Origin of the sequence: Nonomuraea sp. NPDC049129, from assembly GCF_040648495.1 — a bacterium.
Taxonomy (GTDB): Bacteria; Actinomycetota; Actinomycetes; order Streptosporangiales; family Streptosporangiaceae; genus Nonomuraea.
Genome location: NZ_JBEZDU010000011.1, coordinates 94,168 through 151,838, shown reverse-complemented (window position 1 = coordinate 151,838; position 57,671 = coordinate 94,168). Strand labels below are relative to the sequence as shown.

Sequence of the window (57,671 nt, the reverse complement as noted above, 5' to 3'; positions counted from 1 at the left end):
CTAGCGTGATGGGACTCTTGTCCCGTCACCCTGCTAATGTGATGGGACAAGAGTCCCATCACTTGCGGGAGAGTTCCATGCGCGTCTTTGTCACCGGTGGCACTGGTCTGATCGGTTCCGCCGTCGTCACCGAACTGCTCGGCAACGGCCACACCGTCCTCGCCCTCGCCCGCTCCGACGCGTCCGCGCTGGTCGCCGAGGCGGCCGGCGCCGAGCCGCTCCGGGGAGGTCTCGCCGATCTGGACATCCTTCGCGCCGGCGTCGCTCAGACCGATGGGGTGATCCACCTGGCATTCGGTAACGACTTCAGCAGCCCCGACGCCCTCGCGAAGTCGGTCGTCGAGGAAAGTGCCGCCCTCGCGACCCTCGGTGAGGAACTCGTCGGCAGCGACCGCCCCTTCGTCACCGTCTCGGGTACGCCCTATGTGCCGGGCCGCCTCTCCACCGAGGCCGACCCGCTGCCGACCGATGGGCCGGTCGGCGGTCGCGGTCGCGCGGTCACGGCGGTCCTGGGCCTGGCCTCGCGCGGGGTCCGGAGCACGGCCGTACGCCTGCCGCGCACGGTTCACAACCAGGGCGCGGGCGGGTTCGCCGGTTTGCTGACCGACATCGCCCGCCGGACCGGATTGTCCGGCTACCCGGGCGACGGCGCACAGCGTTGGCCGGCCGTGCACGCGCTCGACGCGGCAGTCCTCTTCCGGCTCGCCCTGGAGTCGGCGTCGGCCGGTAGCTCATGGCACGCCGTGGACGATGAGGGAGACAAGGTGCGTGACATCGCCGCGGTCATCGGCCGACGGCTGGGCCTGCCGGTCGAGTCGGTGCCATCGGAGACCTACGGCCCGCTCGGCCCGATCTTCGCGAGCGACCAGCCCTCCTCAAGCACCTACACGCGGCGGGCGCTCGGCTGGGAGCCGAAGCACCCGCGCCTTCTGGAGGACCTGGAGAACATCCAGCCCTGACCTGAAACGCTTTTACGAAGCCAGGTGGTACGTGCATAGAGGGGTGAAGCAGCACAACTCGCGGGTGACCATTTGCGTCTAATCCGCCGTGGAATCGCTCAGCGGGGGAGATCCGCAGCACATCGGGGGCTACTGGCTGGCCGGGCGGCTCGGCTCCGGGGGTCAGGGAGTCGTCTACGAGGCGTACGACGCGGATGGGCGGCGGGTGGCGCTCAAGATGTTGCACGCGGCCGGCCACGACGGCAGCCGGGATCGGTTCGCCAAGGAGGCCACCGCCGCGGGTCGGGTGGCCTCGTTCTGTACGGCCAGGGTGCTGACCGCGGAGCTGGAGGGGCCCAGGCCGTACATCGTCTCCGAGTACGTGGCGGGGCCGAGTCTGCGGCAGGCCGTGCGCGAGGGGCGCAGGTTCACCGGTGACGACCTGCACCGGCTGGCCACGGCGGTCGCGACGGCGTTGACGGCGATCCACGAGGCGGGGGTCATCCATCGCGATCTGAAACCCGACAATGTGCTGCTCGGTCCCGATGGGCCGCGGGTGATCGACTTTGGCATCGCGCGGACGCTGGACATGTCGCTCACCAAGACCGGAGAGGTGTCGGGCACGCCCAGCTACATGGCGCCCGAGGTGTTCACCGGGCAGCGGGCGGGGGCTCGGGCGGACGTGTTCGCCTGGGGGGCGATCATGGTGTACGCCGCCACCGGGCAGGAACCGTTCGACGCCGACAACCTCGGCGGCGTGATGCACCGGGTGCTGTCGTACCAGCCCGATCTGAGCGCGTTGCCGCCTCGGGTGGCCGCGTTGGTCTCGGCCGCGATGAGCAAGGACCCCGCTGCCAGGCCGACCTCCCACGAGCTGTTGCTCGCGCTGGTCAGCGGCAACGGTGCCGACACCTCAGAGCTGCTGGCGGAAGGGAGCCGGGCCGCCCAGGGGGTGCGGGGGGAGGGTGGGGCCGATCCGGCGTTGGGCGCCATCGCGGAGGACGCCTATGGCGCGCTCGGGCCGGAGGAGCGTGAGCTGGCCGCCGAGGTGTTCCTGCGGTTGGTCGCCGTGGACGAGGACGGTCGGGAGAGCGGCCGGACGATCTCCCAGGACGAGCTGTTCGGCGGGCGTCCCGAGCACGAGGCCGCCGCCATCCGGCGCATTCTGCGGACCTTCTCGTACGTCGTCGCCGCCGATGACGAGTCGGTCGCGCTGTCGCGTCCCGGATTGTTGCGGGCCTGGCCCAGGCTGCGCATGTGGGTGGACGCGGACCGTGAGGGTCTCGCCGTACTGAGCCAGATCACCAGCGCGGCGCGGCACTGGACCGGCAACGGCAGGCGCGACGCCGACCTGCTCCAGGGCAGCCGCCTGGAGCAGGCGCTGAGCTGGGCGGCCACCGGGCGCCGCCACGTGACGCTCACTCCCCGCGAGCGCGACTTCCTCCAGGCGGGCACCGCGCTGACAAAGAAGCGCGCCAGGCGCAGGACCCTGACCACCACCGGGTTGGCCGGGCTGCTGGTGGTCTCGCTCGTGGCGAGCGGCCTGGCGCTGTGGCAGCGCCAGCAGGCGTCCGACCAGCGTGACGTGGTCACGGCCAAGCAGGTGGCGGCCGAGGCGGACCGGCTGCGTACCACCGACCCGGTCCTGGCGATGCTGCTCAGCGTGGCGGCCTGGCGCGTCTCCCCGCAGGTCGAGGCCCACTCCGCGCTGATGGCCTCGGCCCAGCAGCAGGAGACTGCCGTCTTCCACGATCCGCAGGTCAAGGGGCTGGCCACGCGGACGCTCAGCGGCGATGGCCGCACGTTGGTCAGCGTCAGCGAGGGCGGCGGTGTGAATGTGTACGACGTCCGCACGCACAAGCGGACGGGTGGTTGGAAAGGGCTGGGGCTGAAAGGTCAGGAGCTCTCCGATCCGGTGCTGAGCAGGACCGGACGGCTGCTGGCGGTGTACACCCACGATGAGCTCGGTGTCTGGAGCCTCGCCGACGGCAAGCGGCTGTTCAAGGAGAGCTTCCCGTCGGGCGACATGACGATCCAGATCGACATCGGCGAGGACGAGGCCACCCTCGCCGTCAGTTTCGACAACGATCTCGACCACCTGGTGGACCTGCGTACCGGCAGGAAGTTCGGTAAGAAGGCCGCCTTGCACAGGTTCGGTAAGAAGGCCGCCTTGCACTGGTGGGGTCCGGTGATCGACCCGACAGGCAGGCACCTGCTGCTCACCGGCGACAGCTTCGCCGAGCGCGCCCTGCCCGGCTGGGCCCCCGAGCACCGCTACCCCGGCTGCCGCGGGGCGCATTCGGTCGCCGCGTTCTCGTCCGACGGTGCCACTCTGGCCTGTGCGGGCAGCGACGTGGTGCTTCTGGACGCCGCCACCGGGCGCCGCCGGGACAAGCGCGACTGGACCTGTGACATTTGCGGCGGCTTCTTCCCGCGGCTGCGCTTCAGTCCCGACGGCCGCTACCTCGCCGCGTTCAAGGGCCGGAAGCTCCGGGTATGGGAGGTCGCCGACCACGACATCGAGCTGCTCACGTACCAGGCCGAGGGCGACCTGTCCGGCGTCGGTTTCGACGGATCCACGCTGCGCTACCTGATGGACGACTCGGTGATCAGCGTGGACCTGTCCCCGCGCGCCACCTCGATCAAGGCGGGGGGCAACGCTGTCCTCAGCCCCGGCAGCCAGTGGGCCGCGGTCCGCGCCGATGACAGCGAGTACGTCCGGCTCTGGAACGTGCACGAACGCAAGGACGTCGCCCGCTTCCCCGTCGAAGAGGGCTTGTCGGCTTTGTCAGCGTTCGACCAGCCGGCCAGACGACTCTTCATCGCGTCGAATTCCGGCCGGGTCGAGCTGGTCGATGTCGCTACCCGCAAACGGATCTGGTCGATCCGGTCCCAGCATCCCGACGACGGCTTCCCAGTGTTACAGGCCGCCTTCAGCCCAGACGGCAGGACGATCGCGCTCGTCCTCGGCCCGTACGGGCAGACGCTGGAGTACTGGCTGACCGTGCTCGACGCCGCCACCGGCCGGGTCCTGCACGACAGCTTCACCACCAGCGTCGGCGGCCCGTACCTGCCCGACGGCAAGAGACTGGCCACCGGCTCCGGCAGGTTCATGGACGTCGCGACCGGCAAACCGGTCGGGGAGGCCTACGACACGTCCTACGACGGCGGGGCGGGCGTGGCCTTGAGCAGCCGTGGCCTCATGGCCATCGCCTACGACGAGACAGGACGTGTCGCGCTCTGGGACCCATCCGGGCCGACGGCGCTGCGGCCCATGCTGCCGAAGGCAGCGGGCCCCGTGGACGCCCTGGCGTTCTCTCCGAGAGGAGACGTGCTCGCGACGGCCAGTGGTGGCCTCGTTCAGCTCTGGGACCCCGCCAACAGGCGGCGGCTCGGGGGCGCCTTTGACGCCCGGACGATCCAGGGTGTCGACTCGCTGACCTTCAGCGCAGACGGCGGCACGCTGTACTTCTCGGCCGCCGGTGACATCCTGGAGATTCCCGTGGGGACCGAGCGGGTCGCCGCGCTGGTGTGCGGGCGCGCGGGCCGCCGGCTCACCGAGGCGGAGTGGAGCCGGTACCTGGGTGACGTCGCGTACCGGGAGACCTGCCCGGAGGCCCCCGGCCAGTGAGCCTCACACCGGCCGGACGCGAGCCGGTGAGGCGCACGTCCGACCGGCGGTCAGAGCGGAATGAACAGGGCCTCGAACGGTGGTTCGCCGACGCCGGTGGTGATGTGTCCCAGCCCCGTCGTGTCGGCGGCGAGCACCAGGTCGCCCGCGCCGAAGCGGCGTCGGGTGCCGTCCGTGACCGTCACCTCGATCGTGCCGCGCAGCATCATCACCCACTGCTCGCGCGGCGCCGGATGGGCGGCGCTGTCGAACGCGGCGCTGCGGACGAACTGCACGCCGCCCTTCGACGGCAGCCCGCCGACCGCCATGGCCGGCACCCCTTCGGCGACCTGCCGGTGGGCGAGCGCGATCTCGCCGTCCTCGAACGCCGATCCGCCGTCCTCCGTGCGGGCGATCCGGGTGAAGCGCATCAGCTCGCTCCGATGAACTGGTGGTCGGTACGCAGCCGGCCATCGCCGTCCAGAGCCAGGATGTCCAGGCCGCCGCCGACGGCCTCGCCTGTCCGGGTCGACACCATCGACCACCGGATGGCGAGCACGTTGGGCATGAGGGAGTACGGCTCCTCGGCGGCCTCGAAGACGTGCTCGCCCGGCTCGACGAACATCTCGTAGGCACGGCTCACCCTGGCGTCCAAGGCGTCGTGACCCCGGACCTCCAGGGGCGGCACGGGAAAGGCGAGCGCCGTGGCGGCGTCGCGGATCTCCTGGGGCGGGTCGACCAGTACCTGGATCCCGTCGGGCGCCCATAGTTCGCGGATGAGGGCGCTCCGCGTCGCTGGATCGGGCTCGTTCCACTGGGCGATATAACGGTCAGCCCACTGCTTCACATCGAGTTCGTTGCTCATGGGTAGCAGTGTCCAGCGCGGCCTGCGACTTTACGATTCCCTACAGGGAATCGTGCCGCTGCCACGTAGTCGCAAGCCCTGATGGGCCTACCGGAGCCGGGCTATACTCCGACGGGTCTAAAAGCCCCAAGAGTTGGTACAGCGCTTTCCATCCATGCATAAGAGGCAGGCTGTTCGCCGTGGCCATCCCCACTTGTGACCCTAAGGTCGGGCTCCAGGAACCACCGGCCAGGGCGGGGGAGTTGACTAGGACAGAAAGCTTGTCGGGCGACAACTCGGGCCCACCGAAGACGACCAGATTTGCCCTTGTATGGGCTGGTTCGACCATTTCCACGGTAGGTACGCGGACACTCGGTGTCGCCTACCCGCTCCTCGCTCTCGCGCAGACCAAATCGCCCGCCGCCGCCGGTTGGGCGGGGTTCGCTTTGACCATCCCCATCCTCGTCTTCTACATCCCCGGTGGGCTTCTGGTCGACAGGATGTCCAATCGCTCGATCATGCTCTGGGCGGAGTTCGGCCGCTGGGTGACCGTGGCGAGTGTGGCGTTCGCGATGCTCTTCGGTGGCCCCTCGCTTTTCCATCTCATCGCGGCGGCGTTGCTTGAGGGCACGTTCTGGGTCATGTGCAACCTGGCGGAGACGGCGTTGCTCCCGTCGCTGGTCCAGCCGGTCATGATGCGGCGCGCGCTGGCCAAGAGCGAGGGGGCCAGCCATCTGGCCTCACTCGCCGGTCGGCCGCTCGGTGGATATCTGTTTGGAGTGGGAGCGTTTATCCCTTTTGTGCTTAACGCCGTACTATTCGCCGTTTCATTGGTTTTGTTCTGGAAGGGGAGCCCTGGCTCTGGGCGGCGGCCCACCCATTCGTTGCAGCTGAGCGATCTGTCCGTGGGGTTCCACGTGCTCATGAAGCAGGACTTTCTGCGGGGCGCGATCATGCTGGTCACCATCACCAACCTGATGGTCAACACGCTCATCATGATTTTCGTCGCGGGGTCCGACGGGGTGCCGTCGCTGACGATCGGGCTCGTACTGGCGGCCGGCGGAGTGGGCGGAGCGCTGGGCGCCACCATGACCTTCTTCCAGCGGCCGCTGCGCTTCACCCTGCTGATCCACACGGGGATCTGGCTGCTGGCCATGCTCCTCGCGGTGCTGGGGTCGGTGCTCCGGTCGCAGCCGCTCTTCTTCGCCATGGCCTTCTTCACCACCGGAATCGGCGGGTCGATGACCAATGTGGCGATCAGGGCCGTCGAGGTCGCCAGAATCGACCCGGGAACACTGGCCCGCGTGGTCGGCGTCTCCCGGCTGTCGGCCTACGGCGCGCTCTCCCTCGCCGCGCCGCTCGGCGCCTTCCTGGTCACCTGGCACGGGGTGACGGGCGGCTCGATGCTGCTGCTCGGCGCGATGGTGCTCCTGGCACTGTCGGTTGTGATCGTGCCCCGGTTGCGCAAATGGCTGACTCCGCCGCTACCTGACTTCGTCGGCGAGCCCCACATGGCCTGACGTCACCGCGCGCCGACCAGCCGGTGAGCGTCCTGCTTCATGTGCTCGGGCAGCGCGGGCCGCTGCGCGGAGATCGCCGCCTTGGCCAGGTCCACCGCTGAGGTGGTCTTGCCCGCCAGTTCCTCCACCCGAGCCGCATAAAGCAGCAGCGGCCCATCGTCCACGGCCTCCGCCAGCGCCTCCATCATCTCCTGCTGGGCCTCCTCCAGGCTGTCGGTCTGGGCGAGTGCCAGCGCGTGCGCGATCTTGGCGAACGGCCACCGCAGCGGCCGGGCCCGGTCCAGGTCACGCAGCGCGGCGCGGGCCCGGCCCATGCCGGCCAGCATCTGGCCCCGGCCGAGCAGGGCGTCGGCGTTGTTGCCCTCACGGTCGAGTACGTCGTTGAGCACGCCCACCGCCGCGTCCGGATGCCCGCCGTGCCACAGCGCCCACGCCAGCTCGGTCTGGATCGTGAGATCGGCGGGCACGCGCACCATCGCGGCCCGCAGGTGGCGTACGGCCTCGTTGGGGGATCCCTGCGTGAGCCGTAGCCGTCCGATGGCCGTGAGCATGGGGCCGACGGCGGCCACCTCGCCGGCCGTCTCGAAGCTCTTGGCGGCCGCGCTGTAGCGGGAGACGGCGTCACTCAGCTCGCCCCGCTTCAGCGCGATGTTGCCCAGGAGCGACTCGATCTGCGCTCGCACCCGATGGTCGTCCTGCTCGGAACGGGCCAGGCCCTCCTTGCCGTGCTGCTCCGCCAGCACGAGATCGCCCTCGCGCAGGGCGCTCTCGGCCGCGCGGAGATGGTCCTCGGTCGGCAGCCGGTCCGGGTAGGCGCGGGGCTGGTAGTCCTCCTGCGCGGGAGCCTGTAGGAGGCGGTCGTACGCCAGCTCGTACGAGCTCTCGCCCCTGTACTGGTCGGCCCGGAGGAGATGCCGGGTCACCAGCAGGGCGACGGTGGCCCTGCTGATCCCGGCCAGCCGGATCGCGCTCTGACGGACGGGCTGCCGGCTCCCCGACCGGTCGGCGAACGCCAGCCGTAACCACGTCCGCAGCCGGTGCTCGTCACCGTTGAGCCGCTCGGCCGCGATCTCCCCGATCACCCGGTGGTAGTGCTCGGAGAGCGTCTTGTCGGCGTACAGGCTGGCCTCGGTGGCGGTGATCTTCGTGGCCTCGGCGGGCAGCGCGTTCCACAGCGCCTCGCACACCACCTGGAGATGGACCGGGTCCACGCCCTCTGCCTGCTGCGCGGGGTTCGAGCGCCCCCTGATCTGGATGAGGTCTCGGACGATCTGCTCGGCCACCCCAGGGGCGAACACGTGCCCGGTGCCCTCGATCGGCCTGGTCACCGCCTCCAGCGCGCCCGCCTGGTCCAGTGCCTCCAGCGGGAAGCGTTCCCGGTCGGAGCCGGCCAGCTCCCGCTCGTACGGCAGCAGGTCCCGCAACCGGTCCGCGCGGATCGACAGCAGCAGCCGGAGGCCGGGATCCGCGTGGAGCGCCTCCCCGAGCTGCCCGAAGAACCAGTCCCGGTAGGGGTGGCGCCGGCGGCCGGTGGCGAAAAGCTCTTCGACCTGGTCGATGGCCACCATGGTGAGGGTCGGATCGCCGTAGGTGTCGCGTTTGACCGGCCGGGCCCGCAGGAACGCGGGGATCGTCATGCTCGCCAGCCGGGTGGGCGTGGCCATGGGGGACCACGACATCAGCAGGGCGAGGACGTACGGATCGTGGGCGGGAAGCGCGGCCTGCGGAAAGCACGACCCGTAGGACACTCGGCCGAGAGGGAGGACGTCGGTCCGGTTCGGGCTGAGGAGCGGGATCACACCTGCCTGGATGAGGGAGGTCTTCCCGCTCCCCGAGGCGCCGTACAGGACAGTCAGCCGTTTGCTCTGCCAAAGCTGGCAAATAACGCGAGACTCCGCGTCGCGTCCGAAGAATCCATGCCGATCTTCACCGCGAAAGACGCGTAACCCCCTGTATGGTCCCGGCGCTGCGTCCATACCGGAAGTGCCCATGTCGTTCCTATCCGCAGCCGCGTTTCACCGCACATTTCCTCCGTGACGGTCAAGGTGGGCGAATTCTTCGCATGCGCGCGCGGGCGCGCGCCCATCCGGCTGGATGAGGCACTCTTCGGGCGCACCTTGCACGCCCGATTTCCGCCTTGCTGCTGAGAAATGCGGAGTATGTCTTAAATTGAGTTGGAGAAACCCGCTCCCGGCTCCTTCTTGTCGCTCTGGCAGGATGCCACCGCTGCTCGCAGGGCGGCGCTCTCCATTTCCGGCACGTGCTGCAGGGAAGCGGTGGTGTCGTCGATCAGGAGGCGGGATCTGTACTGCCCATCACGCATGTGCACTCCCCGTCCATTTCGGGCCATCCGAATGTCAAATGATGTACAGGCGCTTATGAGCGTGAGTGTGTCAGCCCGGCCGAGGCTGGTCCGACTTCTTCCTTATTTCCATTCTGTTATAAAGGGTTGGACTAATCAAGCTCTAGGATGAGACATATGATTACCGGCGTCTGGGGCGGAGGTTGACGTGACGGAAAATTCACACTCCATGGTGCCGCAGGGGCCGAAGATCTGGGAAAGGGTCCCCAAGCGTAATCCGAACTTCACCGGCCGCGCGGACCTGCTGAGCGTGCTCAGGAAGAGCATCAACACGGTCACCGCCGTCGTGGCGCAGCCCCAGGCCCTCCAGGGGCTCGGCGGCGTCGGCAAGACGCAGCTGGCCATCGAGTACGCCTGGCAGTACCGCGCCCATTACGACCTGGTCTGGTGGATCTCCGCGGACCAGCCGGTGCTGGTCCCATCGTCGCTGGCCGCGATGGGCCAGGTGCTCGGACTCCCGCCCGCGACCGGTGCGGAGCAGGCCACCCAGGCGGTGCTGCGTACGCTGCAGAGCGGCGTCCCGTACCGGAGCTGGCTGGTGATCTTCGACAACGCCGAAGAGCCCGACTACATCAAGGACTTCATCCCCAGGGGACCCGGCCACGTCCTCATCACCTCGCGCAACTCGCGCTGGAGCGACCATGAGCCCACCATTCAGGTGGACGTCTTCAGGCGCGAGGAGAGCGTGGAGTTCCTCCGCAAGCGCCTCGGCGGGGCGGTGAGCGAGGCCGGGGCCGCCCTGCTGGCCGAGAAGCTCGGCGACCTCCCGCTGGCGCTGGAGCAGGCCGCCGCCCTGCTGGCCCGCACCCTGATGCCGGTGGACGAGTACGTCTCGCTGCTGGAGGAGCAGACGGGCCGGCTGCTCAGCCTGGAGAAGGCGCCGACCTACCCGCAGTCCATGACCGCCGCGTGGCAGCTGTCGGTCTCACAGCTCGAAGACCGGGTCCCCGAGGCGGTCGAGCTCCTGCGCTGCTGCGCCTTCTTCGGCCCCGAGCCCATCCCGCGCGACGTGTTCCGCCGCGGCAACCGGCTGGTCGGTCCGCGGCTGGCGCCCATCCTGTCCGACGCCATCCTGCTGACCAACGCGCTGAGTAATTTGGAACGTTACGCGCTGGTCAAGGTCGAGCCCGCCGCCCGCACCCTCCAGGTCCACCGGCTCAACCAGGCCCTGCTCCGCGACGAGACGCCGGAGAAGGACCGCGGCGAGCTCCGCCACGAGGTGCACCTGCTCTTGGCCGGCAGCGCGCCGAGCGACCCGGACGACGAGACCAAATGGCCCAGTTTCGAGGAGCTGGCCGCCCACCTGGAGCCGTCGGGGCTGATCAACTGCGTCGAGCCGAACGTCCGTAAGTTCGCGATCGACCTCGTACGTTATCTCTACGTACGCGGTAGCTACAAACAGGCGCAGGCACTGCTCGGCGAATACATCGAGAAGTGGACAGAGCAAAGCGGCGCGCGGCACCAGGACGTGCTGGTGGCCCAGATCCACCTGGGCAACATCAAGCTGGCGCTGACCCTCTATCCCGAGGCGTACGAGATCGACACGAGGGCCTTGGAGCTGATGCGGGAAGCCCTGGGCCACGAGCAACCGGAAACGCTGTGGGCGATGAACGGCTACGCCACCTCGCTCCGTGGCCGCGGCGACTTCCTGCGGGCGCGCGACGTCGACGCGGAGGTCCGCGAGGCGTACGAGCGACTGTACGGCGACAACGACATCCGGACGCTGCGCGCCCGTAACAACCTGGCCCTCGACTACGCCCTGACCAGCGAATACGGCGAGGCGCAGAAGATCCTCCAGTCCGCCTACCTCTACATGAGCGGCGCGGAGGGCAGCGGCAGGCGCCTCCTGCTGCAGACCTGGAGCAACCTGAGCCGGGCGGTGCGGCTGAACGGCCAGTTCCACGTGGGGACCGACATGGCCGAGGAGGCCTACCGGTACGGCGTGGCGCAGCTGGGCGAAGACCACCCCGCCACCCTGCTCGCGGCCAAGGACCTCGCCATCAGTCAGCGCCGGACCGGTCGGCTGGGCGAAGCCCTGGAGCTGATGCGGGACACCTACACGCGGCTGCGGCGACTGTACGGAGACGTGCACGCCGACACGATGGCCGCCGCCCTCGGCCTGTCCAACGCCCTGCGCGCCTTCGGTGAGCTCGATGAGGCCCAGGCGATGGTGGATCGCGCGCTGGAGTACTACCCCCAGGTGTTCGGGGAGGACCACCCGTTCACCCAGGCGAGCAGGATTAATCTGGCGCTGCTGGCGCGTCTCGGCGGCGACGCCGCCAAGGCGCGGGAGTTCGATCAGAACGCCCTGGACGGTCTCACCGAGCGGCTCGGCCGCGATCACGACTACACGGTGACCTGCGGCATCAACCTGCAGAACGACCTGGCCGCGCTCGGCGAGTTCGACCAGGCCCGGCGGCTCGGCGAGGAGAACTACCAGCGGATCCAGACGCACTTCACCCCCGACCACTACCTCAGCCTCGTCTGCGCCGCCAATCTGAGCCTGGACCTGCGGGCGACGGGCGCGGAGGACGAAGCCGCGCGGCTGCACGAGGAGACGATGAGGCGCTTCGACCTGATCGTGGGACGTGACCATCCCGATACGCTCGCGGCGCTCGCCGGTGAGCGGCTCAACTGCGACTTCGACCCGCCACCCATCTAATTCGGCCGGGTCAGCCCGCTCCGCGGAGCCGCGCCATGTCGCGGGCGCACCGCTCGGCGATGTACGTGATCAGCCGGTACAGGTCAGGGCAGTAGACGGAGGGAGTCGCGAAGCCGGTGTCCTGGCTGTAGCGGTGCGCGTAGAGCCCGCCCCCGCAGGTGGAGACGATCTCGCAGCTGCGGCAGGCAGGGGACAGCGCCAGCTCGCCGATCTGCCGCGCGACGATCGACGGGTGCAGCAGCGCCCGGTTGAGCGGGTCTCTGAGCACGTGCAGCGAGGTTTGGGGGGCGCCGGGGTAGGCGCTCTTCAAGATGTCCGACTGCTGGATGCGGCCGTCGGTCTCGATCACCACCATGCGCACCGGGGACAGCCCCACCGTCTCCGCCCGCGAAGGACTGCCGAGCAGCAGGCGCAGGATCTCCTGGAACATCCGGATCTCGGTCTGCAGCACCGGGCTCTCGTACCACCGGTCGAAGATCTGGATCAGCCAGTCGGCGTACGGCGTCGCCGCCGAGTCCGGGTCGCGGAAGGGCGGCGGGGCCGGCCAGTTGCCGTGCGGCAGCAGGAAGTCGATCGCCGGTGGGTCGAACTCCAGCAGCGCCTCATAGGTGCGCACCGGGTCGTTCCGCACGTCCACCGTGCACAGGAGCCCGCTGAACAGGCGGTGGTACGGCCCCTCGGTCAGCCGGCGCAGCGACGCGCTGACCAGGGCATGGCTGCCCCGGCCGTCGGCGAACCGGCGGTGCCGGTCGTGGCTCTCCTCGTCGCCGTCGACGCTCACGCCGACGCGGATCTCCAGCGATTCGAACAGCCGCAGGAACGATTCGTCGAGCCGTACGCCGTTGGTCTGGATGTTGACGTTGACCCGGGTCCCGGTGTCGACGGCGCCACGGATGCCGCGTACCAGGCGGGAGATGAGCTCGGGGCCGGCCAGCAGCGGCTCGCCGCCGTGCAGGATGATGTCCACCTCGGGCAGGTTGTGGCGGCCGGCATGCTCGGCGATGCGCTCGATCGTGCGGTCGGCGACGGCGTCGGACATCCTGCGGGGCTGATCGCGCCAGCTCTGGTCCGCCATCTCGTACACGTAGCAATGGCGGCAGGAAAGATCACAGCGGCTGTGAATCTTCAGGATGAACTGCTGGAAGGCGAACGGCTTCCATCCGTCGGCCAGCAGCGCGTCGACGTCGAGAAATTCCGGGAACCCCTGGGTGAGCAGCGGTTCCGAATCAGGGCTTCCTAACAACGGCTACCTCTTAAGTGTCGTGTGCCCCAGCACACTCGCCGTTCGGGTTTCGCGAAACGCTCCAGCTGGTCCCTATTTCTCATGGCTTCGAGGGATAGTCAAGATTTACCCAGATTTGAGCGTATTTCCTCTTGGTGGTGGAGCAGTTTTTCGAAGAACAGATACAGCTCGTCGATTTCCGCGACGAGGGGGAGCCAGTCGTAGGTGCCGAGCCCGTCTTGTTCCAGGGGAGAAAGCAGGCGGGCGGTGGCGCGGAGCTCGTTGGAGGGGATCTCGATCGGCACGATCTCGGCCATACCGTCGCGGTAGGCGCGGGCCAGCGGATGTCGCGATCCGCGTACCCCGAGGGCCGCCAGGGCCGCTTCGGCGGGATGCTTGGAGACCGCGCCGTCGGCCAGCTCAAGTGAGCCTGGATTGGCGATCGCCACCAGCACCCGCAGCTCGGGCGGCAGGTCGCGGAGCACGCGCGGCGGCCGGTCCGACTCGGCGCGCCGCTGCCCGCGGGCCAGGAGCAGCAGCACCTCGGGGATCCGTTCACGGAGCCCGCGCTGGACCTCCGCCACGCAGTCGGCGGGCGAGCGCTCGGAGACGGCCAGCCGCCGCCCTATGGTCTGTCGTACGAGCGCCAGCGGCTCCACCAGCATGGCCTCCGTCAGCACCTGGTATCCGCTGTCGGGGTCCTCGCTGAGCGCGTAGGCGTAGCGGCCGACGGGGTCGGCGGAGTGCGGATCGGCGGATCCACGCAGCTCACGGGCGAGCTGGTCGAGGTCGCGCCGGGAGCCGAGCGGCGCGTTCGCCCGGCGTACGTCGGAGGCGGCGAACCTCCGCCACAGGAACCAGGCGGCGGTCGCCGCGACGGCGGTGCCCGCGAACAGGGTCACCGTGAGCTGGATCGGCACGAGGGAGACGGTGGCGAGCGCCGCAGCCGTCGTGACGACTGCCGCGGCGACGGCGACGGCCAGCATCCTGAGCCGTGACGTACGTTCGCGGACCACCTCCGCCCGGGCCTGGCGGAACTCCGCCCAGTCGGCGGCGGTCCGCGCGGCCCTGGCCTCGGCGATGCGTCCTGCCAGCTCCGCGCGCTTGGGCGGCCACTCTTTCGGCGCCTGGCGGTCGAGCCGCTCGCTCTCGGCGGTGAGGTTCTGGTGTTCGAGCCGGTCACTCACGGCGGTGAGGTTGCGGTTGAGGATCATCATCTCGGCGCGGCGCTCGGAGTTCAGCTCTTCCAGGTGCTCCACGATCGCGCGCATGGCGTCGTCGAAAGCGGCCGGCTCCTCGTCCTTGAGCGGCATGGCGGCGATGCGCTCGACCAGTTCGTCCAGCTGGCCTGGGAAGCCGGGGGAGCCGTCGGCCACCAGCACCACGTGCACCGCGCCGCGCAGGCCGGCCAGCACCGGAGGGCTGACGTAGCCCGTGGCGAGCAGCGCGGTGAAGACCGGCTGGCCGCCGGCCCGCAGGTGTCTGGTCTGGGTGACCGTCTGGACGGCGTTGGCGACCTCGTCGTCGAAGAAGACGGCCTCGGACAGCTTGACCAGGGCGCGCGGCTCACGCCGATCAGGCAGGTGGAAGGAGACGCCACCGTCACCCGTCTCCGTTCGCTCGATGGTGAGCCCGGCGGCGAGCAGGCGGGTCTCGACGAGCATGGCCAGCTCGGCGAGGCCGGGGGAGTGACTGTGGCGGGCGGACGCGCTCGTGACCAGCTCGGCGTCGATGACCGACAGCGGCCCCGCGACTTCAAAGCTCGCCCAGCTGAGCTGGAGCAGCAGGCGGAGGTTGCCGCCGCTGTGGCGCAGGAGTTCGAGCATCGCGCTCTCGGTGAAAGGCCAGATGGTCGCGTCGTCGTACCCCGGGCGGGCGGCGCCGATGTACGCGCCGAGCACCAGCCGGGCCTCGTCGGGGGTGAGCGGCAGCATGTGGCAGGCGCCGGTGCCGATGCGCTGGCGCAGATCGGGCGGTACGCGCTCCCACGCCGCGTCGTTGGACACCAGGAGCAGCAGCCCGGCAGCCTGCGGGATCACCTCGACCAGGCTCTGCAGCAACCCGATGTTCGCGGTCAACGAACTCCGGCCCTCCGGCAGGAACTTCTCGCACTGGTCGAGCACCAGCACGAACGGCCGCCCGCCCCTGGTCACCAGCCTGGTCAGCAGTTGCAGGCCGTACCGGCAGGTCAGGGGGTCGTCGATCTGGCCGCTGACGCCGAGCGCGCGGGAGGCGTCGGGGCTGATCGGACGGCCGCACAGCCAGTCGTAGGCCACGCCGGAGAACTCGGGGCGCAGCAGGAACGACAGCGCCCGCTGGAACTCGGGCCCGCTGCCCGCCACGGCGGCGATCTCCTTGGCCTGCTCCTCCAGCACCTCGCCGGCCTCGACCTGATGCGTGCCGAACAGGTCGTACACCCGGCCGGGATCGTCCCCGACCACGGACAGGACCGCGCCCCTGCTGGCCGGGCCGTCGGCGTGTCCGGCCCGGTCACCCGCGAGCGCGCCCAGGTAGCGCAGGCTCAGGTCCGTGAGCAGGTCCTGCGGCAGCTGGGAGACCAGGCGGCGGTACTCGGCGACGAAGTCGTCCTCCTGGAAGCGCAGGTAGAGCTGGACCGCCCGAGGGTCGGCGTCGTTGACGAAGGCCATCATGTGACGGGCCGCGTGCGTCTTGCCCACCCCGTGGGCGCCGTACAGGCAGGCGAGACCGCCGTCGTGCGCCCGGTCGTCCCCGAACCCGCGCAGGTAGTCCGTGGCCCAGCGCTGGGCCTCGCGCACGCCGGGCAGGATCGCGGTGGGGGTGCGCCGGGCCCAGTCGCGCAGGAACTCGGCGAGGGAGGTCTCCTCGGCGCTGGAGATGCCGCGGGCCGGAAAGGGATTGCGCGCGGGGTATTCAGCCATGGAAGCCTCTCAGCCTGTTCCATCTGTCGCGCTGCCATATCTTGAGCCGCACCCAGCGCTCATGTATGCGCAGGTCCTCGGCGGCCGGCCATGGCTCGTCGCTCTCGTACTCGCTGAGCCGCAGGTCGAGGAGCACTTCGAGGTGTTGGATGGCCTGCCCGATCGTGTACGGGCGCTTGCTGAAGACGTTCTTCACGCCCTGCTCGTCGAAGGGCGCGGGCGGGTGGCCCTTCCACCGGAATTCGGCCAGTGCCGCGATCTGCTCCGGAGTCAGCGTGTCGAGGTCGAAGACGTGCCCGCGCTCCGCGAACGCCTGCCGGTCCGCCTCGGTGATCTGGACGGTGTTCGCGTGCTGGTAACTGTCGATGACGAAGACCACGACGGTGCTCGTGTTCTCGAACACCTTCTGGGCCTGGGTGATGAGCTCCTTGGCGGGCACGCCCTCGTACCGGATGCCGAAGCCGGCGTTGCGGCCGGCGAACGTCGTCGCGGTGAATTCCGCGATCTCCTGCAGGTCGTACTCGTTCATGGGGTTGGCCGCGCCCCTTTCGCTCAACGTGCTGAAATGGGCGCGCAGCGCGGGCGGGATGTCGATGCCTTGGGCGTTCATCTTGTTGCGCAACGAGAGCAGGGTCGAGCACAGAACCGCGTACGCGTCGTGCGTCATGTCACCGCGCTCCGCGCGATGCGTCACGAAGGTGAAGCCGGGCGGCAGGAGCGATGCGGCGGCCTGCTGGTACAGGTACATCGCATGGTTGGCCAGCGACGTCCGCCCGCTGTTGCCCACTCCCGTGATCAGGAAGAAGGCCGGTCTCCCTTTGCTGATCGCCTCTTTGACCGCCGCCTCGATGACCTCGTGCCGGATGAAACCGGCCAGTTCGAGGACGAGTTCGCGATCGGCAGGCAGCGCGAGGGGATCCAGCGGGCGGGCGGCGTAGGGATTTCCGGCGGGCAGTCCGTACAAGTCGTAGCGCAGGTCGTCGGACATGTCTCACCCGCCGATCATCGTCAGGTAGACGGGCAGGTCGTCCGCCGCGGCCTCGAAGGCGGAGTCGGCGAAGACCGGCGCCAGGAAGTCGTGCTTGCCGCGAAAGGTCAGGGTCAGCTTCTGCAGCGCCTCCGCCCGCGTCTTGAACCGCGTCTGGAAACCCTGGAGTACGTCGGCCGCCAGCTTGTCCTGGTGGACGAGCTCCAGCGCCACCAGCAACGCCGGCTGCCGGAGCACGCTCGCGAACAGCTCCGGGCTCTGCACCCGCAGCACCACCAGGCGGACGACCAGGTCGGTACGCAGGGCGGCGAGGCCGGGGGTGCCCTCGATGATGGCCTCCGTCACCCGCAGCAGGTTGAGCACGCGTTTGATCTTCCGGGGATTGGGCGTGAGGATCCGCTCCAGCGTGCCGACGTGCTTCCTGGCCAGCTCTCCCGGACGCGATTCGCGGATGAACCGGCCCACCTCCGCGGGGCCGAGCGGGTAGAGGTGCAGCGGGAGCTGGATCATCTTGTCCAGGTAGTCGTCGCCGATGGCCGCCTGGTCGGCGAAGCCGAACGGCTGGTACTTCACCAGGACCCCGCGGTCGACCACGTCCTTGGCCAGGGCGATCACCACGAAGACGTGCTTCAGGTCGAGGAAGAGCTTGATCGACTCCAGTACGTCGATGATCTGGTCGGGCTCGCACCTGTCGAGGTCGTCGACGAAGAAGACGATCTTCTTGCCCTGCGCGGCCAGGCGGTCCACCTCCTGCTGCAGCAGCCCGCGTAGGCGGCCGGTCTGGCTGTCGACCTGGCCGCGCATCGCGGCGTACTGCTGGGCCAGCTTGTCGATCTTCTCCACGCTCATGGAGCTCAGGGTGAGCCTTTTCAGTATCTCGTCGGCGGCCAGCTGCGCCATGATCGTGCCCAACCGGCGGACCGTGCCGGCGAAGCGGTGCTCGGGGTCCTGGTCGAGCTCGGCGTGGAGCGCGTTCAGCAGGGGAAGCAGCATCTCCGGCTCGCGGCGGTGCACCCAGGGGTTGAAACGCACCCGGACGATCTCCTCGCCATGCCGATCGAGTAAGCGCCTGTCGACCATTTGGAGCAGGGTCGATTTCCCACTTCCCCACGCGCCGTAAATGCCGATCGTGAAAGGCGTCTCGGTGTCGGGATTGGTGATGATCGAAACGAGGGGATCGACGTAGCGGCGAAACTGGAGTAGATCTCCGCGCCAATTGGCCGGGGCATCCGAGAGCATTGCGATATCGGGCATAGTCCCTCCAAGGATGAGGATGCATCCTTGGTGGTGCCTGATACTTCAGGTTATCGAAATGTGACGTGCGCCCTCTGTCCCTTGCGTCCCTTTGGTCGGTCCTTTGGGCAAACAGCCGCGGCGAGGTCAAATGACGGTTGTGAGGTCTTCTCGGAATGGAGGACAGATGGACACACCGGCCACGGACATCCTGGCGAACGTCGACTTGTTCGCCGACGACCAGCGCGAACACCTGCTCGACGCGCTGGCCATCGCACGCAGGGAATGCCCGGTCGTGCACACGCGCACCGACGGCGGCTACTACATGGTCACCCGCTACGAGGACGTCCGCACGGTGTGCCTGCGACCGGCGATCTTCAGTTCGGCGCAGCCGGGCGTGCGTGGCGTGCCGGTCCGGCTCATTCCGCTGGACGTCGACCCGCCGGACCACCGTCAATACCGCAAGTTCCTCGAGGCGTACTTCTCCCGCTCGTTCCTGCTCCGGTACGCCGAGCAGATGCGGGAGATCGCCCGGGACGCCATCGCGGGGTTCATCGACAAGGGCCGCGTGGAGATGGTCCGTGACTACTCCGTGCCCTTCAGCGCCGGGTCGCTGGCCCGTGTCGTCTTCGCCACCGACAACATGGAGCTGATGCGCCGGGGGGTGGCGGCGGTCAAGCGGTGCGCCATCGAGAGCACGCCCGAGACGTTCGAAGCGGTCGCCCTGCTCGCGATGGAGGCGATAGCCGAGGCCGGCGACCGGCCGGCCTCGGAGCACGAGAACGTCCTCAGCGCCCTGGCCAGGGCGAGCGTCGACGGGCGGCCCCTGACGGCAGAGGAGCAGGTGGCGATCGTCACCACGCTGCTGCTCGGCGGCCTGGACACCACGCGCGGCGTGATCGTCAACATCGCCTACCATCTGGCCACCCGCACGGACATCGAGCCGATCCTGCGCAGCCCGGACTGGTGGCGCGGTCCGATGGACGAGTTCCTGCGCTTCGAGACGACCGTGGCGTTCATGGCCCGTACGGTGACTCAGGACACCGAGCTGGCCGGCATCCCGTTGAAGGCGGGGGACCGGGTCGTCCTGCAGTTCTACTCGGCCAACCGCGATGCCGAGCGCTTCGACCGGCCCGACGAGCTGGTCTTCGACCGGCGGATCAACCCGCACCTGGCGTTCGGCGCCGGGGTGCACCGCTGCATCGGCCAGAACTTCGCCCGGATCCAGCTCGCGATCGCCTTCGAGGAGTTGCTCAAGCAGGCGACGAACTTCCGCCTCGAAGCGGGCGCCGACATCCCGCGCCAGGCCGGCGAGCCCTTCGGCAGCCCTTCCGAGCTCTACCTGACCTTCGACCGCCGGGATGGTTAGCTCGGACCGATTGGGGCAGGGCCTGCATTGTGTCCGGTGAGGGGTGGTTCTCCCGGTGGCCGGTGATCCGGCAGCTCAGGGGAGAGGACGGTCGGAGCGACGCCGTGCGCTCCGCCCGTACGGACGCGCTTGCCCCGCGCACCGAGGAGGCCGATACGGTCGCGCGGTCGATCTGCCCCTACTGCGCGGTCGGCTGCGGCCAGCTCGTCTACGTCAAGGACGGCCGGGTCACGCAGATCGAGGGTGACCCGGACTCGCCCATCTCGCGTGGGCGGCTGTGTCCCAAGGGCTCGGCGAGCAAGCAGCTCGTCACCCATCCCGGCCGCCAGACCCAGGTGCTGTACCGGAGACCGCACGGCACCGAATGGGAGCGGCTCGACCTCGACGCCGCGATGGAGATGATCGCCGACCGGGTCGTACGGACCCGGCGGGAGACCTGGCAGCAGACCTATGAGGGCAAGGTCGTGCGCCGCACCATGGGCATCGCCGGACTGGGCGGGGCGACGCTCGACGACGAAGAGAACTACCTGATGAAGAAGCTGTACACCGCCCTCGGCGCGATCCAGGTCGAGAACCAGGCCCGTATTTGACACTCCTCCACCGTCCCCGGTCTGGGGACCAGCTTCGGACGCGGTGGCGCGACCACCTTCCAGCAGGACCTGGCGGGTGCGGACTGCATCGTCATCCAGGGCTCCAACATGGCCGAATGCCACCCGGTGGGCTTCCAGTGGGTGGTCGAGGCCAAGGCGCGGGGCGCGAAGGTGTTCCACGTGGATCCGCGCTTCACCCGGACCAGCGCGCTGGCCGACCGGCACCTGCCGATCCGCGCGGGCAGCGACATCGTGCTGCTCGGGGCGCTGATCAACCACGTGCTGGCCAATGAGCTGGACTTCCGTGAGTACGTGCTGGCCTACACCAACGCCGCCGTGATCGTGTCGGCGGACTTCCGGGACACCGAGGACCTTGACGGGCTGTTCTCCGGCTTCGACGCGGAGACGGGTTCGTACGATCCGGGGAGCTGGGCGTACGAGGGGCCGGGCGAAGGGCCGGGCGAGGAGACGCCGGGCGCGCAGGCACCGGGCGCGGACCTGGAGGGTGGTAGGCAGCACGCCGAGGCCGCGGGGGCGGACACTTACGGCTCCGGGGGCGCCGAGGCGCATCCCACCCCGGCGACGGATCCGACGCTGCGCCACCCGCGCTGCGTCTACCAGATCCTTCGGCGGCACTTCGCCCGCTACACCCCGGAGCTGGTCGAGCAGCTGTGCGGCATCTCGCGGGCGCACTTCGCCGAGCTGGCCGACGCGATCACCGCCAACTCCGGCCGGGAGCGCACCACCGCCTGGGTGTACTCCGTCGGCTGGACCCAGCACACCGTCGGCGCGCAGTACATCCGCGCCGCCTCGATCCTCCAGTTGCTGCTGGGCAACATGGGCCGGCCCGGGGGCGGCATCCTGGCGCTGCGTGGGCACGCGAGCATCCAGGGGTCCACCGACATCCCGACGCTGTTCAGCCTCCTGCCCGGTTACCTGACCATGCCCCACGCCCACCGGCACGAGGGCCTGGACGACTACCTCGCCCGTGAGGGTGGCGACGTCGGCTTCTGGGGCCACCGGCGCGCCTACCTGGTCAGCCTGCTCAAGGCGTGGTGGGGGAACGCGGCCACCGAACAGAACGACTTCTGCTTCGACCACCTGCCGCGCCTGACCGGCGACCACAGCCACTACACCACCGTGATGGGCCAGATCGACGGCACGGTGAAGGGCTACTTCGTGGCGGGGGAGAACCCCGCGGTCGGCTCCTCTGGCGGCCGGGCGCAGCGCCTCGGCCTGGCCAACCTCGACTGGCTGGTGGTACGCGACCTGACGCTGGTGGAGACGGCCACCTTCTGGAAGGACGGCCCGGAGCTGGAGACCGGGGAGATGCGTACCGAGGACATCGCCACCGAGGTGTTCTTCCTGCCCGCCGCGAGCCACGTGGAGAAGGAGGGTACGTTCACCAACACCCAGCGGCTCCTGCAGTGGCGGGAGAAGGCGCTCGACCCGCCGGGCGACTGCCGCAGCGACCTGTGGTTCTACTACCACCTGGGCAAGCTGGTCAGGCAGCGGCTGACCGACGACGAGATCGACCGGCCGCTGCGCGAGCTGACCTGGGACTACCCCGAGCTGGGAGAGCACCGGGACCCGTCGGCGTCGGCCGTACTCCGCGAGATCAACGGGGTCGGCCCGGACGGGCGGGCGCTGTCGGCCTACACCCAGCTCAAGCCGGACGGGTCCACCAGCTGCGGCTGCTGGATCTACTGCGGCGTCTACGCCGACGAGGTCAACCAGGCGGCCCGGCGTCGGCCGGGGCAGGAACAGTCGCCCGTGGCGCCCGAATGGGGCTGGGCCTGGCCGGCGAACAGGCGCATCCTCTACAACCGGGCCTCCGCCGACCCCGAGGGCCGCCCATGGAGCGAGCGCAAGGCGTACGTCTGGTGGGACGCGGAGCAGGGGAAATGGACCGGGCAGGACGTGCCCGACTTCGAGCCGAACAAGCCGCCGGACTACCTGCCACCCGAAGGCGCCCACGCCGAGGACGCGCTCGCCGGGACCGACGCGTTCATCATGCAGTCCGACGGGAAGGGCTGGCTGTACGTGCCCGCCGGCCTGGCCGACGGCCCGCTGCCCGCGCACTACGAGCCGCATGAGTCGCCGGTCGGCAACCCGTTGTACGCCCAGCAGGCCAACCCCGCGCGCAAGATCTACCCGCGACCGGAGAGCCCCTACAACCCGCCGGAGTCGCCGCGCTACCCGTACGTGCTGACCACGTACCGGCTCACCGAGCACCACACGGCGGGTGGCATGAGCCGGCCGCTGGCCTACCTCGCCGAGCTGCAGCCGGAGCTGTTCTGCGAGGTGTCGCCGCAGCTGGCCGCCGAGGTGGGGCTGGTCAACGGCGGTTGGGCCACGATCGTGACCAGTCGCACCGTGATCGAGGCTCGGGTGCTGGTCACCGGACGGGTTCGGCCGCTGCGGATCCAGGGCAGGGTGATCCATCAGATCGGCCTGCCGTACCACTGGGGGTGGGGCGGCGGCGGCCTGGTGACCGGCGACGTCGCGAACGACCTGCTTCCGCTGGTGCTCGACCCGAATGTCTACATTCAGGAGAGCAAGGCCGTGACCTGCGACGTACGGCCGGGTAGACGACCGAGGGGGCAGGCGATGCTCGACCTGCTGGAGGTGTACCGCGATGGCTGAGCGGATGGGCTTCTTCACCGACACGAGCGTCTGCATCGGCTGCAAGGCGTGCCAGGTGGCGTGCAAGGAGTGGAACCAGCTGCCCGACGACGGCTTCGTGTTCGAGGCGAACTCCTACGACAACACCGGGGCGCTCGGGGCGAACACCTGGCGGCACGTGGCCTTCATCGAACAGTCCCGCCCGGTGCCGCTGCCTTCGGACGACTCCGCTGACGAGGGTGTGGAGCGGTGGCTGATGTCGTCGGACGTGTGCAAGCACTGCACACACGCCGCCTGCCTGGACGTCTGCCCGACCGGCGCGCTGTTCCGTACCGAGTTCGGCACGGTGGTGATCCAGGAGGACATCTGCAACGGCTGCGGCTACTGCGTGTCGGCTTGCCCGTACGGCGTCATCGAGCGGCGCGAGGACGACGGGCGGGCGTGGAAGTGCACGATGTGCTACGACCGGCAGCGCGGCGGCCTCGAACCGGCGTGCGCCAAGGCGTGCCCGACCGACTCGATCCAGTTCGGCCCGCTGGATGAGCTCCGGGAGCGGGCCGAGGAGCGGGTGGAGCGGCTGCACGCCGACGGGCAGGCCGAGGCCCGCCTGTACGGCGAGAGCCCGGACGACGGGGTGGGCGGCGCGGGGGCTTTCTTCCTGCTGCTGGACGAGCCTGAGGTGTACGGGCTGCCGCCGGATCCCGTGGTGACCACTCGTGACCTGCCGTCCATGTGGCGCTGGGCGGGGGCGGCGGCGCTGTCCGTGGCCGGGGCTGTGGTGGTGGCATTCACGGGCACGTTCGTGGGTTCGCGAAAGGCGGCGCGGCGGTGACGCGGGAGCGGTCGATGGTGCCGGAGGCGGAGTTCCAGTCGTACTACGGGCGACCGGTGCTCAAGCCTCCGGTCTGGAAAGAACCCCACGGACCCGCATATCTCTACTTGGGGGGTCTGTCGGGCGTTTCGTCGGTGATGGCGGTCATGGCCGAATTCACCGGACACGACCAGCTGGCGCGTACCGCCCGGATCGCGGCGGCGATCGGCGCCTCCGCCGGCGCAGCCCTCCTCGTCGCCGAGCTGGGCCGGCCCGAACGGTTCCTCAACATGCTCCGCGTGTTCAAGCCCACCTCGCCGATGAGCATGGGCTCCTGGATCCTGGCCGCCCAGAGCGGGCTGTCGGGGGTCGCGGCCTCGACCGAGCTGACCGGGATCCTGCCCGCCGTGGGTGACGCGGCGCTCCTCGCCACCGGCCTGACCGGCCCGCTGACCGCCACCTACACCGCCGTCCTGCTCGCCGACACCGCCGTACCGGCCTGGCACGAGGCCTACCGGGAGCTGCCGTTCCTGTTCGCCGGGAGCGCGCTGGCCAGCGCCGGGGCGGTGGGCATGCTGGCCACCCCGAGGGCGCAGGCGGGGCCGGCCCGCGTGATGGCGGTGATGGGTGCCGCCGTGGAGAGCGTCGCGGGCGTGGTGATGGAACGGCGACTCGGCCTGGTGGGCGAGCCGTATCGGCTGGGGAAGGCGGGGGGCCGGATGCGCGCGGCCCGCGTACTGACGGCCGGTGGCGGGCTGCTCGCGTCGATCGCCGGGCGCAGCCGTACCCTCACCGCCCTGTCCGGTCTCGCCCTTACGGCGGGCGCTCTGTGCACCCGGTTCGGCGTCCTGGAAGCGGGCAAGGTCTCAGCCGCCGACCCGAAGTACACGATCATCCCCCAGCGGCAGCGGCAGGCGTCAGCCTCTTGAGGCCTCCTGTAGCGCCGCGTCGAGAATCGTGTCCAGCACCTCCTGCGAAGTCTGGAGTTGAGCGATCATCTCGGCGATATGGGCGCGTTCGCGCCGCAAGTCCTCGATGAAGGTCGGGCAGCCGGAAGACACCATCAGCTCGCCCTCGTCGTGCACGCAGTGCAGGACCCGGGCGATGACCGTGGTGGAAAGCCCGGCGGCGAGCAGGGTGCGGATGTGGCGGACCGTCGGGATGTCCGCCTCGGTGTACTCGCGGTAGCCGTTGTCCAGCCGGACCGGCCTGAGGAGACCCTGCTCCTCGTAGTAGCGCAGCAGCCGCTTGTTCACCCCGGTCTCGTGAGCCAGGTCACCGATCCGCATATTGACCTTCACATAGATGAGAACCCTTAGCGTCCCAAGTATTGCCGATCAAGAAGAGCGAGGAGACGCCGATGTCTGGCGCAGTGATCATTGGTGCGGGTCCGGGGATCGGACAGGCGGTGGCCCGCCGGTTCGCCAGGGAGGGGCTGCCGATCACGCTGATCGCCCGGAGCGAGCAGACGCTGCGCGCCGTGGCCGAGGCGGTCGCTCCCAGCGGCGTCCCGGTCGTCACACGGGAAGCCGACAGCACCGACCAGGCCGGGCTGAACGCCGCGCTCGACCAGGCCGTCAGCCAACATGGCGTGCCGGACGTCGTCGTGTACAACGCCGCGATCATCCAGACGGACGCGCCGGGCGAGTTGTCCGTACGCGGCCACATGGAGGCATGGGCAGTGAACGTGGTCGGCGCGCTCAACGCCGCGGCTCACGTCGCGCCCGCCATGGCGGCACGCGGCAGCGGAACGTTCCTCATCACGGGCGGCATGCCCGAGCCCAAGCCGCAGTACGTGAGCCTCTCTTTGGGCAAGGCAGGAGTCCGAGCCCTGGTCACGCTGCTCGACGAGGAGTACGGACCCTCCGGAGTGCACGTGGCGAGCGTCACCGTGGCCGGTCCGGTGGCCCCCGGTACCGACTTCGATCCGGACGACATCGCCGAGCGCTATTGGCAACTGCACACGCAGCCGCGACACCGGTGGCAGCAGGAAGTACTGCACGCCGGCCCAACACCGCCGGGAAATTCTCTTGGCATGCCAGGATAGTAATGATCGACTTCGGATTACGCGACGAGAACGACCGCGTCGCCAGCCCAGATTCACCGTTCACCTTGGCGCCTTCAAAGCCGCGGCATCGCGAACCGCTCGGCGAATGCGGCGCGGTTCGCCGAGTCCGGCATCCGATCCCATACGGCGAACACCACTCGCTCGAACACCGCCGCGAAGGCTCCATCCTCGACCAGATGGGCGTGAAAGGCCCCGGCGACCTCGCGCGGATCGTTGCGGAACACGCCGCAGCCCCACGCCCCGAGTACCAGCGTGCGAGCACCGTGATGCGCGGCCACGGCCAGGACACGCCCCGCCCGCTGGTGGAGCGCCTGCCGGATCCGCCCGCCCGCTCCCGGGTCGCGGCGCAGCATCTGCCCAGCGTTGGGCGCCGGTGAGGTGAGGAAGGAGACGAGGTACGGCTCGGCCAGCAGTTGGCCGTCCTCGCCGCGGTGCACCGGCACGCCGGGCGACCAGATGACGCGGTGGCTGTAGAGCAGGTCGGACGAGGCCCGGTGCGCGGCGTAGTAGTCGGGTGCCTGAAGGAGGCACGGATAAAGCAGGGCCTGGCGGCACAGGTCCTCCTCCTGCGCCTTGGCGCCGCCGAGATAGCCGCCTCCCGGGCTGCGGGCAGAGGCGAAGTTCAGCACGGCGATCCCGGTCGCCCCGTCAAGGTGCAGCCGCCGCGCTGCCCGCAGGCTGCGCTCGCCGGTGACCTCGAAGACCGTCCGGTACGTACCGGCTCTCGGCCATTCGATGGGGCCGTCTGGTGGGTGGCTCACGGTTGCGGCCACCGCGGCCCGCAGCGCAGGACCCACATCCACGACCGCGCCGTCGGCGGCCGAGTACCAACCCTCGGCGGCGATGCGCTCGTTGTCGATCGCGACCTGGCGCAATCTTCCGCTCACGCGCCCCATCGTAAATCGCGAACCTGCTTAGCGGCGTGGGGGCTTGTCCATGAAGTCCCTCCCGTCGACTCGCGTCCGAGGGTCCGTCAGTCTGCGGTCTGGTGATACGACAATTCGTGGAGATGTCCGCCCTTGATCAGCACCGACACTTCGACCGGCCGCTCACTGTCGCTGTAGACAACACGGAACTGCCGAAACACCGGCACGTCAGGTGGGAGATCCAGGCCTTGCACCTCCGTCTCGGTGGGTTGCCGAACGGAGATGCGATCCGTGAAGTGGCGCTGCGGAAACCCGAGGTCGGCCAACGCCTGTGGTGCGCCACCGCGGATTCTTCCCTTGGCGGCCAGAGGGCTTCCTGCCGCAATGCTCACCGGGTAGTAAGACCATGACAACTCAACGGGAGCGCCGTCATGCAACAGCAGCCGGTGGCGCAGGACGACCAGATCGTCACCGCTGATGGCGAATACCGCGGCGACATCGCTGGGAGGTGCTACCTCCCCGACTTTCAGAAGCTCATAGCTGTATTCGCGAGGCCCTGGGGTCTTATACGTGCTGGCGTTGACGACGAGCGGCCGTCTGTCGCGGACGAACACGCCCTTTCCCGCGTGGCCGCGTACGAATCCTTCGTCTTTGAGTGCCTGCAGGGCCCGCTGGATCGTCGCGTTCGCCGCGTTGAAACGTGCCACCAGGTGTGCCGTGGAAGGGAGTTGCTCGCCCGCCTTCAGGTCACCAGACATGATCTCCGCACGCAATTCGGCTGCGATCTGCTGATGGCGCGGACGAGAATCCAGCCGCCTACCCACGATTGCCGATCCCCTCACTTGATGATCATCTGATAGCGCAACTCGCGACCGTGGGCCACCATCGTCATCACGCTGACCTCGATCGGCGTTCCGTCGTCGGTTCGAACGATGCGGGTCAGGAGCAGAACCCAGTCCTCTGGTCGAAGGTCGAGAGCCTGTCGCTCTGTATCGGTCGCGGGGCGGGCTTGGACGGCTTCTTCCGCGCTGTGTGGGTGATAGCCGAGCTGGGCGAGAAGGGTGGGAGCCCCGCCAGGGATCTTCCGCATCTCGGCAAGCCGAGTGCCACGGGCGATCGTCGCCGGGTAGTAGGAATCGGCGAGCTCCGTTGGCTGGCCGTCCGCGAGCACGAGACGGCGGCGGACGAAGGCGGTCTGACCCGCCGCCAGCCCGAAGGCTCGCACGACTTCCTTCGGCGGATGGACCTCTTCCACTGCTTGAAGGCGATGCGTCCCAACTTTGCCGTGCTGGGCGGCTTCCTCCGCCCATGCATCAGGCTCTCCGGGACGCCGCGGCCGCACGTAGGGCGCCGAAACGCTGACCCAGCCCGCGTCTTCCATGCGCTCCTCCTTCGGTCACGAAAGGCCGGTCAGGAGCCACCGTACCGGGTCGGCGGCATCCCAGACCGATCAAGGGAACCTGTGGATGGCGGATGCCGTAATCCTTGCTGCCTTTCGAGAATCACAGTAAGGTTATGGCAAGTCGATCGAGTCTGGGATCGGCGGCCCTCGAAGAGGCCGAAGGAATGGGGAATGCATGCTTCTCAAGCCGTCGGTAATCGCGTTCAGTCCTGCTCAGAGCGCACATGCCCTTCGGGATGCCCTGGCTGATCAGGGCATCGCCTCTGACATTCACGTCGGCTACGGGCTTGCTCTGGTGTCGGTGTGGATCAGCCTCGTTGTGTGGTGCGACGGCAACTGGTTCTGGTGGCGGGTGGGCTGGAACGACCAGCGCAAGCGAGTCTTGTACGCCCGGCATCCAGCGGACGAACCCGTTAGAGCCGCTCGGCGGGTGGCTTTCCGGTACGAAGAGGTCTATCGGCACCATCCGCACTCGGAGCTGATCGCCGATGTCGTCTCCTCCACCTGACCGGCAGGGAGATGGCGTCCGGTGAGTATGCCTTGGTCAAGCTTCGGCTGCCGGGCGATGATCGTGGACTTGATGCACAGTCCCGCGTCTACTCGGGGGTTCGCCTCGCTGCTGATCGGGCGGCAGGGCATCGTGGTGAGCATCCTGCGCGACGGCACGCTGGCCTTGATCGCGCTCGAGGGTGAGCTCGGCGAGTTGCCCGGCGGGGTGCGGCGATGGTCCGTCCACTGGGACGACCTGCAGATCGACTGGGGGCAAAGTAAGCCTGAAAAGGGGCAACAGGCTGGCGAATGAGTCATCACTGCCTGAGGTGTTACGGCCTGTCCGAGGACAGGAACGGCAGCACGTGGGGGAGTACGTCGGCGGATCTGTCCCAGCCGCCCTTGTGGTCGGCGTCCGGCAGGGAGAAGAAGCCCGCGCCGGTGCGCTCGGCGAAAGTCCGCATCGGGTCGTGCCAGGGATCAGCCGTGCCCGCGTACATCAGGATCGGCACGCCGCAGGCCGCCAGTTCGGTGGCCAGGCCGGGCTCGCGTGAGAACGCGTCGTAGTTGGCGCGGAAGGCGCCCAGGTCCCCGGCGCTGATCAGGGCGGCCTGGTACGGGTCAGCCGAGGCCCCCTGCTTGACGATCTCATAGGCGTCGATGTCGGCAGGCAGGCCGAGTTCCCGAATCGCTTGGTCGACCGCGGAGCGGAAACCGTTGATGGGATCGTAGGCGCCGGTGATCAAGCGGGTCAGGCGTTCGGGCGCGTGCGCCGCGACCGCATACCCAGTCATGGCTCCCAGCGAGTAGCCCCAGAACGCGGCTCGGTCGGCGCCGACGTCGTCGAGGACGGCCGTGACGTAGTCGACCCGGCGCCGCAAGCCATAGGCCTCGATCTCACGCGGGTGGTCGCTGGCGCCCAGTCCCAGCGGATCGATGGCGATCACTGTGTGGGCAGGGGCCAGGGCCTGGGTGTATCCGCTGTGGGCCCAGTGCGCGCCGTCTTGGAACATGCCCGGGTGCAGCACGAGCGGCGGGCCGTCCCCCAACACCTCGTACGAGATCTTGAAACCGTTGCTGCGTGCGACGGGCACGTGTCACTCCTTGTCGGCTTGGCGAGTTTCGTTGGACAAGCGGCCGAAGATGGCGTTGGCCAGGAACGTTACGACTTGTAACGGGCTTTATCCTCCAGCATCATTGAACGGTCCGAAAGGAGGCACTTTCTTGTCACAACGGAACACCGTGGTAACGGACCAGCTCACAGCGCTCGCCGATGCGCCCCCGCCCGAGGATTGCCCGCTGCCTGAGGTCCTGGCTTTGATCGGTGACAAGTGGAGCGCCCAGGTGCTGGTCGAACTGGGTGACGGCCCGCACCGGTTCACCCAGCTGGAACGGGCGATCGAGGGCATCAGCCGGCGGATGCTGACAGTGAGCCTGCGCAACCTGGAACGCAACGGGCTCATCACCCGGACGGTGTACCCCGACGCCCCGCCTCGGGTGGAATACGCCACCACGGGTCTGGTTGAGGAAATACGCGCCCCCCTGGAGGCGCTGGCGGCATGGGCCCGCCACGCCGGACCCGTCATCGCCGCAGCTCGGCATGCCTACGACAACGGCCGCTGACCCGCACGCCCGCAAGCCTCGCGCCTACTCGGTGACATCCGCTGACGACCGAGCGGCTTGGTGAGGGAGGCGAAACCCGTCCCCAGGGTTATCCCTCGAGGAAAATACGGATCTTGGACAGCCTGATCGAGGCGGGCCGGTTCGTCACGCGCCAGCCCCAGCAACAGCCGCACGTTGACCAGCCGCTGCTGGGCGCCGTCATGCAGGTCCCGCTCGATCCGGCGCCTGGCCTCATCGCCCGCGTCGAGGAGCCCGGCCATCCGTCGCGCTGCCTCCCTGCGTCCGAGCACGACACGATAGGCCAGTGGCCAAACGATGAAGCCCAGCACGACCAGGCTGTCCAGCAACTCGCCGGTGAAGTAGACCGCGAGTCCGCCGGCCTGCGCCAGGTTTTCCGCCTCGAGTGCCAGCACCAGCAGCATGACCAACAGCCCGGAGAACGTGACGGCCGCATCGCGTTCCGGTCGCGGCAGCCGAGCCCAGCGCAGGAACACCGCCGCCGACAGCCCGACCACGTACGCACCGGCGATCGCCACCCCGAAAAGGGCCAGCGCCGTCCGTCCTGTTTCCCGGCCGAACGCCTGAGCCAGACAGAGGCACCCCCCGCCGGGCAGCTCTCCTTACACCATCGACATCGCGGCGGAGAGGAGTGGCACCGCGTAGCCGAGCGCCACGACCCCTCGACGGACCGGCGTGTCCGCGCGGCCGTGTGGGGAGCACGACCATCACGTGTCCGAGCAGTCCGTGCTGGAGGGCCGCCGCCACCGCGCCCAACGCGAGAGCCGCGGGCACGCCCGTGTAGCTGACCCCGGTGGCCAGCCACATCACCCCGCTCCAGGCCAGCAACGATCCCACCGGACTGTCCGGCCACCGTAGCCTCGCCCACAGGCCGCCCGTCACCGCGGCGGACCCCGCCGCATATCCCATGAGCAGCAGCGGGACCTTCGTCACCACGAACTCCGCACCGATGATGGCCACTGTTCCCAAGGCGGCGAGCACGACCGCGAGCAGGGTGATCAGCCTGTGCACCCGACCATTGTGAAGCCTGGCCCGTCCCCCTGCGCCCTTGGAGCCTCGCCGTCGCGCGAGCGACAGTATGTCCATGGTTGTTACCACGGGATACGGTCAGCGGAGCCGCAGGTGGGGGCCGTCCAAGGGGACCAGCTCGCCGATGATCGGCGCGCCGGGGATCTCGCCGGCCACCAGCAGGCCGCCGGAGGTCTGGGCGTCGGCGAGTAGTAGCAGGTCGTCCTCGCCGTAGCCGCCGGGATCGAGCCAGGGGCGGACCCAGTCGAGGTTGCGGCGGGTGCCGCCGCTGACGTAGCCGTCGCGTACCGCCTCCCGGGCCCCTTCCAGGTACGGTACGGCTGCCACGTCCACCACCGCCGTGACGCCGCTCGCCCGGGCGAGTTTGTAAAGGTGACCCAGCAGGCCGAACCCGGTCACGTCCGTCGCGCACCTCGCTCCGGCGGCCAGCGCGGTCCGGGACGCGTCGCGGTTCAGGGTGGTCATCGCCGCGACCGCCTGCGGGAACACCTCGCCGGTCGCCTTGTGCCGGGTGTTGAGCACGCCGATGCCGAGCGGTTTGGTGAGGGAGATCGGCAGTCCGGGTCGGCCGCCGTCGATGCGCAGCAGCCGGGCGGGGTCGGCCAGGCCGGTGACGGCCATGCCGTACTTCGGCTCCGGGTCGTCGACGCTGTGGCCGCCCGCGACGTGGCAGGCCGCCGCCCGGGCCACGTCCAGGCCGCCGCGCAGGACCTCCTTGGCCAGCTCCATGGGCAGCTTCTCCCTTGGCCAGCCGAGCAGGTTGACCGCCACCAGCGGCTCCCCGCCGACCGCGTAGACGTCCGACAGGGCGTTGGCCGCCGCGATACGGCCCCAGTCGTAGGGGGCGTCCACCACGGGCGTGAAGAAGTCGGCGGTGGCCACGATCGCCCGGTCGCCGTCGATGCGAACCACGGCGGCGTCGTCCCCGTCGTCCAGCCCGATGATCAGCTCCCCGACGGCGCCATGTCCGTTCGCGGTGTCATGCTCGCCGACAGCGCCGTGCCTTCCTGCGGTGTCATGCTCGCCTGCGGCGCCGCCGTCACGTGTGCGGAGGGCCGCCACCACGGCCTCCAATTCGCCTGGCGGGATCTTGCAGGCGCAGCCGCCTCCGTGCGCATACTGCGTCAGCCGGACCGTCTCGGTGGTGCGTGTCATGGCGCCCTCGGATGGCTCGCGACGGGTGTGGCGTTTGAGGTCATACCCGCTGTGACGGGTAGGTTCTGCGGTGGAGGCGTCTGGGCGCCTGGTGGCCCCCGCGGTCTTCAAAACCGACGAGGCCGAGGTCCTCGGCCTGGCGGGTTCGATTCCCGTCCGCCTCCGTTCTATTTTCGAAGGGTGGACCCACGCAGGCACGTACCCCGTACGGATGCCGTACTCGCCGATCCGCGGCTGGTCGCGGCGGGTGGGCGGCTGGGCCGGTCGGTCGTCAAGGACGCGGTGGCGCGGGCGCAGCAGCGGGCGCGGAGCGGTGAGATCGGTCCCGAGGAGGTCGCCGACGCGGCGGTGGCGGCGCTTCCGCCGCGGGCCGCGAGCCTGCGTGCGGTGATCAACGCGACCGGCGTGCTGGTCCACACCAACCTGGGCCGGGCGCCCCTGTCGTCCGCCGCGATCGAGGCGATGGTCGCCGCGGCCGGTGCCGCCGACGTGGAGTTCGACCTGAAGACCGGCGCTCGGGCCCGGCGTGGGCGGGGGGCGCTGGACGCGCTCGCCCGTGCCGTGCCGGCCGCCGAGGACGTGCACGTCGTCAACAACAACGCCGCCGCGCTCGTCCTGGTGGCGACCGTACTCGCCGCCGGCCGGGAGATCGTGATCAGCCGGGGCGAACTCGTGGAGATCGGCGACGGGTTCCGCATCCCCGACCTGCTCGTCTCCACCGGGGCGCGGCTGCGCGAGGTCGGTACGACCAACCGCACCTCCTACCGCGACTACGCGGCGGCCGTGGGGCCGGAGACCGGATGCGTGCTCAAGGTGCACCCGTCGAACTTCCGGATCGAGGGCTTCACCGGCTCCGTCGAGGTACGCGAGCTGACCGGGCTCGGTGTGCCCGTCGTCGCCGACATCGGCTCGGGGCTGCTGGCGCGCGAGCCGCTGCTGCCCGAGGAGCCGGACGCGGCGACCGTACTGGCGGCCGGGGCGGACCTGGTGACGGCCAGCGGTGACAAGCTGCTCGGCGGACCCCAGGCGGGTCTCCTTCTCGGCCGCCATGACCTGGTCGAACGCTGCAGGCGGCACCCGCTCGCCCGCGCCCTGCGGGTCGACAAGCTGACGCTGGCCGCGCTGGAGGCCACGCTCCGCGGTCCTGTCACGCCCGTCCGGCTGGCGCTGCACGCCGACCCGGCGGCGCTGGGCGACCGTGCCGCGGCCCTCGCAGAGCGGCTCGCCGAGGCGGGGGTCGACGCGCGGGCGGTGCCGAGCCAGGCTGCCGTTGGGGGCGGGGGCGCTCCCGGGGTGACGCTGCCGAGCGCCGCCGTCAGCCTGCCCGAACGGCTCGCCGCACCGCTGCGCGCCGGTGATCCGCCGGTGGTCGGCCGGATCGAGGGCGGGTGGCTGCTGCTGGACCTGCGCACCGTTCCCGGCGACCGCGACGATGATGTGGCCCGCGCGATCCTCGGGGCGAGTGGCCTCGGGGTGAGTGGCTTCGAGGCGGGCGGCTGATGTACGTCGTGGCCACGGCGGGTCACGTCGATCACGGTAAGTCCACGCTGGTGCGGGCTCTCACCGGGATGGAGCCCGATCGGCTGGAGGAGGAGCGGCGGCGGGGGCTGACGATCGAACTGGGCTACGCGTGGACCACGCTGCCTTCGGGGCGGCGCCTCGCCTTTGTGGACGTGCCTGGGCATGAGCGGTTTCTCAGCACGATGCTGGCGGGGGTCGGTCCGGTGCCGGCGGTGCTGTTCGTGGTGGCGGCGGACGAGGGCTGGATGCCGCAGTCCGAGGAGCATGTGGTGGCGCTGGAGGCGCTCGGCGTACGGCACTGCCTGCTCGCGGTGACCCGAGCCGACCTCGCCGACCCGGCTCCGGCTCTCGACCAGGCACGCACTCGCCTGACCTCGGCCGGGTTGGGTGGGGCGCGTCCGGATGCGGCCGGGTTGGGTGGGGCGCGTCCGGATGTGACCCGACTGGGCTGTGGTGGTGGCCGTGGTGCGGTTGAGGCGGTGGCGGTGAGTGGGCGGACCGGGCAGGGGCTCGATGAGCTGCGGGAGGCGCTGGATCGGCTGGTTGCCGCGCTGCCTGCGCCCGATCCGGAGGCGCCGGTTCGGTTGTGGATCGACCGGGCGTTCAGTGTGCCGGGCAGCGGGACGGTCGTGACCGGGACCCTGCCCGAGGGCGCCATCTCGGTGGGTGACGAGCTGGCGCTGGACGGCGAGCCTGTACGGGTGCGGGCGCTGGAGTCCATGAAGGAGCCGTCGTCCTCGGTGACCGGCGTCGCCAGGGTGGCGGTCAACCTGCGCGGCCACAGGCTGCCGGAGCGCGGTCATGGTCTGCCCGAGCGGGGCCGGGCGCTGGTCACACCCGGCAAGTGGACGTACACGGACCTGGTCGACGTCCGGATCACCCCAGTCGGGACCCTCCGGGACACCGGCTCCGGTCCCGAAGCGGCTGACGGTCCGGGAGGAAGCGGCGGTGACGTTCTGGTGAGTGGCCGGGGAAGGGGGGAGGAGTGGCGGCTACCCCGGTGCCTGACCGCGCACATCGGGTCGGTGGCGGTGACGTGCGAGGTGCGTACGCTTGGCGGGCGCGTCGTACGGCTGCGCCTGGCCCGCCCGCTCCCGCTCCACCTCGGAGACGTGCTGCTGCTGCGTGACCCTGGCCGCGACCGGGCCGAGGTGCGGGTGCTGGCGGGGGCGAGCGTGCTCGACGTGCGCCCGCCCGCGCTCGGCCGCCGGGGCGCGGCGCGGGCGCACGCCGCCCGGCTGGAATCGGCCGTCCCGGACGCCGCCTCGGCCCTGCGCATCCACCGGCTGCTGCGCGCGGCCGACCTGACCGCCATGATCGGCACGTCCAGTGACCTGGGCGAGGGACCGGTCTGCGGGGACTGGTACGCCGATCCCGAGTACTGGGCCGAGCTGGGCGAGCGGCTGGCCGACACGGCACGGCGGTACGCCATCGAGCACCCCCTGGAGCCTGGCATGCCGATCGAGGCGGCCCGCCATGCGCTCGGGTTGCCCGACCGGCAGTTGGTCGCCGCGCTGGTGCGGGCGCCGTTCACGCTTGCCGAGGGGCGGATCGTGACTCGGCCTGCCGGGCTGCCCGAGCCGGTGGCGCGGGCGGTTGAGCGGCTGAGGGGAGAGTTGGCGGCACACCCCTTCCAGGCGCCGGAGGCTGGGCGGTTGGCTGAGCTGGGGCTGGGGTCGCGGGAGGTGGCGGCGGCCGTACGGGCCGGGCGTCTGTTGCGCGTGGCCGAGGGGATCGTGCTGCTGCCCGGCGCGGACGTACGGGCGGCGGAGCTGCTGCGCCGCCTGCCGCAGCCCTTCACGGTCAGTCAGGCCAGGCGGGCCCTCGACACCAGTCGGCGGGTCGCGGTGCCGCTGCTCGAACACCTTGACCGGAGCGGGCTGACGCAACGCGTGGATGAGGTTCATCGCCGCTGCCTCTGATCGCCCCGACAACCCCACGACAAGCCCGACAACCCACCGCAAACACCGTGGCAATCACTCGGACAATCACCCCCCCACAATCGCCCTGACCTGGGTTTCTTCCGGAGGGCGGGTATATATTCGAGTTTGGGGATAAACCATCGTCATCGGGGGGTTGCGATGGTTGGAGACCTGCCGCGACGTCTTGTCGCGGAAGCCATCGGAACGATGTTGCTGGTTCTCTTCGGTGCCGGGTCCGTGGTGGCCGCGCTGGTCATGCAGAACGGCCGACTCGACTACGCCGCGCTGGGCATCATCTCGTTCTCGTTCGCCGTGGTGGTCGCGCTCGTCATCTACGCCTTCGGCAGTACGTCCGGCGCGCACATCAACCCGGCGGTCACCATCGCCCTCGCCGCGGGACGCAGGTTCCCGTGGTCGGAAGTGCCGTTCTACATCGTTGCCCAGCTCGTCGGCGCCTTTGCCGGCGGGCTGTTGATCGTGGGCGGGTTCGGCCGGCGGGCGGTGGACAACGGCGTCGGGCTCACCGCGCTCGGCCAGGGCGTGAGCTATGGGCAGGGCATCCTGTTGGAGGGACTGGGGACGTTCCTGCTGCTGCTCACGATCATGGCGCTGGCGGTCGACCGGCGGGCGCCGAGCGGCTGGGCCGGTTGGATGATCGGACTGGCCGTGGCGTGCGAGATCTTCGTGCTCGGCCCGCTGACGGGTGGTTCCGTCAACCCGGCCCGTACGTTCGGGCCGTACCTGACGACCACGGTGTTCGGCGGTAGCGCGCCATGGTGGCAGTACGGCGTCTACATCGCCGGCCCGATCATCGGTGCGGTGCTGGCCGTCGTGGTGTACGACCTGGTGGCCCGCCCGATGCGCGAGCTGCCCGTGACGGCCGAGCAGGGCACCGCCGGAGAGATCATCGGCGCGCGGGGACAGGATCTGCCCGAGGCCGCTCAGGGCGCCGCGGGTGACATCCCGACGGCCCGGCGCCCGCACGACGACCGGATCCGTGACCGAGTGGGGCACATCGGCCGCCGCCGCTGGCGCCCCGGCCATGGGGGGTGATCCGTGACCACGTGAGCGAACGAACATCCGCCACCTATCGGGCAAGGGGGAATCATGCCCGGCAACAGGGGAGTTTCGTACGAGGGGCCAGGCAACGTCCAGGTACGCGAGACCGACTATCCCGAATTCGAGCTCAAGGACGGCCCAGGGGTAAACCCGGCCAACGTAGGGCGCAAACTACCGCACGCCGCCATCCTCAAAACGGTGGCGACGAACATCTGCGGCAGCGACCAGCACATGGTCCGCGGCCGCACCACGGCCCCGCCGGGCCTCATCCTCGGCCACGAGATCACCGGTGAGGTGATCGAAACCGGTTCCGACGTGGAGTTCACCAAGGTCGGCGACCTCGTGTCCGTACCGTTCAACATCGCCTGCGGCCGCTGCCGCAACTGCAAGGAGGGCAAGACAGGCGTCTGCGAGAACGTCAACCCCGACCGGCCCGGCTCGGCGTACGGCTACGTCGACATGGGCGGCTGGGTAGGCGGGCAGGCCGACTACGTCCTGGTGCCGTACGCCGACTGGAACCTGCTCAAGTTCCCCGACAAGGAACGGGCCATGGAGAAGATCCTCGACCTGGCCATGCTCGCGGACATCTTCCCGACGGGGTTCCACGGCTGTGTGAGCGCGGGGGTGAAGCCGGGATCGACCGTCTACATCGCCGGCGCCGGCCCGGTCGGCCTGGCCGCGGCGACCTCGGCGTTCCTGCTCGGAGCCGCCGTGGTCATCGTCGCCGACCTGAACAAGGAGCGGCTGGACCAGGCCCACACCTTCGGCTGCGAGACGATCAACGTGGCCTTGGGCGAGCCGAAGGACCAGATCGAGCACATCCTGGGCGAGCCGGTCGTGGACTGCGCCGTCGACGCCGTCGGCTTCGAGGCCCGCGGCCACGGCGGAGAGTCGGACGTGGAGCGTCCCGCCACCGTGCTCAACACGCTGATGGACATCACCCGGGCGGGTGGCGCGCTCGGCATTCCCGGCCTGTACGTCACCGGTGACCCCGGTGCGCAGGACGAGGCGGCCAAGCACGGTTCGCTGTCCATCCGGTTCGGCCTCGGCTGGGCCAAATCGCACTCCTTCGTCACCGGCCAGTGCCCGGTCATGAGGTACAACCGCCAGCTCATGATGGCGATCCTCAACGACCGGGTGCAGATCGCGAAGAACGTCAACGCGACGCCCATCTCGCTGGACGACGCGCCGCGGGGCTACCACGAGTTCGACGAGGGGGCCGCGCGCAAGTACGTGCTCGACCCGCACGGCATGCTCGCCAAGACCTGACGACGCGATCTCCACTGCGAGCGGCGCGCCGCGCGACGCGCCGCTCGCAGCACATCCGCTATCCGCAGCGAGCAGCACGTCCGATCGATCACGATGAGGCCGTGGCCCGGCCGAACAGCCGGCCGGCGAGGTCGACGCCCACGACCGTGCCGTTGTCGTCGCGGCTGAAGTAGCCGCGCTGCCCCTTCAGCCCGCCCTCGGTGATGATGTACTCGTCACCGTCGCCGGGCAGGAACCCGAAGGCGGCCGGCGCGTAGTCCGGCGGCATGTCGGCATCCGATGCCTGGCGGATCTCCGGCTTGATCCCGACCTCAAGGGTGAGCTGAAGCCCGTCCGTGGCGATGTCGAGGTTCATGGCGTCGATCTCATAGCGGCCGACGACCTGCCGCGCCCGAGCCTCGTCGTAGGGGATCGGCTCGGGGTCCCGGTCGACCACGCCGAGGTAGTTCTCCAGTGCCCAGCGGACGACAGCCTGGTTGAAGGGGTAGCCGTCAGGGCCGCCGTTGGCCAGGGAGACGACGGTGAAGTCGTGTTCGGGCACGATGATCAGCTCGGCGAACTGACCGTTGCCCGATCCGCCGTGCCCGAAGGTACGGACTCCGTCCACCTCACGCAGGAACCAGCAGATGCCGAAGGCGTCGCCGAGCGTGCTGGCCCGCAGCTCGACGGTCGGCTCCTGCATGCGCCGCAGCGCCTCGGCGGGCAGCACGCCGTCACCGGTGCCGAGGTGGAACCGGGCCCAGCGCAGCAGGTCGCTCACCGACGACACGCTGCCGCCGCCGGGGTAGTTGGCCTGCGAGCCGGCCCGCCACGACGTCCACGGCCGCGCGGCGCGCATCGTGCCGTCCTCGCCGCGGTTGTAGCCCACGGCGAACCGCCGGATCATGACGTCGTCGTGATCGAAGAAGGTGTTCGAAAGCCCCACCGGCTCCAGGACCAGCGCGGCCACGGCCTTCTCGAAAGGCAGGCCGGTGACCTTCTCGATGACCCGCCCGGCCAGGTTGTAGCCGGCCTGGCTGTAGGAGGCCCGGGCGCCGGGCGGCGCGATCAACGTCAGCTCGTCCAGCTTCGCCACGAACGCGGCCAGGGAACCGGCGCCCTCATCGGTGTCGATCAGGTTCCAGTCCAGCCCGGCGGTGTGGTTGAGCAGGTTCAGCACGGTGATCTGCGCGGCGGCGGCCTCGTCGGCGAGCCTGAGCTCGGGTACGTAACGTCGTACCGGCGCGTCCAACTCCACCTTGCCTTCCGCGACCAGGCGCATCAGCGCGGTCGCGGTGAAAGACTTGGTCACCGAGGCCAAGGGGAACAGCGTCTTGTCATCGACCGGCAGCGGGTTCTCGAGGCTCGTCACCCCGTGAGAGGCGACGAGCTCCTGGCCGCCGGTCAGCACCCCCACGGCAACACCGGGAATGCCGAACTCCTTGGCCGTCGCCGCGACGAACTCGGTCAGCTTCTCCTGCGACATCGTGTGTCCCTTCTTCTCCCGACCGTTCCCGGCGAGATCTCGTACGTTCTGGCGTGCAGGTAGGACGATGGCCGCCGTCGCTGATACGGGCCTGACAGCGCCGTGATACGCGCTCTCAGTCTTGAGATAGTTGACACGACATATATGTCGTGTAATGTAATCCCCATGAGACACGAGATGATCAACCCGATCAAGCAGGTATCCGTGGTCAGCACCGGGACTGTGTCGATCCACCCGGAGCACGTGGCCGCCACCCGCAAACCGATGTACTGGTGGCTGTTCACCTCGCGCCGGTGGACGCCTCCGCTGCCGATCAACGTCTATGTGATCGAGCACGAGCGTGGGCTGGTGCTGTTCGACGCGGGCCAGGATCGGGCGTCGGTGACCAACGTCGGCTACTTCCCCGGCGGCATCACGGGAGTGATGTACGACCGGCTGGCCCGTTTCGACATCGGCCCCGGCGACACCCTCACCGCCCAGCTGGCCGCCGCCGGCTACGACATCGCGGACGTGCACACGGTGGTGATCTCCCACCTGCATCAGGACCACATCGGGGGACTGCGGGAGCTCACCGGCGCCGAGATCGTGGTCAGCGGCACGGAATGGCGAACGCTCGATGGAGCCCTGCCCGAGCTGCGAGGGCTGCTGCGGTCCCACATCGACATCCCCGGGCTGCGCTGGCGGCACATCGAGTTCGGCGACATCCAGGATCCCGGGCTCGCGCCCTTCGCGACCGGCCACGACCTGTTCGGCGACGGCAGTCTCGTGCTGCTGCCCACCCCCGGCCACACCCCCGGATCACTGTCACTGCTGGTCCGTGGCTCCGGGCACCCGCCGCTGCTCATGGTCGGCGACCTGACCTACGACGCCCATCTGCTGCACGAGGGCCATGTGCCCGGGGTAGGGGACAGGCGGCAACTGGACGACACCACCAAGGCGATCAACACGCTGCGGGAGAAGAACCCGGGCCTGGTGATCCTGCCGGCCCACGATCCGGGAGCGGCCGCCCGACTGGCGTCCGTGATGGCAGCACTTGCCAAGAGGCGACAGGCTTACTCACATGCGACCCGCTGAAGAACTCCGCTACCTGATCCTGGCCGCGCAGCGCGAAGGCAACCGGCTGCTCGGCCAGGCACTCAAGCCGCTCGGAGTCACGCCCTCCCAGGCCGAGGTGCTCCGCATCCTCGCCGATCGTCAGCCCCTCACGCTCAACGGGCTCGGCGAACTGCTGGTCTGCGAGAGCGGCAACAGCCCCAGCCGCCTGGTCGACCGGCTTACCACGATGGGCCTCATCGACCGGCAGGTGTCCGCGCACGATCGCCGCCACATCGAGCTGTCCCTCACCGAAGAGGGCAGGCGTCTCGCCCGGCAGATCGCCACGATCGAAGATGATCTCTACCGATCCATCGACGCCGCCGCCGAGGGGCGCGACCTCGAACAGATCACCGCTTTCCTCCGAGCGTTCGTCGCCGATCTGCCGGCAGGCCGGGCCCTGGCTCGCCGAAACGCCGAATCGCCGTCGTGAACTCGCCCGGATCGCCGGATCGCCGTCGTGGAGCTCGCCGAATCACCAGCTCGCCGGTCAAATCGAGCGGCATCTAACCTTTTGCCCGCTTTGGTGGTCAATGCGATGATCGGAGGCGTCGACTGCCGAGCGGATGGATGTAAGCATGTCGGGTGATCATCGCCGGAAGGCGCTGGTGGTACGGGGCGGCTGGGAAGGGCACGCCCCGGTCGCGGCCACCGAGCTCTTTATCCCCTACCTGGAGAAGCAGGGGTTCGAGGTGAGCCGGGCGGACTCCCCGGCGCCGTACGCGGACTCCGCGTTCATGGCCGGGATCGATCTCATCGTGCAGTGCTACACGATGGGTACGATCGAGCCGGCCGAGCTCAACGGCCTGCGGGCCGCCATCGAGTCGGGCACGGGGATGGCGGGCTGGCACGGTGGCATCGCCGACTCCTACCGCAACTCCTCCGACTATCTGCACCTGATCGGCGGGCAGTTCGCCTGCCATCCGGGCAAGGAGCCGGCCGAGCGGCAGGGCACGGCGGCGGACAACTTCGTCCCGTACACCGTGAACATGCTGCCCGAAGCGGCCGATCACCCCATCACGGAGGGCATCGCGGACTTCGGCCTCGTGACCGAGCAGTACTGGGTGCTGACGGACGACTACATCGACGTGCTCGCCACGACGACGCAGCAGGTCCGCCCGTGGGACCCCTGGCATCGGGAGGTCACCTCGCCGGCGATCTGGACCCGGCGGTGGGGGAGCGGGCGGATCTTCGTCGCGACCCCGGGGCACAGCCTCGACGTCCTGGAGGACGAGAACGTACGCACCATCATTGAGAGGGGCATGCTGTGGGCCAGCCGGTGAACGTGGGCGTCGTGGGGTGCGGCGCCATCTCGGCGCAGTATTTCCAGACCATCGACCGGCTGCCGGAGCTGCGGCTCGTCGCGGTGGCCGATCTGGACCTTGACCGGGCGCGGGAGGCGGTGCGGCCCTATGCGGGCGTCGACGTGCTGAGCGTGGCGGAGCTGCTGGCCGACTCGCGCATCGACATCGTGCTCAACCTCACCATTCCGGCCGCCCACGCCGAGATCGCGCTCCAGGCCATAGCGGCGGGCAAGGACGTCTATTGCGAGAAGCCCCTTGCCGCGACCGCCGAGCAGGCCGCCGGGATGCTGCGGGCGGCGGGCGCCGCTCAGGTGCGGGTGGGGTGTGCGCCGGACACCGTGTTGGGCACGGGTACGCAGACGGCGCGCAAGGCGATCGACGACGGCCTGATCGGCAGGCCCATCGCGGCGACCGCGACGATGATGACGCCCGGTCACGAACGCTGGCACCCGAACCCCGACTTCTACTACGTCCCCGGCGGCGGCCCGCTCCTGGACATGGGCCCCTATTACGTGACCAGCCTGGTGACGCTGCTCGGCCCGGTGGCGTCGGTCGTCGGCGCGGCCAGCCGTACGCGGGCCAAGCGCACGATCGGCTCCGGACCCCGCCAGGGCGAGGAGATCCCGGTGACGGTGGACACGCACGTCACCGGAGTGCTCGTCCACACCTCGGGAGCGCTGTCCACGCTGGTGATGAGCTTCGACGGGGCGGCGACCAAGGCGCCCAACATCGAAGTACACGGCGAGACGGGCTCGCTCGTCGTGCCCGACCCGAACTACTTCGACGGATCCGTCCTGGTCTCAGGGGTCGGTGAGGGCGACTGGCGGACTCTCCCCGTGGCGGCCGGCTACGTCGAGGGCGGGCGCGGGGTGGGCCTGGCCGACTTCGCCGCGACCCCGGCGGGCGAGGAGCCTCGTACGAGCGGCTCGCTGGCCTTCCACGTGCTCGACGTCATGGAGTCGCTGCTGGCCTCGGCGCACTCCGGCGCGGCGGTGACCATCACGAGCACCTGCGAACGCCCTTCGCCGGTGAATCTGACTCAGCCCACCGACTAGAGGTAAATGTCCGTTTTGCTCGAACTTCTTGGGGGAAATTAAGCAAGATCTGCTTCTGCATTGCCCGGGATTTCGCTTCATCGTTAGACCGTCAGGTGAACCTTGCCATGACCATTTACCCCCCGGGCAAGAGAAGCAGGTCCTCATGGTCAGACGATCCCTCGCCACGTTAGCCGCCGTCGTCACCTCCCTGATCGCCGTCCTCGCGTTCGCCCTACCGGCCCACGCTGTGACTCTGGAGCAGAAACTCGCCGCGCTCTCCGGATTCAGCCAGCCCACCGCCGCCAGCGCCGCCTCCTGGCGCGCCGCCTGGCAGAACCAGGCGGCCTGGGCCGACTACGCCTTCGACTGGTCCACCGACCTGTGCTCCAGCAGCCCCGACCAGCCCCTCGGTTTCGATTTCCGGATGCCGTGCCGCCGACACGATTTCGGCTACCGAAACTACAAGGCCGTAAGCCAATTCCCGGCCAACAAGGACCGTATCGACAGCGCCTTCTATTTCGATATGAAGCAGGTGTGCGCCGGATACTCGGGAGTCTCCAAGGCCACCTGTGACGGCCTCGCCTGGACGTACTACCAGGCGGTCCGGCAGCTGGGTGACCTCGTCGTCACCGACGACCAGATCCAGCGGGTCAAGCGGGACGCCGAACGGAACGCCCAGAACGCCGACGCCTAAAACCGGTGGAGACGGAGGATGTCGTCGGCTCAGTCGCCGAACGTCACATCCTTCGTCTCCACCACCGCGGCGGTGCGGCCGGGCGCCGTGTGGTAGCGCCAATAGAGGTTGGTGTGCGCGATGACCTTGTCCGGCGGCGGGGCGCCCCACGCGCTCTGGTCCTCCGTCGTGTGCGCGTCACCGACGAGCGTCACGTCGTAGCCACGCACGAAGGCCCCATGGATCGTGGACCGGATGCATTCGTCGGTCTGCGCGCCGGTCACGACCAGGCGTCCGATTCCGGCCCCGGCCAGCACCTCCTCCAGGTCGGTGTCCTCGAAGGAGTCGGCGAACGTCTTGTGCACCAACGGCTCCGCCTCCCGGCGGACCAGCTCCGGGACGTATTGCCAGGCGTCGCTCCCCTTCGCCAACTGCTCGCTCGAGTGCTGGACCCAGACGATCGGGACACCCTCTTCGCGAGCCCGGTCGACGAGCGTGCCGACGTTGGCGACGACCACGTCACGCTGGTGCGTGTCCGCCACGATGCCGTTCTGGACGTCGATCACCAGCAACGCGGTGTTGGGTCGATCTGACAGTGTGGTCACGACGATCTCCTCACGATTCTGTCGGCCGGACATGCCACGCAGGCCACACTAGGCCGCGCCACCGACAAACCTTCAGCGTGGCGAGGCTTCCCGGATCGTCAGGAGCCAGGTCTCGAAGTCCGAGACTGCGTCGTCCATCGTCCGCTGAACCACCTCTTTGACCGCGGTCCTGGCCAGCCTGTGCCGTAGCGCGGCGTCGTCGAGCAGCCGGACGACGCCCTCGGCCAGCGCCTCCGGATCTCGCGGCGGGCAGAGCAGCGCCGTGCGGTCGTGCTCCGCGTAGCTCTCCATGCCGTGGTTCCGCGTCGTGACCAGCGCGGCCCCACAGGCCATGGCCTCGGCGCCGGGAAAGCCGAATCCCTCGTACTCCGACGGCACGGCGAACACGGCCGACCGGTTGTACAGGCCGCGCAGCCGGGCGTCGCTCGGCCCCGGATGGTGCTCGATCCAGAAGGGCAGCCGGTCGGCGTCGTACGCGCCAAAGCACCACGCCCGCACCACCCCGGGGCGCGCCTCCCGCGCCAGCTCCAACGCGGTGATCGCGTCGCCGGTCCGTTTCGACCATTCGCGGCGCGCCGGAAAGCCGACCAGGACCCGTTCCGCCGAGTCGATCGGGGTCCGCAGGAAGAAGGTCGAGCTGTCGACGGCGCATTCCACCAGAGCGCACGGCGCGCCGGAAACGTTCTCGACGATGGATCGCAGCCGCCGCGCGCCCACGGCGATGGGCCAGCCGGTACGCATGGCCGCTTCCATCGCCTCCCGCGCCGCTCCGTCGGGCCGCAAATAGCTTTCGTAGTCCTGCAAGAACAATGCCTTAAGGCCCAGATACGCGGGAAGCGCGGCCACAAGCGGCACGACCTGCCAGGTCGTCGCCAGTACGACGTCGAAGGGATCGTGCGGTCCGGAAAGCGTATGGAGAAAGTCGGCCGGGTCGGATACCAAAACGCTGCGGGTCCGCGGCCCGGCGGAGAACCACGGGTGCGGATGGGCGTCCGCCGGCATTATCGGCGCGGCAGCCCTGGTCGGCGGCCCGAGAGGGTGGCGTACGGGCCGCCGCGGGTGGACGAGCAGAATGTCATGACCCCTTTCCCCCAAGCGGGAGGCATAGGAGTAGACCGTCTTGAGCGCGCCGATAGGCGCGGATGATGCCCTGGCCATGATGAATGCCACGCGCACGGTCATCGCCTCCCAGTAAGCGATTCCATAGACGAGTTTCTTGCGCGGGCGGGTATTCGGGAACCCCCTGCCGCGAGAGCACCTTCTTCACTAGATACGAAGCCTGACAGGAAATCAATGACGCCTGTTGGCCTTTTCTGGTGAAATATCCCAATGGAACGGACGCGGCAGCTGGTAGGCGAGATGCTCGTCTACTGTTTCGTGATGGTCGTGCTCACCGGCGGCTTCCTGGTCCTCTTCCACGTGCCCGACAGCTTCTACTCGCTCGGCGGCCAGTCGGCGGTCTACAGCGGCAGCTACGCACCGCTACGAGGCGTCATGATGAGCAGCGCCTACGCCTCCACTCTGGAGCTCACCCTCGAGGTGCGTGGCAGTGCGCTCCTACGGCAACTGCACCACGAGTCCTCGATCCTGCTCATCCTGGGCACCGCCGTCTGGATCCTGCTCGGCCGGCTCCGATACTCGCTCGCGCTGCTGGGCCTCGGCCTGGTCCTGCTCGGCGCCCTCTCCGGTTACGGATCCGCCGACGACCGGCCGGCCGATACCGTCCTGGGCGGTATCCCCGCCCCCTTGTGGTACGGCCTTCACCTGCTGACGGCCCTGATCATGGGCGCCACGCTGGCGCTCTCCCCGTACCGGCGGGCCGTGCGCGAACGGTAGGAAACCATCGTGTTACTGCTTGCCGACTTGTGTTGTTTGGAGATCACCCGGCATATGTGATGGGATCACTGCGCACTTCACGATCTCCTCACCCAAGGGGTCAAATGGCAACGAACCTCCCCTCCTTCCCTGTCGTGGACGAGAACCCGCTCGACACCTGCATCCGGTTCCGGGAGATCGCTCCCGTGGTGGAGGTGGAATTCCCAGGAGGCGTGCCCGCCTACCTGGCCCTGACCCACAAGGCCGTACGGGAGATCCTCGCCGGGGACAACAAGACCTTCCTCAGAGACCCCAAGCACTGGCCCGCCCTCCACGACGGATCGATCCCCGAGGACTGGCCGCTGCGCGCCATCATCCAGGGCGGTCACCTGTCCACCATGGACGGCGGCGACCACCGGCGGCTGCGCGGGCTGATCATGAGCGCCTTCACGCCGGCCCGGGTGCAGGCCATGGAGGGGCGGATCCAGCAGATGGTCGATGAGTTACTCGATGAGGTGGCGGCCGCCGGTGACGGTGTGGACCTGGTCCCCGCCTTCACCGAGGCGCTGCCTATGTGGGTGATCTGCGAGCTGTTCGGCGTGGCGCCCGAGGACCGGCTGCGGCTGCGGAACTGGACCTCCACGCTGCTCGCGCACACCACTCCGCCGGAGGTGGCGTTCGCGACCCAGAACGACCTTTGGGCGTTCCTGCACGCCCTGGTGGAGCGCAAGCGGCGCGAGCCGGGTGACGACCTCACCTCCGGCCTGGTCCAGACCCACGACGAGGATGACAGGCTCACCACCGACGAACTGGTCGGCGTGCTGTGGATCATGCTCGTGGCCGGCCACGAGACCACCGTGCACCTGCTCGGGTACGCCATCGTGGCGCTGGCCCAGAACCCCGACCAACTCGCCTTGGCCAAGGCCGAGGACCGGTGGGCCGACGTGGTCGAGGAGACCGTGCGCTACCGCCACTCGGTGATGATGACCAGCTTCCGCTTCACGGCGGAGGACGTGACCATCGCCGGGGTGCCCATCCCCAAGGGCAACGCGGTGGGCGTGGTCTTCCAGGCCACCGGCATCGACCCGTCGGAGCACGGCCCGAGCGCGAACCAGTTCGACATCACCCGCGAGTCGAGCGGGAACCTCGGCTTCGGCCACGGCCCGCGCTACTGCATCGGGGCGGGGCTGGCCCGGCTGGAGAGCCGGGTGGCGCTCGAGACGCTGTACCGGAGATTCCCGGATCTCAGCCTCGCGATCGACCCCGACGAGATCCCCTACTCCCCGTCGTTCTTCACGATCGGCCCGCTGTTCCTGCCGGCCAACCTCGGTGTGGCCCGGCCCTGACGTACCGGTGTCCGGCCCGGCAGCCCACGGTTGCCGGGCCGCTCATCACGGGCCTGGGCCGACAAACGTAGATCATGTAGGGTGAGCCCGGCGTATCCTCCGACGGCCTGGAGCCCGCTGTGCCGCACATGTCTCGTCGCCAGGTTCTCTCCCTGCTCCCCGCCGCCGGTCTGCTTGCCGCAGTCTCCCCTTCGTACGCCGCAGCGGGGGTCGATCACGCGCGGCTGCTCGCCAACACCGTGGCGATGTTCGCGGGGACCCCGGAGGTCAACGCCCGGCCCGAGGTGGCCGCCAAGCTCGCGTCGATCCTCAACACCGCCAAGCAACGGCTGACGGCCATGGACAAGGCGGCCGACGGCGAGTTGTTCGCCGGTCTGAGCCTCGGCACCGACGACGCCAACCTGCGGCTGGCCTTCCAATACCTGTACGAGATCGCGCTGGCGACCCGCACGCCCGGCGGCGGGCTCAACGAGGACGCCGCCGCCCAGCGGCGGGTCATCGACGGTCTGCGGTGGTTGCACGAGCGCTACTACGGCGACCAGTCGAAGGGCTACTACGGCAACTGGTTCAACTGGGAGATCGGGATCTCCACCCAGGTGAGCAGGACGCTGGCCCTGCTGGCCGACCGGGTGCGGGAGGAACGGCCCGACTTGACGGCGACCTACATCGCCTCGATGGACGCCTATCTGCGCAACGGCAAGAACGGCGACGTCGACCTCGACTCCCGCTTCCACACCGGGGCGAACCTGGCCGACATCACCGCCAACCGCATTCTGCAGGGCGCGCTCACCGGCGACGACGCCCGTGTCGGCAAGGCCATCACCGACCTGGCCACCGTCTTCGCCACGGTCGACCCCTACAACCTCCAGCACGGGGTCACCGATGGCTACTACCGCGACGGGTCCTTCATCCAGCACGACTCGGTCGCCTACACCGGCTCGTACGGGCGCAGCCTGCTGACCCGGGTCGTACAGACCCTCAAGACGCTTGAGGGCGCGGCGAGCGCCGGCGTCCCCGACCTGCCCGGCGTGGTGTACCGCTGGGTCAACGACGGCTTCGCCCCGCTGATCTTCGAGGGGTGGTTGATGGAGATCGTCAAGGGGCGGGCGGTCTCGCGCACCGGCACCGGCTACGCCGACGTCGGGGTCATCGTGGAGGCCATCGCCGACCTGGCCGACCACGTCACCGCCGCCGAGGCGCTCGCGCTGAAGAAGTACGTCAAGTTCCTGCCGGCCGCCGACACGGCCGCCTTCGCCTCCCCGGTCAGCATCGCCCGTTACGCGGCCATCCGCGCCGACGCCGCCATCCCGGCCGCCGACCTGAACGCGCCCGAGCGCTGCGTGGCGTTCAACGCCATGGACAGGACCGTCCACCGGCGCCCCGGCTACGCCTTCGCCCTGGCCCGCAGCTCCGACCGGATCAGCAAGTACGAGTACATGAGCGGCGAGAACCTCATGCCCTGGTTCCAGGGCGACGGCACGCACTACCTCTACCTCGCGGGCGAGGACCAGCGCGAGGCCTTCGGCGTCGACTACTACACGGCCGTCTCGCCGTACCGGCTGGCCGGGATCACCGCGCCGGTGGAGGACCGGCGGACGGTGCCCGAGTTGTACGGCCGACTCTGGTACGAGAACCCTGGCCACCCGCTGAACTTCACCTCCTCCTCGGAGTCCCAGAACACCTACGTGTACTTCCCGCGCGCCGAGAACGCCTTCTCCGGCGGCGCGACACTCGGCGCGTACGGCGTGTCCGGCATGGTCCAGTCCGACGACGCCGCGTACACCGCAAAACAGGCGGGCATCCTGCCCGACGACTTCGTCGCCTACCAGAACGCCCGCGCCACCAAGTCCTGGTTCCTGCTCGACGACGAGATCGTGGTGCTGGCCGCGGGCATCTCCGGCCAGGGCGGCCGCGCGGCGGTGACCACCGTGGACAGCCGCATCGCCGCTCCCGGCGACGCGGTCGCGCTCACCGGCGAGAGCTGGACCGACCGGCCCTGGCAGACGGGCGACACCACGCCGCCGCGCTGGCTGCGCTACGCCAACGGCACCCGTCGTACGGCGATCGGCTACGCCTTCCTCACCCGGCAGCCCGTCGCGGCCGGGCTGGAGACGGTGACCCGCAGCCGCAGGGTCGTGCGCACGAGCAACCCCGACACCAACGTGACCAAGAACGTCTTCACCGCCTCGGTCACCCACCCCGCCACCGGCGGCGTCACCGCCCTCGCCTACGCCCTGGTCCCGAACGCGACGGAGGCCCGCCTGCGCGGCTACGCGAACGGCCCGCTGACCGTCCTGGCCAACGACCGGCATGTGCAGGCGATCAAGCACAAGACCCTCGGCCTCGTCGCCGCCAACGTCTTCACCGACGGGCCACGGCACGCCGAGCGCCTGCTCATCGACGGCCCCGCCTCGGTCATCGTCCGGTCCGGCAAGCGCACGGTCGTCGCCCTGTCCGACCCGACGATGAAACGCGACCGCGTCACGGTCGTCCTGGCCGGCGCGCCCCTCAGGCTCGACACGGCCGACGAAGGGGTGACGGTACGCCGGGTGCCGGGCGGCACCCTGATCCAGGCGTCGACCCGCCACGCCCACGGCCGCTCTTTCACCGCCACCCTGCGCTAGCCGTTCCCCGGACTCACTTGAGCAACGGTTCCAGCCGGTCGGCGCAGGGGGTGTGGCCGATCGTGCGGCACAGCCGGAGAGCCTGCTCGGCCGCCCGCCCGGCCTCGGCGCGGTCGCCCCGGTCGCTGTAGAGAGTGGCGAGTTCGGTCAGGGCGGCGAGCTCGGGCAGGCGGTAGCGGTTGAGGTGCGCGGTGTCGCGAGCGAGCAGGGCGACCCGGATGGCGCCCGCCAAGTCGCCTTGGGCGGCGATGAGGCGAGCGCGGGCGAGCGCGGCGTAGCTCTGGTGCCACCGCAGGCTCGCGGCGGCGTTGAACTCGTCGGCCAGGTCCAGGTTCTCGGCCGCCTCGGTGAGCAGGCCGAGTCGGATCTCGGTGTCGGCCAGCGCGATCAGGGCCGCCGCCTCGATGAGCCTGTCTCCCTGGTCGCGGGAGAGACCGAGGGCGTGGCGCGCCGCCGTGCGGCTGGCCGACCACTGCCCGGTTTCCCAGTACAACCGGCTGAGCCAGGTGTACGCGTGGGCCGCGCCGAACGCGCCCAAGGCGCCGAACAGGTTCACCGCCTCCGTCAGGGTGGATTCGGCCTCGTCGTAGCGGCCCTGGTCCACCAGGACGGCGCCGAGATCGCGCAGGTCGTTCGCCTCCGCGTAGGCCAGTCCGTGCTCGCGGCTCAGACTGAGCGCCTCTCGCCGACAGCGCTCCGCGCTCTCCAACTGGCCCATGTGGTGATACTGCATGCCGAGCCTGTTGAGGGTACGGGTGCGGCCGACGACCGAGCCGAGCTCGGTGAAGAGCTGAGCCGCTCGGCGGTTGTGGACGATCGCCTGCTCAAGGTGGCCCGTCCATTCCAGGGCGAAGCTCAGGCTGGCCCAGGACTCGGCCTCACCTTCCCGCCAGCCGCACGCGGTGGCGATACTGGCGGCCTGTTCGAGATGCCGCACGGCCTCCTCACGGCGAACCGCACGGAACAGGCTCTTGCCTATCCCGTAATGCAACATGGCTTGCATGGCAGGCATATCAGTCTGCTCGGCGGCGGCGAGCAGGGTCGGTGCGATCTCCAGCCATTCGCCGTGGCGACCGGTGCTGTTGCAGATGATCCACACCTGCTCGGCCAGCCGCCACGTCCCGGGATCGGGATCGCGGCGGGCCGCCTGCGCGAGCGCGGCCACCAGGTTGGAGATCTCTTCGGCGCTGGGCGGGACCGGCGAACCGGCCACCGGTGAGGCGTGCCCCGGCAGCCGGATCTCGTCAGGGGCGCACCAGGCGGCGATGGCGTCGCCAAGACGCAGATAGTGGTCGAACAACCGGCTCCAAGCGGCGTCGCGATCCGGATCGCCGCCGACCTCCACGCCTGCGTAGAGCCGTACCAGGTCATGGAGCCTGAACCGGTCGGCGCGATGGTGCTCGACGAGGTGGGCCGCGGCCAGGACCTTGACCGCCGTACGCGCCTCGGCGAGCGGGACGCCGGCGGCCGACGCCACCGCCTCGACGGTGAAGTCCGGCCCCGGTACGAGCCCCAGCACGCGGAAGACCCGCTGGTCGGCCGCCGAGAGCGCGCGGTAGGACACGGAGAAGGCGAGGGTGACGGGGTTGTGGTCGGTTCCGTCGACGGTGAGGCCGGTCAGCGGGTCTCCCGAGGTCAGCTCGTTCACCACGGCCGCGGTCCCGCTCCACGGGGTGGCGGCGTTGGCCGCGGCGATGCGCAGCGCGAGCGGCAGGCCGCCGCAGAGCCGGACGAGGTCGGCGCGGGCCGCCGCTTCCGACGGGCTGTCAGCGGGGCCCAGCATGCCGCCGACCAGGGCGAGGGCGTCCCGTTCGGGAAGAGCGCCGAGCGAGCGCTGCTCGGCCCCCGCCTGCGCCACCAGTTCGCCCAGGTGCTGACGGCTGGTCACCAGCGCCGCTCCCGACGGCGGCAGCAGCGGGTCGATCTGCTCCGCCGAGCGGGCGTTGTCCAGGACCAGCAGCACCGTACGCTCGGCGAGCAGCGAACGGTAGAGGCCGAGCTGCGCGTCGAAGCCGCCGGGCGCCTGCGAGGGATCGACGCCGAGGGAGAGCAGGAGCCGGGCCAGGGCCGCGGCCGTGGTCAGGGGTTCGTGTTCGGCGTCGTAGCCGCGCAGGTCGACATAGAGCTGGCCGGAGGGGAAACGGCTCTTCGCGCGGTGGGCCCAGTGCAGGGCCAGCGCGGTCTTGCCCGTACCGGCCGTTCCCGTGAGTACGCACACCGCGCCGCTGGCGTCCAACGCGTCGTCCAGCCACGCCAGCTCGCGCTCGCGCCCGGCGAAGCCACGGATGTCGCGGGGCAGCTCGGCGGGACGCGCGGGACGTACGGTCTGGATCGTCTGCCCTGCTTCGTCCTGTCCTGCCTGGTCGGTCAGGAGCTGCTGGTGCAGCTCCCGCAGCGTCTGACCCGGCTCGATGCCCAGCTCGTCGACCAGCCGATTGCGGGTGTCCCTGAAGACCGCCAGCGCCTCGGATCGGCGTTCGCACCGGTGCAGCGCCAGCATGAGCTGCCCCTGCAGGCGTTCGCGCAGGGGGTGCTCGGCCGCCGCCGTACGGAGTTCGGCCACGATCTCGCTGTGGCGGCCCAACGCCAGCTCGGCCTCGAACAGCTCCTCCAGTGCGCCGACCCGGCGATCTTCCAGCCCGGGGCGTTCCTGCTCGATCAGCAGCTCGCCGGCGCCGCCGAGCGCGGACCCGCGCCACAGCGCCACCGCCGCACGCAACCGCCGCGCCGCGGCCTCGGGGCGACCGCCGGCCAGATCCTCCCAGGCGGCAGCCCTGAGCTGCTCGAACACCTCCAGGTCGACCTCGCCGCCGCCGGTGTGGATGCGGTAACCGGTGCCGACGCGGCTGATCAGCCCCCTGCCCAGCAGCGCCCGCAACTCGTGGACATAGACCTGTAATCGGCCGACGGCGGTGCGCGGGGCGTGTTCCCCCCACACCAGGAACATCAGCCGGTCGTCCGACACCGTGCGGTTCGCGTTCAACAACAGCGCGGCCAGCACGGTGCGCTGCTTCGGCGAGCCCAACTCGATCGGACCGCCGGGCCCGTCTACCGAGACCGGCCCCAGTATCCGATAGTGCTGCACTCCTGCCCCCTGTGCCCCCCATGTTACGCCTAGCGATCTCCGCAGTCCGTCAGCTTCGGAATCAGAACGGAAGAAAAGCGGAAGAGCTGCCTCGTATGGTCCTCCGACTGAACAACGTGCATTGCGGTTGAGCGTCTCGGCGCAGGCCCTGGACCGTCCGGCGGGGGCGCCGGTCAGGGAGTGCCGCGCCGAGACGCTCGGATGGCTTTTTTCAGAGAGAGCGGCCGTCACCGAAGTGACAGGCCGGCGCGGAACGGGGGCAGAGCGGGTGACGGAAGCGGAGCGGCCCAGCGCGATCGGGCAGGCGCTGCTGGCGATCAGCGATCAGTGGAACTTGCTGATCCTTCAGCGGGCCTTCCTCCTGCGCATCCGGCGCTTCGCCGACTGGCGGGACGAACTGGGGATGTCCGAGTCGGTGCTGGCGAGCCGGCTGAAGGAACTGGTCGCGGGGGAGTTGCTGCGTCCGGCCCCTTACCGGGAGCAAGGTCGTACCCGCACCGAATACCGGCTGACCGAGCGCGCGATCGAGCTGTGGCCGATGCTGGTGGAGATCTGGTCATGGGAGCGCAGGTGGGTGCCGGACCGCCAAGGGCTGTCGGAGCTGACGCACGACGTCTGCGGCAACCGTACCGACGTGGAGCTGGGCTGCGCGGGCTGCGGCCAGGCGCCGGTCGCCGCCCATGACGCCGAGATCGTGCGGGGCGTGGCCACCTTCGCCCAGGTGGCGGTGCCGCGCCATCACCGCAGGACCCTGCGCGGCAAGGCCGCCGCTGACCCGCTGTCGTACTTCCCCGAGACCTTCGACCTGCTGGGCGATCGCTGGAGCACGGTGATACTCGCGGCCGCCTTCCTCGGCACCCGGCGCTTCGCCGACTTCCGGGCGGAGCTCGACGTGGCCCCGTCGGTGCTGTCCAACCGGCTGCGTCGGTTCAGGGAGCTGGGCGTGCTCGTGGTGGAAGAGCCCGGGTATCAGCTGACCGACAAGGGCCTGGACTTCTTCGGCATCTTCGCCTACGTCGTCGACTGGGCGCAGCGGTGGTACACCGGCCCGCCGGACACCGACCTGCGCGTCACCCATCGCGCGTGCGGTCAGCCGTACCGCCCGTGCCCGCGGTGCCGCTCGTGCGGTGAGGAGCTCAGCCGTACCGAGGTGCACTTCGCCGTCCCTGAGGGACGGTTTCCGTCGCCCCGGACGCGGATCACAGTTTCAGCTCCCGCTTGAGGATCTTGCCGACGGGGTTGCGCGGCAGCGCCTCGACGATCTCCAGCCGCTCGGGGAGCTTGTAGGAAGCGATGCCCTGGTCCCTGAGGAAACCGACGACCGACTCGAGGTCGATCTCGCCCTTGGGCACCACGACCGCGCAGACCTTCTCGCCGAGCACGTCGTCGGGGTAGCCGGCGACCGCCGCCTCGGCGACCGAAGGGTGTCCGGCGAGCAGGGCTTCCAACTCGGCGGGGGCGATGTTCATGCCTCCCCGGATGATGATGTCCTTCGCGCGGTCGACATAGCGCAGGTACTGCCCCCGGTCGCCGGCGATCTCGAAGAGGTCTCCCGTCTTGAGGTAGCCGTCCTCGTCGAACGGGTCCACCGAGGCCGTGCCCCGCAGGTAGCCCGCGAAGACCGTGGGACCGCTCAGGTACAGCTCGCCGTGGACTCCCGGCTCGGTGATCTCCTTCCCGTCCGGCGCGACCAGCCTGGTACGCACGCGATCGAGCAGCTCAGGCGCCCCCGGCGCGCCCGGCCGCGGGAAGAAACGGGCGCGGACCTCCGGGTCGGGCATGTGGGCGGGGTCCGACAGCAGGGCGATGCCCTCGTTCGAGCCGAAGAAGTTGATGATCGCGATGCCGTGCTCGTCCTGCCACCCGCGCACCATCGGCGGCGGCAAGGGGGCGGCGCCCGAGCCGATCCGGGTGAGCGAGGAGATGTCGGCCCTGGCCAGGATCGCTTTCTCGCGCAGCAGAAGGGTGAGCAGCGCGGGCGGAGCCAGGGTGTAGGTGACCCGCTCGGCCGCGATCTGGGCCAGGTAAGTGGGCAGATCGAAGGGGTGGTGCTGGACGAGCAGCGCGCCGACCCGCAGCCATGGCAGGAAGACGCCGCCGATGCCGGCCATGTTCACCATCGGGAATGGGTTGAGGATCACGTCCTGGCCGGTGAGCGCGGGCGCGGCCGTACAGATCGCCTCGACCGCGAGCCAGTCGTAGTGGCACCTCGGCACGCCCTTGGGAGTGGCCTCGGTGCCGGAGGTCCAGCAGATCGTCACCCGCTCGGCGGGGTCGGCCGCCCGCCGCGGCACCTCGTCGCCGGTCACGCCTTCCAGGTCGTCCGGCCACGACAGTGTCGGGGTGCCCGCTGGCGCTCTGGACTCCCGGCCGGTGACCAGTAGCCCGGCGCCGGACAGGGGCAGCAGCTGGGCCAGCTCGTACGCGCGGTACTGCACCGGGAACGGCGTGACGGTCGCGCCGAGCCGGACCGTCGCGAGGAAGCTCACCGCCAGCTCGACGCTGTTGGGCAGCTGAACGGCCACCACGTCGCCGGGACCGACCCCGTGTGCGCGCAGTACCCCGGCCACCCGGTCGACCTCCGCGCCGAGCTGTCCCCAGGTCAGCCGTTTCACCGGACCCTCAAGCATTTTGTTCAGCGGGTCCACGATCGCCGTGTCGTCGGGCCGGGCCGCCACCTGCGTCCTGAGGAGCTGGTCGATCGTGTCACCGGTCCACCAGCCCTTGGCGGTGTAGCGGGCGATCTGTTCGGCGGAATGCGTCATCACGACTCCCGTCCGTGGGGTGGTGGCCGCAACACTAGAAAGCGGAAATGAGGCCGTCAACGCCCGGATATTGACGCCTGAATTCGCTTTTCATAGCTTCCAGGGCATGGCCGACATTGTCGTGATGACGGATGAATCGGGCGAGCCAAACCCGTACCTGCTGGGCGTCTACGCCCCGGTCCAGGATGAGATCACCGCGGACGAGCTCACGGTGATCGGGCGGATTCCCGCGGACCTCAACGGCGTCTACCTCCGCAACGGTCCCAACGCCCGCTTTCCGGTGACGGGCCGATACCACTGGTTCGACGGCGACGGCATGGTGCACGCCGTGCACTTCGAGAACGGCCGGGCCCGCTACCGCAACCGCTGGGTGCGTACCAGGGCCTTCGAGGCGGAGTCGGCCGCCGGCCGCTCGCTCTGGACCGGCGTGATGGAGAACCCGAAGGGCAACCCGTTCGGCAACGCGCGCGGCCTGCCCTTCAAGGACACGGCCAACACCGATGTGATCTTCCATCGGGGCAGGGTGCTGGCCTCGTGGTATCTGTGCGGCGCGCCGTACAGTCTGGACCCGCTCTCGCTGGAGACCCTCGGCGTCGACACCTTCCTCGACACGCTCAACGGTGACTTCATGGCGCATCCCAAGGTGGACGAGCGCACCGGAGAGCTGTTCTGGTTCGACTACGGGCCGCGCCCGCCGTACCTGCGCTATGGCGTGGTCGGGCCCGGCGGCGGCGTCGAGCACAGCGTGGAACTGGACCTGCCGGGGGCGCGGCTGCCGCACGACATGGCGATCACGCGGAACCACGCGATCCTCATGGACCTGCCGCTCTACCAGGACCTCGACGCCGCCCGGCAGGGCCGCTACAAGCTGACCTTCGACGGGGAGCTGCCCGCCCGCTTCGGCGTGCTCCCGCGACGCGGTCAGGCGGACGAGATCCGCTGGTTCGAGGCGAAGCCGTGCTACATCTACCACGTCGTCAACGCCTGGGAGGAGGGCGACGAGATCGTCCTGGACGTCTGCCGGGTCTCACGCCCGGCGCCGTCCAGCACCGGCTCGCCGCTGGCGCGGATGATCTCCTATCTGAAGCTCGACGCGCGGATGTACCGCTACCGCTTCGACCTGCGGACCGGCCGCACCTCGGAGGAGTACGTGGACGCCGACCACAACACCGAGTTCCCCTCGATCGACACGCGCTCCACCGGCCACCCCACGCGGTACGCCTACAACGTCACCGTGGCCGACGCCGAGACCAACCTCTTCGACGGCCTGGTCCGCTACGACAACGTCACCGGCGCCAAGGAGACCTACTCCTACGGCCCCGGCCGGTACGGCAGCGAGGCGCCCTTCGCCCCCCGCGACGGCTCGACCGGCGAGGACGACGGTTACCTGGTCAGCTTCGTCACCGACGAGCGGGAGGGCCGCTCCGAGGTGCAGATCCTGCACGCCGCCCGGATCTCCGAGGGCCCGATCGCCCGCGTGCTGCTGCCGCAGCGGGTCCCGCTCGGCTTCCACGCCACCTGGGTACGGGCAGAGCAGCTGGCGTGAATCCTTCGCTGACGGTCTCCCTCGGGCTGTGGCAGGATCGGCCCGCGCAAGAGGCTCTGCTGACGGCCCGCGCCGCCGACGAGCTCGGCTATCCGTCGCTCTGGATCGGCGAGATGGCCACCTATGACGCCTTCGCCCTGGCCACCGCCGTCGGGTTGGCCACCTCGCGGGTCGGTCTCACCATCGGCCCGCTGGCGGTGTCCGTACGCGATCCGATGA

General features: G+C 69.6%; 47 protein-coding genes, 1 tRNA gene and 1 pseudogene (1 of these 49 running past the window's edge). 29 read left to right on the top strand and 20 right to left on the bottom strand.

Features of this window, described 5'->3' with window-relative positions; translation table 11 throughout:
• The first annotated feature begins 77 nt into the window (after positions 1-77).
• Positions 78-959 carry an SDR family oxidoreductase gene (locus AB0B64_RS32275; protein ID WP_357943264.1) on the top strand — a complete coding sequence of 294 codons (882 nt, stop codon included), beginning with the start codon at positions 78-80 and terminating at the stop codon, positions 957-959.
• Positions 960-1,047: 88 nt separating this feature from the next.
• Entirely contained in the window at positions 1,048-4,569 is a 3,522-nt protein-coding gene (locus AB0B64_RS32270) for a WD40 repeat domain-containing serine/threonine protein kinase (RefSeq protein WP_358181776.1), read from the top strand.
• 50 nt (positions 4,570-4,619) lie between these two features.
• Here the strand turns inward: AB0B64_RS32270 and AB0B64_RS32265 are convergent, their stop codons facing one another.
• Both AB0B64_RS32265 and AB0B64_RS32260 read right to left on the bottom strand, forming a co-directional pair.
• Positions 4,620-4,979, bottom strand: a complete 360-nt coding sequence (locus tag AB0B64_RS32265) for a hypothetical protein (RefSeq protein WP_358181773.1) — start codon at positions 4,977-4,979, stop codon at positions 4,620-4,622.
• Positions 4,979-5,413 (bottom strand): hypothetical protein, encoded by a 435-nt coding sequence (locus AB0B64_RS32260; RefSeq protein WP_357943270.1) that lies wholly within the window; start codon positions 5,411-5,413, stop codon positions 4,979-4,981. Before AB0B64_RS32260 ends, AB0B64_RS32265 begins: the two co-directional genes overlap by 1 nt.
• Positions 5,414-5,421: 8 nt before the next feature.
• Here AB0B64_RS32260 and AB0B64_RS32255 point away from each other — a divergent pair, with 8 nt between their 5' ends.
• Positions 5,422-6,912: an MFS transporter gene (locus AB0B64_RS32255; protein ID WP_358181770.1), complete on the top strand. Its 1,491-nt coding sequence runs from the start codon at positions 5,422-5,424 to the stop codon at positions 6,910-6,912.
• Between the two features lie 2 nt (positions 6,913-6,914).
• Here the strand turns inward: AB0B64_RS32255 and AB0B64_RS32250 are convergent, their stop codons facing one another.
• On the bottom strand, positions 6,915-8,888 hold the full coding sequence (locus AB0B64_RS32250) for a hypothetical protein (RefSeq protein ID WP_358182168.1): 1,974 nt from the start codon (positions 8,886-8,888) through the stop codon (positions 6,915-6,917).
• A gap of 188 nt (positions 8,889-9,076) precedes the next feature.
• Entirely contained in the window at positions 9,077-9,235 is a 159-nt protein-coding gene (locus tag AB0B64_RS32245) for a hypothetical protein (RefSeq protein WP_358181767.1), read from the bottom strand.
• 187 nt (positions 9,236-9,422) lie between these two features.
• On the opposite strand from AB0B64_RS32245, the gene fxsT reads away from it, so the two are divergent.
• The gene (gene fxsT, locus AB0B64_RS32240) at positions 9,423-11,936 is read left to right on the top strand and encodes an FxSxx-COOH system tetratricopeptide repeat protein (protein ID WP_357943276.1); all 2,514 of its coding nucleotides are present in this window, start codon (positions 9,423-9,425) and stop codon (positions 11,934-11,936) included.
• A gap of 10 nt (positions 11,937-11,946) precedes the next feature.
• On the opposite strand, the gene AB0B64_RS32235 is transcribed toward fxsT, so the two are convergent.
• From AB0B64_RS32235 to AB0B64_RS32220, 4 genes are all read right to left on the bottom strand, one after another.
• Entirely contained in the window at positions 11,947-13,179 is a 1,233-nt protein-coding gene (locus AB0B64_RS32235; protein ID WP_358181764.1) for an FxsB family cyclophane-forming radical SAM/SPASM peptide maturase, read from the bottom strand.
• A 98-nt stretch (positions 13,180-13,277) separates the two neighbouring features.
• Positions 13,278-16,058 (bottom strand): AAA family ATPase, encoded by a 2,781-nt coding sequence (locus AB0B64_RS32230; protein ID WP_358181761.1) that lies wholly within the window; start codon positions 16,056-16,058, stop codon positions 13,278-13,280.
• On the bottom strand, positions 16,051-17,046 hold the full coding sequence (locus AB0B64_RS32225; RefSeq protein WP_358181758.1) for a hypothetical protein: 996 nt from the start codon (positions 17,044-17,046) through the stop codon (positions 16,051-16,053). The genes AB0B64_RS32230 and AB0B64_RS32225 overlap by 8 nt, the downstream gene beginning before the upstream one ends.
• A 3-nt stretch (positions 17,047-17,049) precedes the next feature.
• Complete coding sequence (locus tag AB0B64_RS32220; protein ID WP_358182165.1) at positions 17,050-18,285, bottom strand: P-loop NTPase fold protein; 1,236 nt, start codon at positions 18,283-18,285, stop codon at positions 17,050-17,052.
• 181 nt (positions 18,286-18,466) lie between these two features.
• Between AB0B64_RS32220 and AB0B64_RS32215 the strand changes: the two genes are divergently transcribed.
• The 4 genes from AB0B64_RS32215 to nrfD are packed head-to-tail and all read left to right on the top strand — an operon-like array spanning position 18,467 to position 24,603.
• Positions 18,467-19,648 (top strand): cytochrome P450, encoded by a 1,182-nt coding sequence (locus AB0B64_RS32215; protein ID WP_358181755.1) that lies wholly within the window; start codon positions 18,467-18,469, stop codon positions 19,646-19,648.
• A gap of 29 nt (positions 19,649-19,677) precedes the next feature.
• Entirely contained in the window at positions 19,678-22,884 is a 3,207-nt protein-coding gene (fdh, locus tag AB0B64_RS32210; RefSeq protein ID WP_358181752.1) for a formate dehydrogenase, read from the top strand.
• Positions 22,877-23,695 (top strand): 4Fe-4S dicluster domain-containing protein, encoded by an 819-nt coding sequence (locus AB0B64_RS32205; protein ID WP_358181749.1) that lies wholly within the window; start codon positions 22,877-22,879, stop codon positions 23,693-23,695. The genes fdh and AB0B64_RS32205 overlap by 8 nt, the downstream gene beginning before the upstream one ends.
• Positions 23,692-24,603: an NrfD/PsrC family molybdoenzyme membrane anchor subunit gene (gene nrfD / locus AB0B64_RS32200; RefSeq protein ID WP_358181746.1), complete on the top strand. Its 912-nt coding sequence runs from the start codon at positions 23,692-23,694 to the stop codon at positions 24,601-24,603. The genes AB0B64_RS32205 and nrfD overlap by 4 nt, the downstream gene beginning before the upstream one ends.
• On the opposite strand, the gene AB0B64_RS32195 is transcribed toward nrfD, so the two are convergent.
• Positions 24,592-24,963, bottom strand: coding sequence for a MerR family transcriptional regulator (locus AB0B64_RS32195; RefSeq protein WP_358181743.1), 372 nt, complete (start codon positions 24,961-24,963; stop codon positions 24,592-24,594). The genes nrfD and AB0B64_RS32195 overlap by 12 nt on opposite strands.
• A 71-nt stretch (positions 24,964-25,034) precedes the next feature.
• On the opposite strand from AB0B64_RS32195, the gene AB0B64_RS32190 reads away from it, so the two are divergent.
• Entirely contained in the window at positions 25,035-25,721 is a 687-nt protein-coding gene (locus AB0B64_RS32190) for an SDR family NAD(P)-dependent oxidoreductase (protein WP_358181740.1), read from the top strand.
• 74 nt (positions 25,722-25,795) lie between these two features.
• Here AB0B64_RS32190 and AB0B64_RS32185 read toward each other — a convergent pair whose 3' ends face one another.
• From AB0B64_RS32185 to AB0B64_RS32175, 3 genes are all read right to left on the bottom strand, one after another.
• Complete coding sequence (locus AB0B64_RS32185) at positions 25,796-26,629, bottom strand: TIGR02452 family protein (RefSeq protein WP_357943298.1); 834 nt, start codon at positions 26,627-26,629, stop codon at positions 25,796-25,798.
• A gap of 86 nt (positions 26,630-26,715) precedes the next feature.
• Positions 26,716-27,432 carry a GntR family transcriptional regulator gene (locus AB0B64_RS32180; protein ID WP_358181737.1) on the bottom strand — a complete coding sequence of 239 codons (717 nt, stop codon included), beginning with the start codon at positions 27,430-27,432 and terminating at the stop codon, positions 26,716-26,718.
• A gap of 14 nt (positions 27,433-27,446) precedes the next feature.
• Positions 27,447-27,989 carry a UTRA domain-containing protein gene (locus AB0B64_RS32175; RefSeq protein WP_357943302.1) on the bottom strand — a complete coding sequence of 181 codons (543 nt, stop codon included), beginning with the start codon at positions 27,987-27,989 and terminating at the stop codon, positions 27,447-27,449.
• A 196-nt stretch (positions 27,990-28,185) separates the two neighbouring features.
• On the opposite strand from AB0B64_RS32175, the gene AB0B64_RS32170 reads away from it, so the two are divergent.
• Positions 28,186-28,518: a hypothetical protein gene (locus AB0B64_RS32170; protein WP_357943304.1), complete on the top strand. Its 333-nt coding sequence runs from the start codon at positions 28,186-28,188 to the stop codon at positions 28,516-28,518.
• Positions 28,519-28,590: 72 nt separating this feature from the next.
• Positions 28,591-28,812: a hypothetical protein gene (locus AB0B64_RS32165; protein ID WP_357943306.1), complete on the top strand. Its 222-nt coding sequence runs from the start codon at positions 28,591-28,593 to the stop codon at positions 28,810-28,812.
• Between the two features lie 19 nt (positions 28,813-28,831).
• On the opposite strand, the gene AB0B64_RS32160 is transcribed toward AB0B64_RS32165, so the two are convergent.
• The gene (locus tag AB0B64_RS32160) at positions 28,832-29,593 is read right to left on the bottom strand and encodes an alpha/beta hydrolase (RefSeq protein WP_357943308.1); all 762 of its coding nucleotides are present in this window, start codon (positions 29,591-29,593) and stop codon (positions 28,832-28,834) included.
• A 130-nt stretch (positions 29,594-29,723) separates the two neighbouring features.
• Between AB0B64_RS32160 and AB0B64_RS32155 the strand changes: the two genes are divergently transcribed.
• Entirely contained in the window at positions 29,724-30,122 is a 399-nt protein-coding gene (locus AB0B64_RS32155; protein WP_357943310.1) for a helix-turn-helix domain-containing protein, read from the top strand.
• A 125-nt stretch (positions 30,123-30,247) separates the two neighbouring features.
• On the opposite strand, the pseudogene AB0B64_RS32150 reads toward AB0B64_RS32155, so the two are convergent.
• Positions 30,248-30,379, bottom strand: a pseudogene (locus AB0B64_RS32150) (histidine kinase); the annotation flags it as partial.
• Between the two features lie 554 nt (positions 30,380-30,933).
• Here AB0B64_RS32150 and AB0B64_RS32145 point away from each other — a divergent pair.
• A complete protein-coding gene (locus AB0B64_RS32145) occupies positions 30,934-31,164 on the top strand; it encodes a hypothetical protein (protein WP_357943312.1) in 231 nt (76 codons plus the stop codon).
• 83 nt (positions 31,165-31,247) lie between these two features.
• Here AB0B64_RS32145 and selD read toward each other — a convergent pair whose 3' ends face one another.
• Positions 31,248-32,324 (bottom strand): selenide, water dikinase SelD, encoded by a 1,077-nt coding sequence (gene selD, locus AB0B64_RS32140; RefSeq protein ID WP_358181734.1) that lies wholly within the window; start codon positions 32,322-32,324, stop codon positions 31,248-31,250.
• A gap of 72 nt (positions 32,325-32,396) precedes the next feature.
• Between selD and AB0B64_RS32135 the strand changes: the two genes are divergently transcribed.
• The 5 genes from AB0B64_RS32135 to fdhA all read left to right on the top strand — a co-directional run bounded on the left by AB0B64_RS32135 (position 32,397) and on the right by fdhA (position 38,095).
• A tRNA-Sec gene (locus AB0B64_RS32135) sits at positions 32,397-32,489 on the top strand.
• A gap of 15 nt (positions 32,490-32,504) precedes the next feature.
• Positions 32,505-33,824: an L-seryl-tRNA(Sec) selenium transferase gene (selA, locus tag AB0B64_RS32130; RefSeq protein ID WP_358181731.1), complete on the top strand. Its 1,320-nt coding sequence runs from the start codon at positions 32,505-32,507 to the stop codon at positions 33,822-33,824.
• Complete coding sequence (locus tag AB0B64_RS32125) at positions 33,824-35,767, top strand: SelB C-terminal domain-containing protein (RefSeq protein WP_358181728.1); 1,944 nt, start codon at positions 33,824-33,826, stop codon at positions 35,765-35,767. Before selA ends, AB0B64_RS32125 begins: the two co-directional genes overlap by 1 nt.
• A gap of 159 nt (positions 35,768-35,926) precedes the next feature.
• Complete coding sequence (locus tag AB0B64_RS32120) at positions 35,927-36,820, top strand: MIP/aquaporin family protein (protein WP_358181725.1); 894 nt, start codon at positions 35,927-35,929, stop codon at positions 36,818-36,820.
• A 54-nt stretch (positions 36,821-36,874) separates the two neighbouring features.
• A complete protein-coding gene (gene fdhA / locus AB0B64_RS32115) occupies positions 36,875-38,095 on the top strand; it encodes a formaldehyde dehydrogenase, glutathione-independent (protein WP_357943322.1) in 1,221 nt (406 codons plus the stop codon).
• Positions 38,096-38,183: 88 nt separating this feature from the next.
• Here the strand turns inward: fdhA and AB0B64_RS32110 are convergent, their stop codons facing one another.
• Entirely contained in the window at positions 38,184-39,560 is a 1,377-nt protein-coding gene (locus tag AB0B64_RS32110; protein WP_358181722.1) for a serine hydrolase domain-containing protein, read from the bottom strand.
• 165 nt (positions 39,561-39,725) lie between these two features.
• On the opposite strand from AB0B64_RS32110, the gene AB0B64_RS32105 reads away from it, so the two are divergent.
• The 5 genes from AB0B64_RS32105 (at position 39,726) to AB0B64_RS32085 (ending at position 43,687) form a co-directional block, all read left to right on the top strand.
• The gene (locus tag AB0B64_RS32105) at positions 39,726-40,634 is read left to right on the top strand and encodes an N-acyl homoserine lactonase family protein (protein ID WP_358181719.1); all 909 of its coding nucleotides are present in this window, start codon (positions 39,726-39,728) and stop codon (positions 40,632-40,634) included.
• Positions 40,621-41,085 (top strand): winged helix DNA-binding protein, encoded by a 465-nt coding sequence (locus AB0B64_RS32100; protein WP_358181716.1) that lies wholly within the window; start codon positions 40,621-40,623, stop codon positions 41,083-41,085. The genes AB0B64_RS32105 and AB0B64_RS32100 overlap by 14 nt, the downstream gene beginning before the upstream one ends.
• A gap of 145 nt (positions 41,086-41,230) precedes the next feature.
• Entirely contained in the window at positions 41,231-41,935 is a 705-nt protein-coding gene (locus AB0B64_RS32095; RefSeq protein WP_357943329.1) for a ThuA domain-containing protein, read from the top strand.
• The gene (locus AB0B64_RS32090; protein WP_357943331.1) at positions 41,920-43,011 is read left to right on the top strand and encodes a Gfo/Idh/MocA family oxidoreductase; all 1,092 of its coding nucleotides are present in this window, start codon (positions 41,920-41,922) and stop codon (positions 43,009-43,011) included. The genes AB0B64_RS32095 and AB0B64_RS32090 overlap by 16 nt, the downstream gene beginning before the upstream one ends.
• Positions 43,012-43,156: 145 nt before the next feature.
• On the top strand, positions 43,157-43,687 hold the full coding sequence (locus AB0B64_RS32085) for a phospholipase (RefSeq protein WP_357943333.1): 531 nt from the start codon (positions 43,157-43,159) through the stop codon (positions 43,685-43,687).
• Between the two features lie 29 nt (positions 43,688-43,716).
• Here the strand turns inward: AB0B64_RS32085 and AB0B64_RS32080 are convergent, their stop codons facing one another.
• Both AB0B64_RS32080 and AB0B64_RS32075 read right to left on the bottom strand, forming a co-directional pair.
• Positions 43,717-44,271: a cysteine hydrolase family protein gene (locus tag AB0B64_RS32080; protein ID WP_358181713.1), complete on the bottom strand. Its 555-nt coding sequence runs from the start codon at positions 44,269-44,271 to the stop codon at positions 43,717-43,719.
• A gap of 72 nt (positions 44,272-44,343) precedes the next feature.
• Positions 44,344-45,447 carry a glycosyltransferase family 4 protein gene (locus AB0B64_RS32075; RefSeq protein WP_358181710.1) on the bottom strand — a complete coding sequence of 368 codons (1,104 nt, stop codon included), beginning with the start codon at positions 45,445-45,447 and terminating at the stop codon, positions 44,344-44,346.
• A 153-nt stretch (positions 45,448-45,600) separates the two neighbouring features.
• Here AB0B64_RS32075 and AB0B64_RS32070 point away from each other — a divergent pair, with 153 nt between their 5' ends.
• The 3 genes from AB0B64_RS32070 to AB0B64_RS32060 all read left to right on the top strand — a co-directional run bounded on the left by AB0B64_RS32070 (position 45,601) and on the right by AB0B64_RS32060 (position 50,056).
• Positions 45,601-46,107 carry a hypothetical protein gene (locus AB0B64_RS32070; RefSeq protein ID WP_357943339.1) on the top strand — a complete coding sequence of 169 codons (507 nt, stop codon included), beginning with the start codon at positions 45,601-45,603 and terminating at the stop codon, positions 46,105-46,107.
• Between the two features lie 104 nt (positions 46,108-46,211).
• Positions 46,212-47,432, top strand: a complete 1,221-nt coding sequence (locus tag AB0B64_RS32065; protein ID WP_357943341.1) for a cytochrome P450 — start codon at positions 46,212-46,214, stop codon at positions 47,430-47,432.
• 128 nt (positions 47,433-47,560) lie between these two features.
• On the top strand, positions 47,561-50,056 hold the full coding sequence (locus AB0B64_RS32060) for a polysaccharide lyase family 8 super-sandwich domain-containing protein (RefSeq protein ID WP_358181707.1): 2,496 nt from the start codon (positions 47,561-47,563) through the stop codon (positions 50,054-50,056).
• 13 nt (positions 50,057-50,069) lie between these two features.
• Here the strand turns inward: AB0B64_RS32060 and AB0B64_RS32055 are convergent, their stop codons facing one another.
• Positions 50,070-53,141 carry a BTAD domain-containing putative transcriptional regulator gene (locus AB0B64_RS32055; RefSeq protein WP_358181704.1) on the bottom strand — a complete coding sequence of 1,024 codons (3,072 nt, stop codon included), beginning with the start codon at positions 53,139-53,141 and terminating at the stop codon, positions 50,070-50,072.
• Positions 53,142-53,409: 268 nt separating this feature from the next.
• On the opposite strand from AB0B64_RS32055, the gene AB0B64_RS32050 reads away from it, so the two are divergent.
• Positions 53,410-54,363 (top strand): helix-turn-helix domain-containing protein, encoded by a 954-nt coding sequence (locus tag AB0B64_RS32050; RefSeq protein ID WP_357943347.1) that lies wholly within the window; start codon positions 53,410-53,412, stop codon positions 54,361-54,363.
• Here the strand turns inward: AB0B64_RS32050 and AB0B64_RS32045 are convergent.
• On the bottom strand, positions 54,341-55,906 hold the full coding sequence (locus tag AB0B64_RS32045; protein ID WP_358181701.1) for a class I adenylate-forming enzyme family protein: 1,566 nt from the start codon (positions 55,904-55,906) through the stop codon (positions 54,341-54,343). The genes AB0B64_RS32050 and AB0B64_RS32045 overlap by 23 nt on opposite strands.
• 106 nt (positions 55,907-56,012) lie before the next feature.
• On the opposite strand from AB0B64_RS32045, the gene AB0B64_RS32040 reads away from it, so the two are divergent.
• Positions 56,013-57,452, top strand: coding sequence for a carotenoid oxygenase family protein (locus tag AB0B64_RS32040; protein WP_358181698.1), 1,440 nt, complete (start codon positions 56,013-56,015; stop codon positions 57,450-57,452).
• A protein-coding gene (locus tag AB0B64_RS32035) for an LLM class F420-dependent oxidoreductase (protein WP_358181695.1) crosses the window boundary here: on the top strand, positions 57,449-57,671 show its beginning. 734 nt of this gene lie beyond the right edge of the window; only the first 223 of its 957 coding nucleotides appear in the window; its start codon is at positions 57,449-57,451; its stop codon lies off the right edge, out of view. The genes AB0B64_RS32040 and AB0B64_RS32035 overlap by 4 nt, the downstream gene beginning before the upstream one ends.

Excerpts from the sequence above, each read along its gene's own strand:
- AB0B64_RS32275 (WP_357943264.1), top strand. The coding sequence starts at position 78 with ATGCGCGTCTTTGTCACCGGTGGCACTGGTCTGATCGGTTCCGCCGTC.
- AB0B64_RS32265 (WP_358181773.1), bottom strand. The coding sequence starts at position 4,979 with ATGCGCTTCACCCGGATCGCCCGCACGGAGGACGGCGGATCGGCGTTC.
- AB0B64_RS32260 (WP_357943270.1), bottom strand. The coding sequence starts at position 5,413 with ATGAGCAACGAACTCGATGTGAAGCAGTGGGCTGACCGTTATATCGCC.
- AB0B64_RS32250 (WP_358182168.1), bottom strand. The coding sequence starts at position 8,888 with ATGGACGCAGCGCCGGGACCATACAGGGGGTTACGCGTCTTTCGCGGT.
- AB0B64_RS32245 (WP_358181767.1), bottom strand. The coding sequence starts at position 9,235 with ATGCGTGATGGGCAGTACAGATCCCGCCTCCTGATCGACGACACCACC.
- AB0B64_RS32230 (WP_358181761.1), bottom strand. The coding sequence starts at position 16,058 with ATGGCTGAATACCCCGCGCGCAATCCCTTTCCGGCCCGCGGCATCTCC.
- AB0B64_RS32225 (WP_358181758.1), bottom strand. The coding sequence starts at position 17,046 with ATGTCCGACGACCTGCGCTACGACTTGTACGGACTGCCCGCCGGAAAT.
- AB0B64_RS32220 (WP_358182165.1), bottom strand. The coding sequence starts at position 18,285 with ATGCTCTCGGATGCCCCGGCCAATTGGCGCGGAGATCTACTCCAGTTT.
- AB0B64_RS32215 (WP_358181755.1), top strand. The coding sequence starts at position 18,467 with ATGGACACACCGGCCACGGACATCCTGGCGAACGTCGACTTGTTCGCC.
- AB0B64_RS32205 (WP_358181749.1), top strand. The coding sequence starts at position 22,877 with ATGGCTGAGCGGATGGGCTTCTTCACCGACACGAGCGTCTGCATCGGC.
- AB0B64_RS32195 (WP_358181743.1), bottom strand. The coding sequence starts at position 24,963 with ATGCGGATCGGTGACCTGGCTCACGAGACCGGGGTGAACAAGCGGCTG.
- AB0B64_RS32190 (WP_358181740.1), top strand. The coding sequence starts at position 25,035 with ATGTCTGGCGCAGTGATCATTGGTGCGGGTCCGGGGATCGGACAGGCG.
- AB0B64_RS32175 (WP_357943302.1), bottom strand. The coding sequence starts at position 27,989 with ATGGAAGACGCGGGCTGGGTCAGCGTTTCGGCGCCCTACGTGCGGCCG.
- AB0B64_RS32170 (WP_357943304.1), top strand. The coding sequence starts at position 28,186 with ATGCTTCTCAAGCCGTCGGTAATCGCGTTCAGTCCTGCTCAGAGCGCA.
- AB0B64_RS32165 (WP_357943306.1), top strand. The coding sequence starts at position 28,591 with ATGCACAGTCCCGCGTCTACTCGGGGGTTCGCCTCGCTGCTGATCGGG.
- selD (WP_358181734.1), bottom strand. The coding sequence starts at position 32,324 with ATGACACGCACCACCGAGACGGTCCGGCTGACGCAGTATGCGCACGGA.
- AB0B64_RS32125 (WP_358181728.1), top strand. The coding sequence starts at position 33,824 with ATGTACGTCGTGGCCACGGCGGGTCACGTCGATCACGGTAAGTCCACG.
- AB0B64_RS32120 (WP_358181725.1), top strand. The coding sequence starts at position 35,927 with ATGGTTGGAGACCTGCCGCGACGTCTTGTCGCGGAAGCCATCGGAACG.
- fdhA (WP_357943322.1), top strand. The coding sequence starts at position 36,875 with ATGCCCGGCAACAGGGGAGTTTCGTACGAGGGGCCAGGCAACGTCCAG.
- AB0B64_RS32110 (WP_358181722.1), bottom strand. The coding sequence starts at position 39,560 with ATGTCGCAGGAGAAGCTGACCGAGTTCGTCGCGGCGACGGCCAAGGAG.
- AB0B64_RS32105 (WP_358181719.1), top strand. The coding sequence starts at position 39,726 with ATGAGACACGAGATGATCAACCCGATCAAGCAGGTATCCGTGGTCAGC.
- AB0B64_RS32100 (WP_358181716.1), top strand. The coding sequence starts at position 40,621 with ATGCGACCCGCTGAAGAACTCCGCTACCTGATCCTGGCCGCGCAGCGC.
- AB0B64_RS32095 (WP_357943329.1), top strand. The coding sequence starts at position 41,231 with ATGTCGGGTGATCATCGCCGGAAGGCGCTGGTGGTACGGGGCGGCTGG.
- AB0B64_RS32085 (WP_357943333.1), top strand. The coding sequence starts at position 43,157 with ATGGTCAGACGATCCCTCGCCACGTTAGCCGCCGTCGTCACCTCCCTG.
- AB0B64_RS32070 (WP_357943339.1), top strand. The coding sequence starts at position 45,601 with ATGGAACGGACGCGGCAGCTGGTAGGCGAGATGCTCGTCTACTGTTTC.
- AB0B64_RS32065 (WP_357943341.1), top strand. The coding sequence starts at position 46,212 with ATGGCAACGAACCTCCCCTCCTTCCCTGTCGTGGACGAGAACCCGCTC.
- AB0B64_RS32060 (WP_358181707.1), top strand. The coding sequence starts at position 47,561 with ATGTCTCGTCGCCAGGTTCTCTCCCTGCTCCCCGCCGCCGGTCTGCTT.
- AB0B64_RS32045 (WP_358181701.1), bottom strand. The coding sequence starts at position 55,906 with ATGACGCATTCCGCCGAACAGATCGCCCGCTACACCGCCAAGGGCTGG.
- AB0B64_RS32040 (WP_358181698.1), top strand. The coding sequence starts at position 56,013 with ATGGCCGACATTGTCGTGATGACGGATGAATCGGGCGAGCCAAACCCG.